This window comes from Photobacterium ganghwense, assembly GCF_017329545.1.
GTDB classification, from domain to species: domain Bacteria; phylum Pseudomonadota; class Gammaproteobacteria; order Enterobacterales; family Vibrionaceae; genus Photobacterium; species Photobacterium ganghwense.
The window spans coordinates 2763902-2821572 of the sequence record NZ_CP071325.1; the positions used below are offsets into that span (position 1 = coordinate 2763902).

Sequence of the window (57671 nt, forward strand, 5' to 3'; positions counted from 1 at the left end):
CTATTTTGAAAAACCGCGTACCACCGTTGGCTGGAAAGGCTTACTGTTTGATCCGGATCTGGATGGCAGCTATCACATCACCAAAGGGCTGTATCAGGCTCGCGAGCTGCTGATCCAAATTAACGCACTGGGGCTGCCGACCGCGACTGAGTTCCTCGACAACACCAGCTTTACCTATCTGGCCGATCTGATGAGCTGGGGCGCGATTGGCGCAAGAACCACCGAGTCCCAGCCACACCGGCAGCAAACGTCCGGACTACCTTGCCCGGTAGGGTTCAAAAACGGCACTGACGGCAATATCAGTGTTGCCATGGATGCAATGATCGCCAGCCGCCATCCGCACCTTTACACCACCGTCGGACAAGATGGTCAGCTTTACGCCGTTAACAGCACCGGGAATCCGGATTGTCATCTGATCCTGCGCGGCGGAAAGACGCCAAATTACAGTGAAGATGATATCCGTCATGCGCTACAGCAGCTGCATGCCAAAGGGCTGATGACCGGCGTCATGATCGATTGCAGCCACGGTAACAGCCTGAAGCAATACCAGCGCCAACTGCTGGTTGCCGAAGAGCTCTGTCGCCAGATTGGCAACGGGAATCATGCCATTGCGGCCATAATGGCAGAGAGTTTTCTGGTTGAAGGCCGTCAGGATATTGCGGCAGAGATGACCTACGGCCAGTCCATTACGGATGCCTGTATCGGCTGGGACGATACCAAAACCCTGCTGACCATGCTGGCCGATGCGGTTGAGCAACGCCGTCAGGGCTGCCCGCGTCAGCTGGCTGCCAACGAGGGTTAACGCCATTTGGGGCACTGATAAACCGGTTACTGATAAAAGCCAAAAGCCAGCCGATTCGGCTGGCTTTTCTCAGTGCGCGTCAGAGATTGATGAACTGTCGGAGAGCGCTGCCCGTCAGAGCATCAACCCGTGAGTCGTTGCCAGTCGGCCTGACGGCGCGGCACGATCACTGGGGCATCATCAAACGGTGCCTGCAAAATATCCACATGGGTGTTGTACAGCTTATCGATCATCGGTTTGGTGATCACCTCGCGCACCGGGCCTGCCGCCACGACGCCTTGCTCGCCAATAGCAACCAGCTCATCGCAGTACCGTGCTGCTGCCGCCAGATCATGGATCACCAACACCACGGTTTTTCCTACCGCCACCATCTGGCTGATGCTTTCCATCACTTCAATCTGATGACCGATATCCAGTGCGCTGGTTGGCTCATCCAGCAGAATCACGCCGGTATCCTGAGCCAGAATCATCGCCAGCCAGGCACGCTGACGCTGGCCGCCGGACAGGCTTGCCACCGGCTGTTGCAGCAGACCTTCCAGTTTCATCCATTTAATAGCGTTGGCAACCTGTGCCGCGTCCTCATCGCTCCACTGACTGAACCAGCCCTGATGGGGATGACGACCATACTGCACCAGTTGCTCGACTGTGATCCCCGCCGGGCTAATAGGTTGCTGCGGCAAAAAAGCAAGCTCTCTGGCGAGCGCCTTCATTGAGTAGTCGGCCAGTGACGTGCCGTTTAAGGTAATGTTTCCCTGCTGCGGGACCAGTTGCTTGGCCATCATTTTCAGCAGGGTCGATTTTCCCCCACCGTTCGGCCCGACAATGCCGACCAGTTTTCCTTTACCCAGGCGGAATGAAACATCCTTGAGGACGGTTTTGTTCTCGTAGGAAAATCCTACCCCTGTCATCGTTAACGCTGTCATTAGTCTGCCTGTCCTTTATCTCGCAGAAGAAAAATAAATAGCATGATGCCGCCCAGAATCCGGGTCATGATGCCGGTCGCCACCTCATGGGGGTCAGCCAGCACCCGCACCAGGGTATCGCTCAGCAACAGCAGCAGTGCGCCCAGCATGGCGGCGGTCCAGAGCGGGACGACCCGTCCTTTGAGCAGGAAGCTCGCAATAATCGGCGCCGCCATCGCAATAAACACCACCGGCCCGCCAATTGCGGTGCCCAGCGCGGCGACCAGAATCGCCAGCATCAGGATGGCTACCTGCACCCGATTGACATTCACCCCCAGGCTCTGCGCTGTCGGGATGCCCAGCCGCAACACAGCCAACTGGCGGGAGAAATACATCACGGCCGGACAGATAAGCACCAGCAATCCAGCCACCGGCAGGCTGACGTTGTAGCCCTGACCGACAAAGTTCCCTATAGTCCAGAAGTACACGCTGCTGACGTGCACAATCGATTCGGTGGACATCAGGAACTCTCCTACGGCCCGCATCAGCTCCGACACCCCGATACCGATCACCACGAACAAGTATCCCTGCTCACCGGGGTTACGGCACAAGGTGTACAGCATCAAGGCAGCCACCACCGCACCGAGCGGCGCCGCCCACCATGGCCAGGCCCCGAGCGTGAGATAAAGCGTAAAGAAGGTGATAGCCAGTGTGGCCCCTTCATTCACCCCGACCATATCCGGGGTAGCCAGCCGGTTGCGAACCAGTGTCTGAATCATGCAGCCGGACAGCCCCATCGCGGCCCCGGCCACCAGCACGGCCACCACCCGGGGCAGACGAATTTTGAACACCATGATCTCGACCATCCGGGTCGATTCCCCCAGCAGGGCTTTCAATGCCAGCCAGGGAGTCAGTTTGGCAGAACCGACGCTGATCGCCAGCAGGCTCAGGCCCATCAGCGCAACCAGCAACAGCGCTCCAATCCATACGGCGCGACGCTCCACCAACAGGGTTTTACGGCCCAACCGCCACAGCCATTTGCCGTGCGGTATGTGTTGCCCCGGCAGTGCGGCAGCTGGCGGCGTGTATTGTTGCGCGCGCGCTGGCATCACTTGCTGCATCCCTTTTTCCATCAGCAACTCCTCCTACTTCACGGCCAGTAATGAGCGGAAACCGCCCCGTCGCACCACCCCAATCAATACCGGGGCGCCAATCATCGCCAGCAGTACACCGTTTGGCATCTCATACGGCTGAATCATCCAGCGTGCCAGAATATCTGCGGCCATAATGAAGCAGACGCCGAACAGCGCCGAAAACACAACCTGCAATGACAGCCGCACCGGCTCCACCATGCGAGCACAGTAAGCCGCCAGGAAGCCGACAAAACTGATCGGCCCGGCAACCGAAATAGCGCAGGCAGTAAATAAGGTTGAGGCCAGCAAGACACCAATACGAACCCAGTGGGTATTGATCCCCAGCGAGCGAGCCTGCTGCTCGCCCAGCTGCATCATGGTGAGCTGACGGGCCAGCAGAAAAGTCAGTACGACTGCGGCCAGCATAAACGGTGAGACCATCGCCATGGATGCCATATCCGCAGCCGCCAGCGAGCCTAGGTTCCAGAATCGGAACTGATCCAGCACCACCTGATGCGACAAGAGAATAAAACTGGAGATACCGCCAAACGTGGCATTCATTGCCACCCCGACCAGAATGAGTTTGAGCGGGCTGGATTTGCCCATGACATGACCGACCAGCAGCACGACGATGTTGCCGGTCAGCGCGCCCAGCCCGGACCAGACCAGATACCCTTGCGCCGATTCGACGCCAAAATAGGTCAGTCCGGTCACCAGCCCCAATACTGCCCCGGCATTCACCCCGAGCAACCCCGGCTCAGCCAGTGGATTGCGGGTCGCGCTTTGCAGTAAAGACGCCGCCAGCGACAGGCTGACTCCGACCATCAGGGCGCACAGTGTGCGCGGCAGTCGCAGTGTATCCATCACCATGATCATGTGCTCTGACGGATTGATGGCTGAAAAATAGTACGCCAGCGCATCTGCTGCGCCGTATTCTCCGGCTCCGACCGACAAAGACAATAACGAAAAAAAGCAGACACAAACCACGCCCGCTCCCAACCAGACAAGGTGATGTTTCGACACGCTTGCAACTCCATGTATATCGACGAGGCTGGACATGATATCAACCCGCCTTTTCGCTGAACAGAAATAAATAAAAATAGTTCTCAATATCCTTATCAAGTACAATTGCGAACGATTCATCTCATTCACTGATTTGCATAATAAGGAGTATTATGTTGCTTCGAAGCCTGTTTACCGCATTGGCCCTGTTCTGCATGGCGAGCCAGGCCACTGCCGCCGATACCCGTACCGTTGACAATGCCCTGGGCGAAAAAGTTACGGTTCCCCTGCACCCGAAACGGGTGATCACCCTGAGCGAAATCGACCTCGATACCGCCCTGGCGCTCGGTATGACACCGGTCGGCACCGTTAACGGCCGTGGTCAGCAAACTCTGCCGCGCTACCTCGCCCCGGCTATCAAGGGCGACATTCAGATTGTCGGCGATCTGTCCCGCCCGAACCTGGAAACCATTCTGGAGCTGGAACCGGATCTGATCCTGACCGCGCCAAACCGCCCGGAAGTGATTGAGCTATTGAATGAAATTGCCCCGACCGTGGTGACGTTCAACTATGGCGAAAGCTGGAAAGAGGTCTTCAAGCGCACCGCCACTATCCTGAACCGCGAGGCGGATGCCGATTCCTTTATGCAGCGCTATCTGTCACATGCTGAGCAAACCAAACAGGCTATTGGTGACCGACTAGGCCAGACCATCAGCGTCGTACGCTGGAACCCGAAAGGACCGGCTTACATGTTCCGCGATTCGTTTGCCAGTCAGGTGATTGCCGATGTCGGCATGAAACGTCCGGATAACCAGCAAGATCCGGGGCATACCCATTCCATGTCACTGAGTCTGGAAGCGTTATCAGTGCTGGACGGCGACTGGATGGTGATCGGCACCCTCAGCACGTCCGGCGAAGCCGTGGATGCCATGAAACAAGCCGAAAATACCCCTGCCTTCCGCCAGCTGAGCGCGATTAACGCCGGTCGGTTTACCGCTGTGGACGGCTCACTGTGGACCTCCGTCGGGGGCCCGCTGGCCGCGATGAAAGTGATGGATGACATCGCCAAGCTGGTAAACAAGCCGGAAGCCCAATCGGTGACGCAATAACCCTTACCACTGGTTGCCACGCTAAACAAAAAACCGCCTTTCGGCGGTTTTTTTGTCAGTTAAGTTTATTTGTCGGTTAAAGACAAGAGAGGAATACCAATCCGTCGCTAACCGGCCACCAGCCGCTTACGATCGACCTTACCGCTGGCGGTTTTCGGCAGACTGTTCAGCCACACGAACCGTCCCGGAATCATGTAGCCCGGCAAGTGTGCCGCCAGTGCCTTACGCAGCTGTAGACGCGTCATACCTTGTGAGCGAAGCATTCCTTGTGAGCGAGTCACTTCTTGCGAAATTGGTGCCCCAGCCTGAGCATCCTGCTCCAGATACGCCACCAGCATCGCCTGCTCACCTTCGCCTTCCAACCTGACGGCTGCATCACTGACACCATCCAGCTCGCGCAGCCGGGCTTCGATCTCCCCCAGCTCAATCCGGTAGCCGCGCAGCTTAACCTGATCATCCAGCCGTCCCAGATACTGATAGCGATCGTCCGCCAGCCGCCGGACTTTATCACCGGTGCGGTAATAACGCCGCCCGTCTGCACGAACCACAAACTGCGCCGCGGTCAAATCCGCCCGCTGCCAGTAACCATCACTCAGGGCATCACCATAAATGCACAGTTCCCCTTCCAGCCCTTCGCCCACCGGTGACGCTGTTTCATCCAGTACCAGATGGCCATACCCGGCCAGACTCTGACCGATGGTGATCGGCTGCCCCGGCTGCACGGTCGACATCAGTGACCAGACCGTGGCTTCCGTGGGTCCGTAACAGTTCCAGAGCACCTCGCAGCGCGAATGCAGCTGCTGCGCTAATCCGCTGTCCAGCGCTTCCCCGCCGGTCAGCGCGGTCAGCCCGGATTGGCCTTGCCAGCCGGTGTTTACCAGCATCCGCCAGAAGGTCGGCGTGGCCTGCAATACATTCACAGACGGGTGCTGCGCCAGCGTAGCCGCGACAGCATGAGGATCTTTATGTGCTTCGCTATCGGTCAGCAACAAACGGCCGCCCACCAGCAAGGGGGCAAAAATCTCCAGCATCGAGATATCAAACGCGATAGTGGTGATCAGCAGCCAGTGACAACGGGCATCCAATTCCAGTCTGGCAACCGCGGCACACAGGAAGGTTGCCAGCGCCTGATGACTGATAACGACCCCTTTCGGTTTGCCGGTTGAGCCGGACGTGAACATCATATAAGCCGTGGTATCGGGCCTCAGCTTCGGGCTGAGTGTCAGAGCCCCCACACCACCCTGCTGCGTCCGATGTCGCGTCTGTTCTTTATTGTCATCCAAGCTAACAACCGGGCAGCGAAATCCGATAGCTGCTGGCACTTCACTGCCAGCCTTATTGCCAGTTTCATGACCAGCCTCCAGCACCGCATCCAGCTGCGCTTCCTCAGCAATATCCCGTAGCCGCCCCGCCGGAAACAACGGATCGAGTGGGACAAATGCCATGCCGGAAAACAGACAGGCCAGTAACGAGGCAATCAGAGTGGGCGTTCGCTCCAGGTGGATCCCGACGCGGCATCCCGCCGTCAGGCCCGCCTGCGTCAGGCGCTGCTTTACCCGTGCCGTATCAGCCAGCAGATCACGGTAGCTGAGCGATGCATCGCCAAAGTCGATGGCCATCCGTCCGGACTCGGCCGCCCCGTTCAGGGCGGCCTCCAGCATAGTTGCAAGATCACGTGAAGATATAGAATCACGTGAAGAAACACGCGCGCACCAAGACGCGGACAGAGCGTTTGTCTGATCCAGATTAGGCATCGGCCACCTCCCGTTCAGGCTGCTGAGCATATGCTTCGCTCAATGCCCGGCACATCACTGCCGGTGTGGCATGCTGATACAGTTCTGCCAGAGTCACGGCCTGCTTCTGCCCCTGCTGACTCAGCGCCTGGTTCAGACGCTGCACCAGCGCAATCGCCCCCAGAGAATCAATCCCCAGTGCACACAACGGCTGGTGCCAGTACGCGCTGTCCGGCGTGACCGTCAGTGAAGTACTCTGCTGCCACACCTGACTGACCAACTGGCTAATAGCCGGTGGCCAAGGCCCATCAAGAGATGCCGGATCTGCCTTCGCATGATGCTCACTGTTCAAACATTGCGGCTCAGCCACAGATGCCAGCGGGGTCAGTGGCAACACTTGCTGCGGATCAGCAGCAATCACCGCTAACAGCTCATCCTGCCAACGCATCAGCACCTCGCGGGCGCGAGCTGGCTCGACCTGCTGCCCGTCAAATTCAAAGCGCAGCGACAGCTGGCCGCCAACCTCATTGACCACCAGGCTGAGCGGAATTTCCACCTTTTCAAAAGCCGGTCCGAACTCCGGTTGCAGTACAGCACGGAGATTATTGACGGGTTGTTCGATGGGTGTCATCTCTTGCTCTGGGGCCTTCTGCTCTGAGGCTTCCGGTCGAGGGTAGTTCTCGTAAACAAACACGCTGTCAAACAGTCGTCCGCGTCCGGCTTGTAGTGCGATCAATGACTGCGTGGCGTGCTGGTTCAGCGCCATGGTCTCACTTTGCAGCCCGGCAAGTTGCACGGCCAATGGCTGCGACTCCTGCCAGGTCATCATCAGCGGCAACGTATTGATATAGAGCCCGACGCTGGCGGTGATCCCGTCAACCGGCGCATCACGCCCCGGCACCACATTCCCAACTATGGTGGTCGGCTGGTCACTTAACGGCTGACCGGTAGCACGGGCCACCAGACGGTGCCAGGCAAACTGCGCTACCGTGCTGTGAGTGACCCCAGCCTGACGGGCAAAATGCACCAGAGCAGCCTGCGCCTCCGGCGACAGTGCCGTTTTGACCACCTCGGGTTGCTGTTGGTAAGGGGACGCCGCAAAACCATGACCAAACAACAATGTCAGATCATTGGCTTTTGCTGTCGCCAGCGACTTCTCAGCCCAGAAGGCTGCCGTGTCGGCCTGCTGCCTGAAGGCATACTCAGCATGGGCCAGATACGCCTGATCGACCGGCAGCACAGCGGATTCCTCGATATGCTCGCTCTCAGACAAGGATTCATACGCCTGATGAAGCGCCGCAAACAGACGCGGGCCACTCCAGCCGTCAATCACCGCGTGGTGGCAGCTGAAGATCACCTGAATATCATCGTCCGCCAGACGGAAACAGCGCACGCGTAACAGCGCCTCGCCTTGCAGCGGGATTCCCTGCTGGCGATCCTGCGTGCAGTATGCGGCAATCACCGCCTGCGGATCAGCTTCATCGGTCAGATCCACCACGTCAAACGGCAGTACACACTGACGCTGCACCACCTGAATCAATGGGTTTGCCTCGCCAAACGGCCCGCTTAATACCGTCCGCAATGCCGGATAAGCGCTGACGACCGCATGCCATGCCTGCCGGTAACGGGTCAGATCCAGTGGCTGTTGGTATCGGATCGGGGTTTGCAGCAGATACGCTTCATCGTCAGGGCAACGCTGCTGATGGGCAAACATGCTTTGCTGCAGCGAAGACGCCGGTAGCAACGCGTCGATATCAAACCGTTCTGACAACGCATCCAGCTCTGGCTGGGTCAATGTGACCAACGGGTGATCTGACGGCGTCGACTGCCTGCCGTGAGTCACGGTGTGCTGCTCACAGTAACGGATCACGGCCAGCAGGTTGGCTTTAAATGCCGCCATAAACTGCTCACTCAGAGCCTGCTCCAGAACCCCGACCTGACGCATTGTCAGTTGTCCTTCATAGATCCCGCCATGCAGGCTGATCAGCTCAGCCCCCGGGTTCAGCGGTGAAGCCGTTTGCCCCGGTATCACCGGCAGAGGACGCCACGGTTCCGGTTGCAGCCCTTGCTTGCGGGTCTGACGCCCTAGGTAGTTAAAGACCACTGGCGAGAACGTCAGCTGCGCGCCCTGTGGATGGTAGCTACGCAGCGCATTGAAGCCGATGCCATTATCCGGAACCTGCCGCAGCGCCTCTTTGGTGTGCTTGATCGTCTCCGCCAGCGAAGGCTGCACGGCAACGGTACACGGATAGGTACTGGTAAACCAGCCGACGGTACGGCTGACATCGAGCTGCTCGGCAATGTCCTCGCGGCCATGCCCTTCCAGCATCACGGTCGATTGCTCGCCCCAGCCCAGTTCATTGAACGTCATACCCAGAGCCGCAAGCAGCAGATCGCGCACCTCTGTGGTAAAGGCACTGTTTGCCTTACCGACCAGACGTTCAGTCTCGCTCTCATCCAGTTCCAGCATCGCCTGGCTCGGAATCACCTTGCCATCACTGTCACGGTTCAGTTGATTTGGTAACGCGCAGTAGCGGGCATCGCTAGCGGACTCACAACGTGACTGAGCCGCCTCAAGCTGGCTGTGCCAATAGTCAAACTGTTCCGGATGACGATCAGCATAGGCTTTCAGGGCATCGCCCCACTGGCGATAGCTGGAGGTTTTCGCCGGCAGCGGCAGCCCCTGATACAAACGCTGCAGATCTTCGGCCAGAATACGCCAGGAAACCGCATCCACCACCCAGTGATGCAGCGCAAGGAACAGTCCAGTCTGGGGCTCTGCGCCTTGCTCGGACTGAGCCTTTGGCAACGGCAAATGACGCACCCGCGCCCAGGCCATTACCGGCCCGTTGACGAGATCGAACTGCGATTGCAGCGTCGTCAGCGCATCATACAGTTCGCTTTCGGTCATGTTCGCCGCATCCAGTTCCACCAGTTCCGGTACTGTCACCGACGCCTGATAACGCTGGCGGCGCGTGCCATTGTCGTCCGTTACCCGCAGACGCAAGGCATCGTGGTGAGCCAGCAGTTGGGCCATCATGCTGGTCAGCCGGGCAGAATCTACCTCAGGAATAGCCAGTACCACCGCCTGATTCCAGTGCGCCGGACGGGCAAAAGGCTGAGCATCGAACCAGCGCTGGATCGGATGCAAATCAAACGTACCGGCCAGTTGTCCCTTCTCGGCATCAACCGCCCGTTCATGCTGCGAATGGGCTGCCAGCGTCCGGCACAACTTACGCACGGTTTTCGCTTCAAACACATCTTTGACGGTGCAGGCAAAGCCCGCATCACGCAGCCGAGTGTTGAGCTGAATGCTGAGGATCGAATCCCCGCCGAGACGGAAAAAGTCATCTTCAACACCCAGTTCGGTGTTAAGCACCTCGCGCCAAATCGCCAGTACCTCAGCTTCAAGGTCATTATCAGGCTGAGCACCGTCTCCGGTTACAAGCTGGCGAGCCGGTAACCGGCTGATATCCAGTTTGCCGTTTACGGTCAGTGGCAGCTCATCCAGCACAATGAGTTCTACCGGCACCATATATTCCGGCAGAATACGGGCTGCGGCCGCCAAAATTTGCCCCGGTTCGACACGTCCAGCCGGTGAGGTATGTGGCATCATCTCAGACACTGATTCCACCGTGGCATAGGCCACCAGCTGGCGCTGCACGCCTTCACCGGCCACGATCACTCGAACCTGATGGAGCTGCGGCGCAACTTTCGCAATCTGATTTTCAATTTCAGCCAGCTCAATCCGGTAACCGCGCAGTTTTACCTGCTGGTCAATCCGGCCCAGGTACTCCACTTCGCCGTTATTGAGCCAGCGTGCTTTATCACCGGTGCGATAACAGCGAACGGTCTGCCCGGCAATCTCCCGCGTGACAAACACATTCGCGGTCAGCGCTGGCTGGTTAAGGTAACCCCGTGCCAGCCCCCTGCCAGCCAGGCACAACTCACCGGCCACGCCCACCGGACAAAGCTGTCCTTGTTCATCCAAAATCACGGCCTGGGTATTCTCAACCGGATGGCCAATGGTCACCGGCTCTCCCGGTTGCAACTCTTTGACCAGCGCGGTCACAGTGAACTCGGTCGGGCCATACATGTTCAGCAGGCGCAGTTTGCCCTGCCAGCTGGCGGGCAGATTGGCCGGGCACGCTTCGCCGCCAAATGCCACCGTTTTGAGTGAGGTCAGCGGACGAGGAGCCATGGCCGCAAACAGCGCGGTCGAGCTGATCATATGCGTCGCACCGTGCGCTTCGGCCTGCTCCAGCAGGGTGTCATCCGGCTCGCCAAGCACCAGTTTCGATCCGGCAAACAATGGCAGTATCGCCGTCATGTTACCGGCATCAAATGCCAGCGACATCGGGTTAAACATCACGCTGGCGGATGTCATGTGCAAACGGGCAGTATGGTCGGTCAGTACGTTCGTAAATGCGCCATGTTCCACTTCCACCCCTTTTGGCAGACCGGTCGAGCCCGAGGTGTAGATCACGTAAGCAAGATCTTGCGCCGTCACCGTGATTGCCGGTGCCGTCGCAGCGGTCTGGGCCAGCCTCGCCGCCGTTGCCGCTTCCGTCACATTGACTACCTGGCATCCGGTCAGCCCCGGATGCGCCTCAGCAAACTGCGCATCCGGCGCAATGACCACCGCCAGTTGGGCGTCGTCAACCAAGTGCTGTAACCGTGCCGTCGGGTAAGCGGGATCCAGCGGGACATAACTCATTCCCGCTTTCCAGGCGGCCAGCGCAGCAACCGCATACTGGGTCGTGCGACTCGCGACCACCCCGATTTTCTGCTCGGCAGACGATTCATCGGTCATGTGCGCCAGTAGATACTGCGCCAGGCGGTTGGCGGCCTGATCCAGCGCCTGATAAGTAATCGTCCTGTCGCTGCCGGTCACCGCCGGTTGTGCCGGATACGCTGCGGCATGGCGGCTGATTTGCTCATGGATCCGCAGAGCATCCGTCACGGCCGCAGAATCACCAGGTAATTCACCAGTAACCAACGCACTAGTAGCCAACTCACTAGTAACCATTTCACCAGCAGCCATGGGCTCACCATTAGCCATAGCCAGACTGGCCAGCGCCTTGCCGATTCGGGCCTGATGCTGGCGGTCTACCATCGGCAGCTCCATCACCGGCGATTGCGGTTCAGCCAGAATGCCATCCAGCAGCATCAGGAACATCTCGGCGAAACGGGCTACCGTCTGGTGCTTAAACACCCCTTTGCTGTAGAGCCATTCCAGCCGGACACCGTCTACCAACTCAGTAACCTTAAGCGACAAATCGGTTTTCGCCGGCAACACCGGAGACGGCTCTTCCACTGCACCACAACCGGGGATCAGATCGTTGAAATCCACCTTGGCCTGATAAACCAGCATGATCTGGAAAATCGGGTTAAGCGCCGTGGTACGGTCGGCTCCGATGGCTTCGCTCAGGGCTTCAAAGCGGAACAGCTGATGGTCAAACGCGGCCAGATCCTGCTCACGGCAGTAACGCAGGTACTCGGCGAAGGTCAGGCTGTCATCCAGCTGAGTACGTAACACAATGGTGTTGACGAAAAAACCCACCACATCTTCGATGTCAGCGCGCTCGCGATAAGCCAGCGGCGTCCCGATCACCACATCCCTGTCGCCGCCCAGACGGGCCATCAGCAGTGAGAACACCGCGTGCAGGCCGATAAAATACGAGGTGCTATGTTGCTGGCACAAACGCTGGAACTGCTGCCATTGCGGCAACGGAATGGATGAAAACACCAGTGCGCCATCATTGTTGTGGCTGGCCGGGCGCGGTTTGTCGAGCGGCAGGGCATGCACTTCCGGGATACCTTTCAGGCGCTCCACCCAAAACGGGCGGAACTCTTCGTGGTAGTCACGGAAGGCCGGAGAGTTGAGCCAGTGGGCATAGTCGATATAGTTGACCGCCGTCGGTGTTATCGGTTGCGGCTGGCTATTCTGATAGGCAAGAAAGGCCTGCTTGAAATCGGCAAACATATTTTTCACCGACCAGCCATCAGAAATAATATGGTGCTGGGTGAGCATCAGCAGGTGCTCTTCTTCACCCAACCGGACCAGCTCCACCCGGGTTAGCTCGCCTTTTTCCAGATCAAATGGGCGATAAATATCTTCCTCGACCATTTTCACCAGTGCCTGCTCGCGCTCGGCATGCGCCAGATGAGACAGGTCATGATGAGTGACCGCCAGCTCAGCCTGCGCGGCAATATGTTGTTCACCTTTGCCCTGGCTATTGCGCACAAACCGGGTACGCAGGCTGGCGTGTTTGGACACCAGCGCCGAGAAGGCGTATTCCAGCGCGGCGACATCCAGCTTGCCGGTCAGGCGAAAATGCACCGGCATGTTGTACAGATGCGAGTTATCTTCGTACTGCTCAATAAACCAGAGGCCACTCTGGGAGAAAGAAAGCGGCCCGGAGGCCGCCTGTTGTACGGGGATCGGTTGTTCGTACGCCTGGCGGGCGTGCAGACAGCGAATGATGGCGTCTTTGTTGTCTCGGATCTGTTGCCCGATTTCCGGTGTCAGCGCCTGCTTGCTGCACTGGGAAGTCAGCTGACCTTTCTCATTCAGGGCCAGCCGGATCCCTTTGCGCTCAAGGTCTGCCAGTAATGAAATCATGTCTGTCATGATGTTTTCCTGTGTCGTGTTTTGCTGTATCGCTGATGTGCGCCTGCTCAGGCGTTAAGAATCGCGCCGCCATCCACCACAATGTCCTGCATGGTGACATGGCTGGCCAGATCCGACGCCAGGAAAACCACCACCTGAGCGATCTCTTCCGGCCGGGCAATTTTGCCCAGCGGAATCCCCAATTTGAACTGCTCCTGGAAACCGGCAATGGTGAGCTGCTCGGCATCGTCGCTGTGCCACAAAGATCGCTGCATCCGGGTATCGGTTGACCCCGGTGACACCACATTGCAACGCACACCGTAAGGAGCCAGCTCAAGGGCTGCACAATTGGCCAGACTGGTCAGCGCCGCTTTCGAAGCACAGTACGCGGTCATGTGAAGACGCGGAATATGCGCAGCATTGGAGCTGACGGTGACCACCGCTCCGTGACGCTGCGGCTTGAACACCGGGATCAGTTGCTGCAATAGGTAAAACACCCCGGAGGCATTGACGTTGATACAGGTGTGCCAGTCATCAACGGTCAGCTCTTCGGTTTGCCCCATTCGCAGGATCCCGGCCACGTTCGCCAGCACATCGATCACTGGCTCCGCGGCCAGAATGGTCTGTGCGACCTGACTGACTGCAGCCGGATCACTGATATCTACCTCATAAGTGGCAAACGGATGGCTGATACCCTCGTCGCGTGCGGCACTGAAATCAATGTCCAGCCCCATCACCCGGGCACCCAGACGATGGAAGCTCATCGCCACCTCATGACCGATCCCGCGCGCAGCACCGGTCACCCATACGACTTTGTTCTCGAACTGACCGGTAAAGGTCATTGCGGTTTGTTGTTCTGCCATCACCACACCATCTCCACTTCATCTTCACTTTGTTGCTGCATCTCGTCGAGATAGCGGCAGAAATCACTCAATACCGGGCGGTCAAACACGTCTGACACCTTGATGCTGACTTCAAACTCCGAGCCAAGACGGTTCACGATCTGGATGGTCTGCAACGACTGGCCACCCAGTTCAAAGAAGTTATCCTGCGAGTCAATTGAGCCCACCCCGAGGATCTGCTGCCAGATCGCACCGACCCGGTTCTCCGTTTCGCTGGCCAGCACCTGTCCGGTGCTGTCTTGCTGATAGCCCGCTAGCAAGGCTTTACGATCCACCTTGTTACTGCCGGTTTTCGGCAACGACGGGAAAAAGCGGAAATCGGTCGGGATCATCGCTGGCGGCAGGCTTTCCTGCAGGGCTTTCTTGATAGCTAGGGCATTAAAGCGGTCATACTGCTCACCGGCGACAAACGCCACCAGACGACGAAGACCGTTATCAAACACCATTCCCTGCACGCAGGCTTCTTCAATGCCGGTCAGCGCCAGCAGATGGGATTCCACTTCGCCCGGCTGAATCCGGTAGCCACTGATTTTGAATTCGTTATCGATCCGTCCCAGATACACCAGCTGGCCGTGTTCCAGCGTGACCCGATCGCCGGTGCGATAAACCCGGCGCAACTCATCGCCGACCTGCAAGGTCGAAAATGCCGGGTGGTTCTGGCCCAGATAACCGTCTGCCAGGGTGGCCCCCATGATGACCAGCTCGCCGGTCGCCGCCGGACAAGACTGGCTGTCGAGCACCAGCACATCAACACCGGGCAGTGGCAGGCCAATCGGTAACTGGCTGTGCTCGCCGCGGAAGTGTTGCAGGTCAGTGCAGGTCGCCACGACCGTGGTTTCTGTCGGACCGTAGGTGTTAAACAGGTGAATACCGTTTGCCAGGCCAGTACCGGCAGAACCAGCCGCCTGTCTCGCGTTCTGTACCGCTTTCTGCCACTGCGCCAGCGGCTCGGGATACACGGCTTCCCCCCCGATGATCACACCACGGAGTGTGCCTGGCAGGGAGGCAGTGCCTGCTTGCAAACTGACTACCCACTCGTTCCAGAAGGCCGTCGGCAGATCCAGCACTGAAATCGTTGCCGCCTGCACCGAATCGGAGAAGGTTGCCATCGACTCCAGCATAGCGTCGGTACGCAGCACCAGCGTCGCTCCCTGACTCAGGGCGACAAAGATTTCTTCAATGCTGGCATCGAAGTTGAACGGGGCAAACTGCAGCACGCGATCAGCTGCGGTGACACCGTAGGTTGCCGCCGCTGCGGCCACGAAATGGTTCATCGCATGATGACTGATGGCCACGCCTTTCGGCTGGCCGGTCGACCCGGAAGTGAACATGATGTACGCCAGCTCAGATGCTGCAGGTTCGGTGAACGCACTTCCTTCATTGAAAAAACAGGTTGTATCAGAAGGGCCAGATTCAACTAACCCCGCAGACTGTAGGTGCCCCGCCAGCTGAATCGTGACCGGCAGTACTGACAGACGGTGCTGATACTGGGCCTCGGTGATCACAGTGCGGATCCCGGCCTGACTGACGATGCTGCTCTGGCGCTCAATTGGCTGGTCCGGATCCAGCGGTACATACACCGCCCCGCTCAGCATGACGGCCAGCACAGTGGTGATACACGGCAGCGAACGGCTCAGCGCAACGCCAACTTTCTCTCCCTCGCTGATTCCCTGTGCCCGCAACGTACCGGCCGCAGCCTCGGCTTTTTCTACCAGCACCTGATAGGTCAGTGACTCCCCCTCTTGCTCAACGGCAATTGCGGTCGGGTGTTCAGTCGCATGACGCCGAATCTCGGCCAGGACTGAGATGGCTGCCGGGCGCCGCGGCTCTCCAGGAATCAACGCAGCAAGCCGTGCCTGCGCGTGCAGGCCACCCAGCAGCGAGGCCGTCGTTTGGGTCGGTTCAGTCAGCCAGGTAGCCATCAGGGTCAACAGTTCCTGTTGTAGCCCCGCCAGCTGACCTTTTTCGTACACCGCCGGGTTAGCGTCAAAGTCAACCACCGGCAGTCCTTCTGATTTACAGTGCAGCTCAATGGTCAAATCTTCCACCGGCCCCGCACTGAGGTTCAGGGTATCGGCCGCCAGATTGCCGTACTGCAACGGGTGATCAAACGGCATGATGTTAACCAGTGCGCCGTATAACCGCTGGCTGCCGCCGACCCGGTTCAGGTCACGGCGTAGATCTTCATAGCGATAATGCTGGAAACGGCGCATTTTCTTTTTGTGTGCCGCGACCTTGCGCGCCACACTCAGCAGGTCATCCTCATCGGAGACCTCAACCACCAGCGGCACAATGTTCATTTGCATGCTTGGCACCGTCAGGGACTTCGATCCCAGCCGGTTCATCACCATCATACCCAGCACCACCTGCTCGCTGTTGCCGTTACTATTGCCGTTACTGGTGATATTGCTGTTGGCACCATTGTGGCTGACAGCCGTGTTGTACTGACGCAGATGGGTACAGAGCGCGGCAAGGAAAATATCCGCCCAGGTCAGCTGATGCTGGTCCGCCAGCGTCTGGCACTGCTGCCACAGGCTGTCACTGAAGGTGGTGCTCTGCCGATGGAACCGGGCGGCTATCGGGGCTATCTCGGTACTGTACGACGACGGTGCAGTATTCCCTGCCAGCGTTTCCAGCCAGAACTGACGGGCTTTGTCATACGCCCCGGAATCGCGGCGCTGCTGATCTTCGTCCAGTACCGCGCTGAAACTGCCGAATGGCGACGGGGTGACCATCTGTCCTTGCACCAACAGCGAATAAACCTCGGCAATCCGCTGGAACATCAGGGTTGTACCAAAGCCGTCCAGCGCAATGTGATGGACACAGTTGTAGAGATAGTCATGCTGCTGCCCACGAAGCAGGGCAAAACGACACGGCAGTTGCTGTTCCAGATCGAACGCCAGTGTCATATCTTCTTCAGCCCAGCGACGCACTGCCGCAATCTCCTCGGCTTTGCTTCCCGCTTCCGAAGACAGCTCCACCACATCAAATGCCACCGGCTCAGAGGCGGCAATGCGATACGGCTGTTCGTTTTCACTACGGTAATAGCAGGACAGGCATTCGCTTTCTGCCACTGCCTGACGCACCGCCGCTGCCAACTTTTCGGCATCCACCTTCCCTTCAAACACGATGCACTCAGCGGTGTTGAACAGGGCTTTGTCTTCATTCAGGGTATGGCCCAGCCACAAGCCGTGCTGGGCAGTATTCAGGGCGATCATGCCACCGCCTCCTTTTGCCCGCGTTGTGGTGCCAATGCGGGCGTGTTCTGCAATGCCTCTGCCAGCAGAGCCCACCAGTGGTTAAACGTAGGCTCCTCCGCCAGCTGCACAAAGTTGAGCACAATCCCGTGCTTACGCCATTCGGTGATCAATGACATGATCTGCACCGAATCCAGACCGTAATCGACCAAGTTTTCATCCGGATCAAACTCGTTGACGTCTTCTTCCACCAGGCCGGCAATGCGCGCCAGCAGGCCGCTGCGGGTCAGAACAGCAGGCAGGTCATCCTGCTGGTCATCGATAAGTTGAGGCTGTTGAGGCTCTCCAATCAAGGCGGCGGTAGACACCACCATCCCGGCCCGTCCGGCCACATAGCGCAGCGCCATTTCATGCTCTTCCAGTGAAAAATCAGCAATGGCGTCCCCCACCATGAACGGTTTGATATCACGCATAAAGGCATCCACCGCCGTCATCAGGCAGCCGATGTGGCCATAGATCCCGCCAATCAGCAGCTGATCCCGACCCAGCTCTTTGAGCATGTGCTCCAGCGGCGAACGCTGAAACGCCGAGTAACGCCACTTGTCGAGGACGGTATCGCCGGCTTCCGGCGCCAGCGCCTCAACCACTTGTTGTAGCTCAGGAGACTTGTTCAGGCCCGGGCCCCACATGTCGTTGAGCAGGGCACGATCTGCCATGTTCTGCTCTTTCGGCTGGGCGGTGTAAATCACCGGAATACCGTTGGCTTTGCAAAAACGCTTCAGGGCAACCAGATTACTCAGCAAGGTCTGCATCAGCGCGCTGTCACGCTCATAGAAACTGACAAAGTACTCTTGCATGTCGTGGATCAGAAAAGCCGCTTTCTCCGGCGCAAATGCCCACTCGACTTTATTGGCAGGAAACGCCTCGGCAGCTGGCATGGTGTAAGTCGGCAATGATGGGATAGTCATGATAAAACGTCCTTTTCTGGCTGAGGCTGTAACTGGGCGTGAACTTGGTCGGCGATCTGCTGACGCAGGGCTTTTTTGTCAATTTTGCCGACATGGGTCATCGGCATGGCATCGACGGTTTCGATGCGATCGGGCAGCTTGTAGTCGGCGATACCGCATGCCCGCAGATGCTTTCGAATCGCAATGGTTTTGAGTTTGGGGTTAGTGGTAACGATAAAGGCACAGCTTTTCTCACCCATCACCGGATCCGGCATCGCCACCAGCGCGGCCTGAGTGATTTCCGGCAGGGCCAGCAGCTGGTTTTCGATCTCTTCCGCCGCAACTTTCTCGCCGCCACGATTAATCTGATCTTTGTCACGACCAACCACCATCAGGTAGCCGTCGTCAGTCATCACCACCACGTCGCCGGAGCGGTAGAAGCCATCCTGATCAAACGCGGTTTGGTTATGTTCGGGGCTGTTGTAGTACCCGCGGAAGGTATAAGGGCCACGGGTCAGCAGCGCACCGGGGGTGCCTCGCGGCACATCCTGACCGTTTTCGTCAACGATGCGGATTTCGTCATCTTCGCTGATAGGCCGCCCTTGGGTATTGAGCACATGCCATTCGCTGTCGTCGAAGCGGGTGTAGTTCACCAGCCCTTCGGCCATGCCGAAGACCTGCTGCAACTGACAGCCCAGTTCCGGCTGAATACGGCGAGCCAGACTCTCCCCGAGCCGGGCACCACCAACCTGCAGAAACTGCAGACTTGCCAATTCTGAGCCATCATCGGCCGCGGCCTGTAGCCACAATGTAACCGCCGGCGGCACCAGAGAGGTCATGGTGACCTGATGGCGTTTGATCAGCGGGAAGCAGGTCATCGGACTAGGCTCCGGTGCCAGTACCACGGTGCCTCCGGCATAGAACACCCCCAGCGCTCCCGGAGAGCTCAGGGTAAAGTTATGCGGCACCGGTAATGCACAGAGGAAAACCGAGTCGCGGTCCAGCAGGCAAATCTCGGCACTGGCTCGCACGCTGTAGTAGTAGTCATTGTGAGTACGTGGAATGAGTTTCGGCGTACCGGTACTGCCGCCGGATAACTGGAAGAAGGCAACTTCAGAGGCATCCAGCTCAGGCCATGAGCGGAGGGCGTCATTGTGGCCATGTGTTGTACTACCAGACACGGTATTGTCAGACACAATATGAGTCGCGGTCAGTTCACCTTTGATAGCCGCAGCCAGCGAGTGGCCCAAAGGCGCCTCATCAGAAGTCTCACCGTCCACCAGCCAGTGCTGCAGCGAAGGATACTGCTGGCTGAGCGCCTGTGGATACTCATTGTCGGCGAACAAGCTGTGGCGGGAAGACACCACCGCCAGCGTCGGCTGAATTTGCCCGGCATACGCCGACAGCTCGTGGCGGTTATGGCTGAACAACGCATTCACCGGCACCACGCCCAGTTTCATCAGGGCAAAAAAGACAATGTAGAACTCTGCCACATTTGGCAGGTGCACCAGGGCGGTATCCCCCGGTTTTACGCCCAGCTGCAGCAGCGAATCCGCCAATCGGGCAGCGTCCAGCTCCAACTGGCGATACGTCCAGCTGCGCTCGCCGCAAATCAGCGCCCGGTGTTCCGCGCGCTCACTCTGATGACGGATAAGGATGTCGGTCATCGGCACATCGGTCCAATAGCCTTTCTCCCGATATGAAGCGGCAATCTCGGCCGGCCAGGGGGTATACGCAATGCTCATGCGACCACCTGTTCGCCCAGTCCGAAGGCATTGAGCATGGTGCCCAATTTAGCCTCGGTTTCGGCCCACTCCGCCTGCGGACAGGACGCATTGACAATACCGGCCCCGGCAAACAACCGTACGGAGTTGTTAAACACCTTGCCACAGCGGATGGTCACCGCCCACTCACCGTTCCCCTGGGAGTCACACCAGCCCACCATGCCGGTGAACATGCCGCGCTCGTACGGCTCCAGCTCTTTAATCGCATCACGGGACAAGTTAAACGGGAAACCGCACACCGCGGGGGTCGGATGCAGCAGGCAGGCCAGTTGCAGCACATTGTAGCTGGCCTTGTTACTAGAGTTGTTGTTGGCATTAAGGCTGGCTTGGCCGCTGGCTGACTGAGTTGCTGGTTCCTGATTCTCACAGACGTTGAGCTGCCCCTCGATACGAGTCGACAGATGCCACATCGCGGGGGTATGAATCAGTGACGGGCCGGCCGGGACGTCGAGCTCACGGCAATATGGCGCTAGCTGCTGGGCGATCTCGTCTATCACCAGCCGGTGCTCGTAGAGATCTTTTTGCGAATGAAGCAGCGCTTGGCTGATTTGCTCATCCGCGTCTTTACTAGCCTGACGCTTCGCTGAACCCGCCAGTGGATTAGACAGAATGTGGTTTCCTTCCTGGCGAATCAGCAGCTCAGGGCTGGCGCCCAGCAATACGGACTGATCCGGCTGCGGAACAGAAAAGTGGAACCCCTGCGGGTTTTGGCTGATCAGCCGGGCAAGAATATCGTGGGCCGAAACCGTGTCGCTCAGCTCGATATTAAGGACCCGAGACAACACGGCTTTCTCCAGACGGGTGTGATGGAACTTCTCTACCGCCTGAGCGACTGCGTGTTTGAACACCGATTCTTCCGGCTCACTGCGGGTCGACAAGACGTGGAATGGCTTGGCCCGAGCCGCGTCAGATTGCCCGCTGACCATCACCGGATTGTGTTCGGTCACTTCAACCTGTTCGGGAATATAAAGGCAAGAAGGCTCGGAGACATCAAACGGAATCGAACCGATAAGAATAGGATTTTCGATGCCGCGGGCTTTTGCCTCGGCAAATTGCTGCGAAATGACCTGCTGGAATTCGCTGTGCGGGTGTTCGCCGTTAATGGCGGGGGTGGTAATCCGCTGGCTAATTCCCCGTCCTCTGACGGTCCGGTAGGCGGAGGAGAAAAAAAGGTCACTGTCGGGTGAGAATACCGGATTCAGTGACTGATTCTCACTTTGCGCGTGTTGCATGTCACAACTCCCTTTTTACGCAAGACAAAGTGCAGCTTACTGGGGACAGTAAACCGGCTGTTTGTGCTTTGACGTTGGCTTTTGACGTTAGGTTTTAATTGTTAGAAAGTGACGTCACATTGCTGGTCGTAAGGAAAGAAAGAGCCAACTCCGTTGGCTCTTTCGGTGTCAGTCGTGCTGACCATTGTTATTAGAAGTCGTAGGAAATCCCTGCGTACACACTGCGGGCTTTCAGGATGTAATCAAGCTGTGTCGCGGTATCGTCCCGCTCTTCATCAGTCAGGTTGGTGACGCCCAACTTCAGGTTCAGGTTCTTGATGGCTTCGTAGCGGGCACCCAGATCCAGTGTGCCGTACCCATCCAGTTTTTCACCCGAACGTACATACTGAGAACCGGTGTACTGATAAGACGTGTAGGCATGCAGGTTATCCAGCGCCTGCCAGTCAATCTGAACATTCGCCGTATGTTTCGGAGTCAGGATCAGATCTTTCTTCGTGTTTTTGTCTTCAGCACTGGTGTACATGTAGTTTGCCGACACAGTGATCGTGTCGGTAAGATCAAACCATGCCATGGTTTCCACGCCTTTAACTTCAGCTTCATCTACGTTGAAGTAGCTCAGCTCAGTTTTCACGCGATCCCAGTTCTCTGCCTGAATCATGTCCTCAATGTCGTTTTCGAACAGGGTCAGACCGGCACCCCAGCGACTAGCTTCGTAGCTGGTGCCCAGCTCATAGCTCAGAGAGGTTTCCGCTTTCAGGTTCGGGTTACCGACCACGCTACAGGCACCACGACAGGCCAGCACGGAGTAAGCATCACTGTACTGGTTCAGGCTTGGTGCTTTGAAGGCTTTACCCACACCACCTTTCACAACCCAGTTGTCGTTGATTTTGTACACCGCATACGCACGTGGGCTGAATTCGCCACCGTAGACTTCGTGGTCGTCAAATCGGCCACCCAGCGTGATCGCCAGATCTCCCAGAGAGAATTCATCCTGCAGGTAGACCGCTGCCTGGTTATAGCTCACCGAGCCACTGCCCAGCGTCAGGTTATTCTTGAGCTTGATGTCACGGTACTCCGCCCCGCCGGTCAGCAGGTGATCACCAACATAGCCCGACAACTGCACGTCAACCGTGTTGTTGGTCTGTTTGATGTCACCCACGGCACCATTCAGCTCAGAGTCATCCATCAGCTTGGACTCATCAAAGCTGTAGCGCAGACGGGAATCAAAGTTTTCCCAGTAGCCATTGTGAGTCAGGGCAACGTTATAACGCTCCAGCTCCTGCACATTGTTCACGGCACGGCCCCAGTTATTCCAGTCCGCATCACGATCATCTTTGCTGTACAGCAGATCCAGGTCGATATCCTGCTGCTGGTTCACCAGCCATTTCAGGTTTGAGAAAATGTTCAGCTCATCGCGTTCTTCCAGAACATCCGTATCCGGGTTAACGGATTTGTTGGTACGCCAGGCATCACGATCGCTTTTTTCAACAATCAGGTTCGCCAGCAGGGTGTCAGGAACCAGCGCACCGCTCACATAAGCGTTCAGCTTGTGGGTATCTCCACCGGAACCTTTGGTAATACCGTCATATTGGTAACCCACTGAACCCTGCACATCTTCTGTCGGCTTACGCAGGATCACGTTAACCACCCCGCCCAGCGCATCCGCACCATAAAGGGATGACATCGGGCCACGAATCACCTCGATACGCTCAACCGCAGACATCGGGATGCTGGACAGGTCAAAATCATTACCGTAGGCACTGGTCAGTGCATCACGGGAGTTAATACGACGACCATTTACCAGCAGTAGCGTGTAATCTGCCGCCAGGCCACGGATTTTGATTTCATTTCGGCCGTAAGACGTACCCGGGTTAATGTTGATACCTGGCAGCTTGCGGATCGCTTCTGCGACATCGTTGACCACCAACTGATCCAGATCTTCACGGGTGACATAAGACACAGAGGCTGGTGCTGTCAGCTCCGGGTGCGCCGTTTGACTCGCCGTCACCACCATCACTTCATCGGTGGCGCTCTCTGCCATCGCTGTAAATGATGAAACCAGGCCCAATACGCACAAGGCGCGGTTTAAACGAGTTAGCTTGATAACACTATCCCCTTGATGCTGATACATTTTCACACTCCATTACGAACAATGGCGCAAATGATAATTATTGTTATTTTCATCGTCAACAAGGAATCTACACTTTCATGCACTTTTTTGACATGCGTGTAAATTATTGACGCATATTAGTAACAGCTTGACTGGGGTTTTTCAGACTGAGGAGTGAAGATGAGGGTTGCCCCGGGGAATTACCCCGGAGCGTGTTGTGAAGCCTGCGACTGTTTCAACGCAGGAATGAACCAGCAGGCAAGCAGAGGAACGGTTAACGCAGAAACCATGGTCAAGGCGGCCAGTGTATCCAGCCCCAGCAACTGATGATCTTTGCCGGACACCAAATACAGCGAACTCATTACACTTGCCGCGCCGGCTGCCAGATTGGACATGGTTGACTGATACGTCATGAACGCGGCCCGAAACTGTGGCGGCGGAACCCGCGAAGTAAAGGCGGCCAGCACCGCACTGCGCGCCGAACTCGATGCCATAAACAGAATGAAAATCAGATATACCAGCTTGTCGGCGCCTTCACTGACAAAGCCGTAATACACCACTACAGCCACCACCGCGCTGAGGCCGAACAGCGCAGTTTGGCCAAGGCCTTTATCCATCATCCGGCCGGAGTAACGCATGGCAACAATGCTCATCAGACCACCCAGCAAATACAGATAGCTGATTTCATCGCGCGGGAACCCCAGATTGAACTGGAAGTACGTTGACAGGTTTGGCACCAACAGGAAATGGCCGAACAAGCTGACCGCCATCATGCCCATCGCGAGCAAGAACGGCGTAGACCAAATCATTGCCGACAGCCCAGATGCTCTCGCGCCATTCGTTGCTGTTGTCGTTGTTGTTGGTAACGGGGAGTGAGGTTGCAGCGAAGGCATGTACAGCTGTACTGCCATTGCCATCATCAGGCCCATTGCGCCAAACAGGAAGAACGTTGACTGCCAGCTCAGCCATTGGGACATCTGCAAAGAGACCGGAACGATAATGATCGCTGCCAGTGAAAAGCCACTGGCGACAAAAGCCATCGCCCTTCCCCGCTCGGCGACCTGAGTCACATCAATGACCGCCGCCATAATCAGTCCGCTCAGTGGACCAGAGAAACATCCTGCCGCGACAAACAACAGCAGTAACTGCTCCGGGGTGGCCGCAAAACCGCAGATCAAAATCAGTACTGAACGGAGGAAAAGAAACAGGGTCAGCGCCGAGCGCCGGTCATAGCGATCAAGAAGCGGAGCCAACAGAAAACCGACAATCGCCGAGCCCAATGTGGCTCCACCACTGATGTAGCCGATGTGCTCACCCTGAAAACCGATGTCCCGCACCAGATCCGGGCCAAGCGGCATAACCATCATCAGGGTACCGACAGAGAGCATGTTAATCAGCAAAGCAAGCCGTAAAACAGACTTGGAATTCAGCGTGTTATTGTCCATAACGACACTACCAGTAAGAAAAAAGGCGATTGTAGCGACCTTCACTCCAAATCACAATAATGATAATTATTATCAATCGAAATATTCTGAGCGAGTAAAGGTGAGCACTGACTCCCCCATCATCTGGTAATACACTTTGCCTTTTCGCCCGGAGGGCAACGTTGCCGCCAGTTCGCACTTCAGCTCAAAATGGAGCCATTGCTCATCCAGGTGGGTAAACGCCACTTCCAGAAAGTCAAAATAACGCTGTACCTGAGGATACAACGCTTTAAAAATGCTCTCTTTGGCAGAGAAAATCAGTGTCATCAGGACACAATCATCCATCCCCTGCGTACTGAGCCTTCGCCCTTCTTCAGGGTCAGTCACCACTCCTGCCATTCCGGCAACGAGCTCTGGTGCAATCAATCGTTCAATATCCAGCCCAACACCGCAGCGATCATGAGTTTGATGGCTGATCACACAGGCCGCCAACTGGTCATGATGACTGATACTGCCGACAATGCCATGCGGCCAGATTGGCGCTCGATTCGGCCCAATTGCCACATCCTGAGACTGGATGCCTCTCTGCTCCAGCAATGTGCGCGCCAGAAAACGCCCGGCCAGAAACTCAGCCTGGCGTTTAGCCACCGCTGTTTTAACAGGCTCAGGCGCCGATATCGAGAGTTGCCGGAACAACTCGTCAGAAAAATGACCTAACTCGAAACGACCAACCAGCATAGCAAGATCGTCATCAGGCAGGAAAACGGACTCAACCTCGTGAATAAATGCCGAATCATCCATGTGAATACAACACTCTATTAAACGATAATAACTCGCATTATCGTAATAATAGAATTGCAATACAACGGCCATTTCGTTCTACGAAAATGCGATAACAACAACCGTATTTACCATCATTTCTACAGCTAGGGCCGATTGCCAAGGGCTCTACATCAGCAATGGGCTGTAGGCAGAATATCCGCCAACAAGTGACATACTGCCATTTTGGCCTTCACGATCCACCCAGTTAACCGTTACCTTCAGTTTCTTGAACAGGATATTGCCAGAGGCATCCGTTTTTGCCGCCCCAACCACTGCGACGCTACCGGTCATGGGTGAAAAGTCAATTTTACAAGACTCCAGATTCGACAACGTCAGCGAGGTCACAGTACCGTTGCAACTGACATTGGCTCCAACATTCTGCCACAGCATGAGTTGCTGCTCTGCTTTACGCACGGCCTGATACTGTAAATCGGTTTGTTCACTTTTCAGCTCGACATAGGACTGCAGTTTCAAAATGGCAACCAGCGAAAAAGAGATCACCAGCACTGACACCAGCACCTCTACCAAACTGAAGCCTCGCGATGGCTTAATCTGCAAATTAGAAGTCATGCCAACTCCCTTTCAAAATAACAGGCTTCTTACCAAAGGGGCTCTCAGAGTAATCGACTTTACCTTTAGAATAACCCGGCTGGAAAGCCCCAAACACATGAGAAATACGATCTGGTGAGTCTAAATTGAATGCTCCACGCGTTATGAAACTGCCGCGAAAATAAAAAGGCACATTAGCTAAATCAGTGCCCGGCAAATACACCCCAAGACCAGAATCACTCCAGGCAGCCAGCAGTTGTTCATTTGTCATGCTGATATCAAATAAATAGAGATTCCCATGAAAATAGATATTGGCTGAGGAGTACAACAAACCATCTTTAATAACAACCGTCACGGCATCTTCCGCACTGGCAACTTGCGGATACGTTACTCCTTCCAAGTCACAGGTGCCTTCAATCCATATGTAACGCTGTTTCTCTTTCAATGGCTTAGATTTATTTGTATCAATGATATTTTGAATTTTAGTTCCACAATTTTGTACTTTTTTAAACTCGACTGTTTTTTTAACGTCACCGACGGTTATCTCTTTGCTCAGGGTATCTCCGGTAATTTTCACTTGAAATTTATCCACCACCTCAGCCCAACGCTCCCTCGGCACCGCAAAGTTTTCGTCAAAGAGATCAAGCTCTAATATATCTTGCTGAATATCATTCTTATATTCTTCAGGTTTTTTAGGAGAAACCGTTTTATGTGATTCATTACAACTAATTTCCATCCCATCTATTTTTTTTCTGTGCCCATTCTGATCATGGGGATCACGCACAACTAAATCGGCACCATTAAGCAGGTGAAGTTTCCCGCCGGTTCTAATCGAACTGCAGTCATATCCCGCACCATTTTTCGCACCTTCATAAGGATCTATTGTTTGAGAAACGTTGAAAGCGATACTGCCAGATGAAGAAAAAGCGGCCGTTGGTCCATTCGAACCTGATGCCATAATATAGAGAGACGATACGGCTTCACCATTTGTTACCGCATCTTTCGATACTGACGTTAATTTATATTTTCCTGATGCAGGAATATGATTAAAACTTATCGTGCCATCATGACAACTAGTGAAATCATGAGAGGCCGTCACATCTTTGGAGGTAACAATAATTTCTGCCGCACATTGTAATGCCGTATTTGACTTCGCTTTTAATTCTTTAGAGACAATCACATTTTGGGCTTTTTTCAAGTTGAATCCCTGTACGGCTAATACACTAAATGCATACAAAGCCATAACTATGGCTATTACCATAGTGATCATCAATGTTGAAAAGCCATGCGCTTTCTGCCGGATTCTATTCATGACTCAATGTCCTATGGCGCTATATTCGGTAGAGTGACATTCACACTTCGCTGCTCAGTCATGGTGCCAAGCGTTCCCTGAATGGTAATGGTTAAATTTTCGATACTTGCCGATGAACCCGGTTTTACAGAGGGTAACTTTGTTCGTAAAAAGTCTAATTGCGTTACCGTTACCATCGGATTGTTGTAATCCTGCCAATGAGAACTGCTACAAGACCAATTAGTTAGCCCACTATAGTTTTTATAAATTTCGAATTCTTTCTTGCCGTCTTTATTACTGTCATTCCAGCGATAACCTCGGGCATCGTTATCCCTGACACTGACCACACCCGGGCTAGAATCCTCATTGTAGGCAAACACAATACAAGTACCACTCGAAGCAGTTGCAGACCCATCAAGTAGAAGGCTCGATTTTGCGCCCGAAACATCATTCAGAATAAAGTTATTCGAAGACGTACAGTCTCCGCAGTATCCTGCACGGCGGATATCATCCGCCATCATGAGTAAAATCCCGTCTAATTCTGATTTCAAAGACGCATGCTTTAATTGATTATTACTGGTCGATAAGCCAAACGAATAAGATGAAGTAATGACACTTAACGCAATCAATCCAAGAAAGGTAGAGATCAGTAATTCAATTAATGTAAATCCCTTCATTATACGCATAAAGATTTACCACCATGTGTTAAGCTAGAACAAGGAAATATAAAGCCTACATCCGTTATCCTTACGCCTGATACAAAATTGGGGTCACTGGTACTGTTTACCAGTACTCTTCGGCTATTTGTTGATTTTCCTGTTGTGGGATTAAAGGCGACTAATATTCCTTCAGAGAGATTAACAACACCCCCACCAGCATTAACCGTTTTTATATTGTAATGATGACTATTATCGAATATAAAACGAGGATAATCCGATGAGGCTAATTCACAGCTATCACTGTCTCCTTGCTTTCTCATGCCTATACAGTGATTATTATTCGAGTCAATTTCATAAAATAACTCAACAGAAACGTTTCTCTTTACTGCTTCTGTTTTAGCCAATCTAACAAATTCAAATAATTGTTCGGCTTCGCTATTTACCTTGCTGTGATTAACCATGGTATTAAAATTTGGAACCGAAAAGGTAGCTATTATTCCAATTATACTGATGCTGAGTATGAGTTCTAAAAGCGTTATACCTTGATTCATCTTCCAATATTTCATAAAAACCACTAAAACTGAAATAGATTACTTGAAAGCAATCTATCACAGGGTTTAATTTTGAGCATATCCACAAAATTTGTTTTCGTCGCGGTTAAAAAAATGAGTGAAATGAAAAGGTGTTTTTTTCAGAAAGGTTTGACCTTGATTGAATTACTGATCGTCGTCAGCATCATCAGTATTATTAGTGCCATTGCCGTCCCAGCTTACAACAACCACGTCGAGTCAGCGCGACGAGTCGAAGCGCGTTCAAGTCTGATGGAACTGCATTTATGGGCGGAACAATATTTCACTCTCAACAGAAGCTATCCCAGTTCTGGTAACTTAAGTGCGGGATCGCCATCCTGCAGCGCCTGTACACTCTCCACGCACTATACATTTTCGATTACTAATTCCGGGGCGGGGCAAGACCGGTTTGTGATTACAGCTGCACCCAAATCAACCGGGGCACAAAAAAATGACAGTTGTAAAAAGCTGACCATCAATGCTGCTGGTATTAAGAAAGGCTATGGTTCTGGGGGGGCTAACAACTCGGATTGCTGGTCATGACAAGTGAAAAGTAAAAAGTGAGTAACCAGATCTATTTACTGTCATAGGCGTATAGCTCTTGCAGTATGCGCTACCATAAATAAGCGTTAACCATATACGGTTCACAAGCAACAAAAAAGCCAGCATTTGCTGGCTTTTGTATTTTATCAGGGCTTATGAATTACCCGGTCAAATCATCAAAAAACTTCTTCACGCCGTCGAAGAAACCTTCTGATTTTGGCTTATGCTTTTTCGCGGCTGAGCCACCCAGGGTCTCTTCCAGCTCCTGCAGCAGTTCTTTCTGGCGTGTACTCAGATTCACCGGTGTTTCAACAACCAGCTTACAGATCAGATCACCCACTGCGCCACCGCGTACCGATTTCACACCTTTACCACGCATGCGGAACATGCGCCCGGTTTGGGTCTCTGCCGGTACTTTCAGTTTCACACGGCCATCCAGCGTCGGGACTTCCACCTCGCCGCCCAGTGCCGCCATCGTAAAGCTGACTGGTACTTCGCAGTACAGGTTGTTGCCGTCACGCTCGAAAATGTGGTGCTGCGCCACGTGAACCTGAACGTACAGATCCCCGGCTGGTGCACCAAATTCTCCGGCCTCACCTTCACCGGTCAGACGAATACGGTCACCCGTATCCACACCGGCAGGGATTTTAACTGACAGTGTCTTGGTTTCTTCTTTGCGACCCTGACCATGACAAGTACCACACGGCTCTTTAATGATCTTACCGCGGCCATGACAATGCGGACAGGTTTGCTGTACTGCAAAGAAGCCCTGACGCATCTGTACCTGGCCTGAGCCATGACAGGTACCACAAGTGGTTGCAGAGGTACCTTTTTTCGCACCGCTACCGTCACAGGTATCACAGTGAACCAGTGTCGGAACACGAATTTCTTTGGTACAACCGCGAACAGCTTCTTCGAGTGTCAGCTCCATGTTGTAGCGCAGATCGGCGCCGCGCTGCGCACGTTGCTGACCACCCCGACGGCCACCGCCACCGAAGATATCGCCAAACACATCACCGAAAATATCACCGAAATCAGCACCGCCGCCGAAACCGCCACCACCAAAGCCACCGCCCTGTTCAAAGGCTGCGTGACCGTACTGATCGTACGCGGCGCGCTTCTGAGGATCCGTCAGGATTTCATACGCGTGCTTTACTTCTTTGAATTTTTCCGCTGCCTGTTCATCCCCCTGATTACGGTCAGGGTGGAATTTCATGGCAAGACGCTTGTACGCCTTTTTAATGTCACGTTCTGAAGCATCACGAGCAACGCCCAGAACCTCGTAAAAATCTCTTTTTGACATAAGGATTTGTCACCTGCCTTAATACAGCTACGGGCGTAAGAGTAGCCTCCAACGCCCGTGCTCAAAATAAGATTAAGCGTTAGCTCTCTTATTTCTTGTCATCTTTGACTTCTTCAAACTCAGCATCAACAACGTTGTCGTCTTGCTTCGCTTGCTGCTCGCCAGCACCGCCTTGGGCTTGCTGAGCTTGAGCTTGCTGCTGGGCAATTTCCATCAGCTTCTGAGAGGCTGCGATCAGTGCTTGTACTTTCGCATCGATTTCCGCTTTGTCTTCGCCTTTACGTGCTGTTTCCAGCTCGTTTACAGCCGCTTCAATCTTCTCTTTCTCATCAGCTGGCAGTGCATCACCCGCTTCTTCGATTTGCTTACGAGTACCGTGAACCAGCTGGTCAGCTTGGTTACGTGCAGCCGCTAACTCTTCGAACTTTTTGTCCGCTTCTTTGTTAGCTTCTGCTTCCTGAACCATTTTCTCGATCTCTTCCTCGCTCAGACCGCCTGAAGCCTGGATAGTGATCTTCTGCTCTTTACCCGTTTGCTTGTCTTTCGCAGACACGTGCAGGATACCGTCCGCATCCAGGTCGAATGTTACTTCGATCTGAGGCATACCGCGTGGAGCAGGCTGGATGCCTTCCAGGTTGAACTGACCAAGCGACTTGTTGAAGTGCGCTTGCTTACGCTCACCCTGCAGAACGTGGATAGTTACTGCGTTCTGGTTATCTTCTGCTGTCGAGAACACCTGGTTCGCCTTAGTAGGGATTGTGGTGTTTTTCTCAATCAGCTTAGTCATCACACCGCCCATGGTTTCGATACCCAGAGACAGTGGAGTTACATCCAGCAGCAGTACGTCTTTTACTTCACCAGCTAGTACGCCACCCTGAACCGCAGCACCGATAGCAACAGCTTCATCAGGGTTCACGTCTTTACGTGCTTCTTTGCCGAAGAACTCAGCCACTTTCGCCTGAACCATAGGCATACGAGTCTGACCACCCACCAGGATAACGTCAGTGATGTCGCCTACAGACAGATCAGCATCAGCCAGTGCTACTTTCAGCGGCTCAAGAGAACGCTGTACCAGATCTTCAACCAGAGACTCAAGCTTCGCACGAGTCACTTTGATGTTCATGTGCTTAGGACCTGTTGCATCTGCAGTGATGTAAGGTAGGTTCACATCAGTTTGCTGTGCAGATGACAGTTCGATTTTCGCTTTCTCTGCGGCTTCTTTCAGACGCTGCATCGCCAACGGATCGTTCTTCAGGTTGATACCTTGCTCTTTGTTGAACTCGTCAACCAGATAGTTGATCATGCGGTTGTCGAAGTCTTCACCACCCAGGTGTGTGTCACCGTTGGTTGCCAGAACTTCGAAGGTTTTCTCGCCTTCAACTTCATCGATTTCGATGATAGAGATATCAAATGTACCACCACCCAGGTCGTAAACCGCGATAGTGCGGTCGCCGCCTTTCTTGTCCAGACCGTAAGCCAGAGCAGCTGCAGTTGGTTCGTTGATGATACGTTTAACTTCCAGACCTGCGATACGGCCAGCATCTTTTGTTGCCTGACGCTGTGCATCGTTAAAGTAAGCAGGAACGGTGATTACTGCGCCAGTTACTTCCTCACCCAGGAAGTCTTCAGCAGTTTTCTTCATTTTTTTCAGAACTTCAGCAGATACCTGAGGCGCTGCCATTTTCTGGCCTTTCGCTTCTACCCATGCATCGCCGTTGTCAGCCTTAACAATTTTGAAAGGCATGATTTCGATGTCGCGCTGAACTTCTTCGTCTTCAAAACGACGGCCGATCAGACGCTTGATCGCAAACAGTGTGTTTTCAGGGTTAGTCACCGCCTGACGTTTAGCAGGCTGACCAACCAGAGTTTCACCGTCTTGGGTGTAAGCGATAACAGATGCCGTTGTGCGCTCACCCTCAGCATTTTCAATTACACGTGGCTTGTCACCATCAAGTACTGCTACACAAGAGTTGGTTGTACCCAAGTCAATACCAATGATTTTACCCATCAGGCTTTCTCCGAAATTCATTTAGCTTATTTGCCAATAAACCGTTCTTGGTTATTGGCAACGCGGAAGCGTCCGCAGAAATTGGTTTACGATGTCGTATGACTACTAGATAAGGGCAGCCATTCGCTTTTCAAGGGTGACATCGAAAAAAAATTCAAAAAAATAAAAGCCCGCCTGAAAAGCGGGCTTGGTTGGCAACTCTGCCCGCTTACGCCTGAGTATCGACGTTACCGGATGCCGCTTTAGATACCATGACCATCGCCGGACGTACCACACGGCCGTTCAGCTCATAGCCCTTCTGCATCACCAGCATCACAGTGTTTGGCTCGTGCTCAGCGCTTTCCTGAATCGACATCGCCTGATGGAATTCAGGGTTGAACGCTTCACCAACCGGGTTGATAGCAACCAGACCAAATTTCGCGACAGTGTCGGTCATGGTCTTCAGCGTCAGCTCAACGCCTTCCAGCATTGGCTTGATCGCTTCATCAGTCTTGTCGGCCATCTCAATGGCACGTTCCATATTGTCGATAACCGGCAGTAGTTCGCCCGCAAAACGCTCCAGCGCAAATTTACGTGCTTTATCGATTTCCTGCTCAGTACGGCGACGCATATTTTCTACGTCAGCGCGAGCACGCAGAACGCTGTCCTGCTGCTCTCTCACTCGAGCTTCGCTTGTCAGCAACGCCGCTTCCAGCTCAGCAATACGTGCTGCTTGCTGTTCTTCCAGCGTCATTTCCACAACGTCGGCTTCAGCATTGTCTGTTGATTCAGTCTCAACCGTTTCAACTGTCTCGTCTTGCTTCAGCTGCTCGTCCTGTACTTTTTTCTCTTCGTTGCTCATGCTTTCGCTTCTCCGCCAAGATCATGGTGTTCATTCAGAGGATGATATCGTCCACATCATCCTAAAATCTACGTATGCGCATATTATGGGGATGAAGTTCAATGATTCAAGCCGATATCGCTCACAAAGCGCGACAAGTCGACAATCCAAACGCTATACTGGCTGTCTATTAATTTGTTGGATCATGAACATGACACGCGTATTCAGCACTATTGCGATTATTGGCAAACCCCGCAACCCGGACGCCCTGCAGACTCATATGAGCCTGTATAGCTGGCTGACCGAACGGGGATACGACGTCATGGTTGAACACCGACTTGCGAACGATCTGGACTTACCCGCTAATGTGTTCAGTGACTTGCTGACGATCGGCGATAAAGCTGACCTTGCCATTGTGGTTGGCGGTGACGGTAACATGCTGGGTGCGGCACGGGTGCTTTCCCGCTTTGATATTACGGTGATTGGTGTAAACCGCGGCAGCCTCGGCTTTCTGACAGATCTGGATCCCGATGCCTTCGAGGAAGAGTTACAGCTGGTATTGCACGGTGAATACGTGGTCGAAAAACGGTTTCTGCTGGAAGCGGAAGTCCACCGGCACGGCATGATAAAAAGCCGGAATGCGGCACTCAACGAAGCCGTGCTTCACCCGGATAAAATCGCGCACATGATTGAGTTTGAAGTGTATATCGATGACCGCTTCGCTTTCTCTCAGCGCTCGGACGGGCTGATTATCTCCACCCCAACCGGCTCCACCGCGTACTCACTGTCTGGTGGCGGACCAATCCTATCTTCTGAGCTGAATGCCATTTCGCTGGTTCCAATGTTCCCGCACACGCTGTCGTGTCGCCCGTTGGTGGTTGACGGTAACAGCCGAATCAAACTGCTTGTCTCACCGGAAAACGGCAGCACGCTGGAAGTCAGCTGCGACGGTCAGGTTTCCCTGCCAGTCAGCCCAGGCGATGAAATCCACATTTATCAGAGCCCGGAAACCCTAAAGCTGATCCACCCGAAAAATTACAGTTATTACGAGGTGCTGCGCGGCAAACTGGGGTGGTCAAGCCGGCTGTTTTAACGCCATCTTCCCCCATCAAGCCAGCCTATAAAGCTGGCTTTTTTATTCTCCTTTATCAGCATGTTATCTCCCTCCCAAATCACCTGCTAAAAATTTCTCAACAGTACTTTACTGTATGTAGATACAGTATATACTGTATGAAAAAACAGGTGTTGATTTAAACAGGTGAACACATGCTGGCTCATATGACGATCTCAAACTTTGCAATTGTCAAAAACCTTGAATTTGAACTGAAACCGGGAATGACCACCATTACCGGTGAAACCGGTGCCGGTAAGTCGATTGCTATCGATGCCCTTGGCCTTTGCCTGGGCGATCGAGCCGAAGCCAGCATGGTCCGCCCCCATGAGGATAAAGCCGAAATCTCGGCTGCCTTTTCACTGCTGAATAACCAAGCTGCACGTCGCTGGCTGGAAGACAATGATCTGATTGATGGCGACGAGTGCATTCTGCGTCGTGTAATCACCAAAGAAGGTCGCTCCCGGGGTTTTATTAACGGTAGCCCGGTGCCAGCCTCGCAGCAAAAAGCACTGGGACAGTTGCTGATCAATATTCATGGCCAGCACGCTCATCAGCAGCTTATGCGGGCCGACTACCAGCAGCAGATGCTAGATCAGTACGCCGGCCACCATCAGTTGATGGAAAAAACCCGCGATAGCTACCAGCGCTGGCGCCTCGCCAGTAACGAGCTGAAACGTTTGACCCAGAGCCGCGAAGAAAACGAAGCTCAGAAACAACTGATTCAGTACCAGGTAAAAGAGCTGGATGAGCTGGCACTGGGTGAAGAGGAATACGCGGAAATCGAAGATGATCACAAACGTTTGTCGAACTGTGGCGAGCTGGCTGTGTCCAGTCAGATGGCTCTTTCCATGCTGTACGACAACGATGATGGCAACGCATTGCAGTTGCTGCAAATGGCCAGCCAGCAAGTGATTAATCTGGGGGATATCGACAGCAGCCTGAGTGCCATTCCGCAGATGCTGGAAGACGCCATTATTCAGGTACAGGAAGCCAGCCAAGAGCTACGCGGTTATCTGGATAACTTGGATATGGATCCGCAGCGCCTGATTTATCTGGAAGAGCGCTTGGCAAAGATTATGTCACTGTCACGCAAACATTATGTGATGCCAAACGAGCTGTATAACAAGCACCAGGATCTACTGAAAGAGCTTGAAATGTTGGATTGCAGTGACGAACGCTTGGAAGATATGGCCGAGCAAGTCGAACTACTGCGCCAGAAGTTTTTAGCCTGGGCGGAAAAACTGAGCAAGAGCCGCCGCCGCTACGCCAAAGAGCTCGATAAAAAGATCTCTGACAGCATGCATCAGCTGAGCATGGAGAACGGCATCTTTAAAATCGACATCCAGAGCGATGCCACCAGTCTGCTCAGCCCGCTGGGATTCGACACCATTACGTTTTTGGTTTCCACCAACCCGGGACAACCATTACAGCCGCTGGGCAAAGTAGCCTCTGGGGGTGAACTGTCGCGTATTTCCCTGGCTATCCAGGTGATCACCGCGCAGAAAGTCGAGACTCCGAGCCTGATCTTCGATGAGGTAGACGTAGGTATCAGTGGCCCGACGGCCGCCATCGTCGGTAAAATGCTGCGCACTCTGGGCGAATCAACCCAAGTCATGTGTGTCACGCATTTACCTCAGGTCGCCGGTTGTGGCCACCAGCAAATGTTCGTTGCCAAAAAATCAAGCAACGGGCAGACCGAAACCAACATGTATCCGCTTTCGGCGGAAGAACGTGTCGGCGAGCTGGCACGCCTGTTAGGTGGCAGTGAAATTACCGAACGTACCCTGGCAAATGCAAAAGAGCTGCTGTTTGCTGCGTAATTAGAATAAACTTAACCGTTGATGCAACTAATTGGTTGTACAGGGGTCTCAATTAGCGTTTTTTTCTTAACCGCTTTTTTACTTCTGCCAACGGGTTGTTTATTATCGCTGCAGAATAAAGCTAATTTGCCGGGATGCTATGAGTTGGAAAAACCTTGCTGCCGTGACACTGGCAGTCAGCCTGCTGGGCGGCTGCTCCGTCGTCGAACGGCTGGTGTACCGCATCGATATTAACCAGGGCAACTACCTGGAACAAAAAGATATCGATACGCTTCGGTACGGAATGAATAAAGAGCAGGTACAGTACGTACTGGGATCACCGATGCTGGTTGAACCGGAATACCCGAATACCTGGTATTACGTGTACTATCACAAGCCAGGTCATGATCCGGTACAGCAGAAAAACCTGATTCTGAAGTTTAACGATCAAAATCAGCTGGTGAGTTTAGATGGGGACTACCAACGAGGCCCTAACTTCACCAGTCAGATTAACTAAGTAGTGATCCTCCGATCGCAAAAAGCTCGCCACTGGCGAGCTTTTTTATATCCATAGTTCCGTTCGGACAGTCAAAAAACAAAGCCTTAATTCGCTTTTTTCTCTTCTGCCTTCTCCGCTTCTTTGGCCGCAAGAGCTTCCTGTTTCGCTTGCTCTGCCCGCTTACGGCGGATGTCTTTCGGATCGGCTAACAGTGGGCGGTAGATTTCAATGCGATCACCGTCATGAACGGTTGCATCCAACTTCACGTTGCGGCTGAAAATTCCCACTTTATTTTTTTTCAGGTCGATTTCCGGATACAACTCCAGGACACCAGACTGTTCGATAATCTGCTGCACTTGCATATCCGGTGTTACCGCTACGCGAATCACCTTCTGCACATGAGGCAGTGCATAGACCACCTCCACATGGATCAGCTTTTCATCAGAAGCCATACACTTCTCTCGCTCGCTGAGTAAACGCACTTATCATGTTACCGGTCAGCTCTTTAAAAACCTTACCAAACGCCGCTTCAACCAGCGCATTGGTAAATTCAAAGTCGAGCTTCAGCTCTACCTTACAGGCATCGGCATCCAGTTCAATAAAATGCCAGCCGCCCACTAAGCGCCGGAACGGGCCATCCACCAGCTGCATGTCAATCTTGCTACCTGCTGTCAGCGCATTTCGGGTAACAAACGTCTTCTTAATCCCGGCTTTCGACACATCGACGGCTGCCATCATATGCAGCTCAGAGCTTTCAATGATCTTCGTGCCGGAACATCCCGGAAGAAACGCCGGATACGATTCAACATCATTCACAAGTTCAAACATCTGCTTCGCACTGAATGGTACCAGTGCAGAGCGGCTAATCTGAGGCATAGCTTCTCCTTTACCCAACGAACGCGCCGCTTCACATTTCAGTTATCAGGCACACTCGCCAAACCTATGAGAAGGGCTGGCACAATGATACCATCACTGGGCTAACAGCCAAAATCAGCGTAATGCTCACTCTTCAAACTTTTGATTTTGTGGCGTTACACTTTCGACCAGCGGGCAAATTCACGCTGGGACTACAGAGATTTAAGAGAAACTATGGCAAAGAAAAAACCAAGCAAGCCGGGCAGCAATACCATTGCGAAAAACAAAACTGCCCGTTTTGAATTTGCGATTCAGGATGAATACGAAGCCGGTGTCGAGCTTCAGGGCTGGGAAGTGAAAGCTATTCGCTCCGGTAAAGTCAACATTTCAGAAAGTTACGTATTCCTGCGTAATGGCGAAGCCTTTATTTCAGGCACTCAAATCACACCGCTGAATGCTGCATCTACTCACGTGGTTGCTGACCCGAACCGTACCCGTAAGCTGCTGCTAAGCCGCCGCGAGCTTGATAAACTGGCGGGTGCTGTGAACCGTGACGGTGAAACCATCGTAGCCCTGAGCATGTACTGGAAAGGTTCCTGGGTTAAACTAAAGATAGGTACCGCGAAAGGTAAGAAACTGCACGATAAGCGTGCTGATAAGAAAGATCGTGACTGGCAGCGCGACAAAGCGCGCATTATGAAGCACAGTAACCGTTAATCTTTCAGGGCTTTACTGATACCTGCCAGCTAAGTGATGGATTTTTCTCCACAAACACAGAGCGGGCAGTGAATTGTGTTGACGGTGATAGTAAATCTGTTACCATCAATCATAACTCTGGGGCTGATTTAGGATTCGACAGGATCACGACGGCTTGTGGAGCATGCCGAGGTGCGGTTTGCCTCGTTAAAAAGCCGCAAAAAAATAGTCGCAAACGACGAAAACTACGCACTAGCAGCTTAATACCCTGCTTAGAGCCTACCCTCCCTAGCCTTAGCTCGTAGGACGGGGATCAAGGGTAGTCAAACCCAAACGAGATCGCGTGGATGATTTGACCTGGGATCTGAAGCGTTAAACCTGATTCAGGTGTGTCTTTGTGTGGCGTGTCTTTCCGCAGCACACTGACGAGATTAAAGACAGACTAAGCATGTAGCGCCATTAGTTAGACTGGTTTTGGACGCGGGTTCAACTCCCGCCAGCTCCACCAAACGTTTGGGAAAGGCCACCTTCGGGTGGCCTTTTTTATACCTAAAACATCTTCAAATACAGCTATTTATTGCATACCACCTTCTCATTCCCTCTCATCACATCTCACCGCCTCTCACATTTTTGTTACCCAATTTATTACCCTATACTCGAACTCAACATTTCTTTGGGTATCAAAAACGGAGAGAGCATCATGGCAAGACTGGCAGTTCCACTCAATGACAAGCAAGTCAAAAACGCAAAGCCCAAACCAAGTGAGTATGTACTCTCTGATGGCAATGGATTACAACTACGAGTAATGCCCAATGGCACAAAATCTTGGCGTTGGGTATATAAAAGTCCATCAACGAAGAAGCAATCTCGAATTTCTCTCGGAACCTATCCTTCACTGTCCATAGCAAATGCCCGTAAATTATGCAGAGAGAATAAAGAGCTAACATCACAAGGCATTGATCCCAAAGAATTCAAACAAAAAGAACATGATGAGCACTTGGCACTCAATGAAAACACGCTTTTCAACGTAAGTCTGAAATGGTTTGAAAAGAAGAAAACAGAGGTCACTGAAGACTACGCACAAGATGTATGGCGTTCTCTTCAGCTTCACGTGTTTCCCGATCTGGCGAATCAGCCAATATCAACGCTTACCGCACAACAAGTTATCCAAGTTCTGAAAGTTGTTGAGGCTAAAGGCTCCTCAGAAACAGTTCGTCGATTGTGCCAGCGATTGAACGAGATACAAACTTACGCCGTTAACAGTGGCATTGCAGATACAAACCCGCTATCTGGCATAAAAGCAGCGTTCTACAAACCTCAAAAACAGCATATGAAAGCACTGACACCAGAAGAACTTCCGGAACTAATGAGTGCTATCGCCAATGCAAGCATCAAACGCACAACTCGTTGTTTAATTGAATTTCAACTCCACACTATGACAAGACCGAATGAGGCAGCAGGTGCTAGGTGGGAAGAATTCGACTTTGATAACAATGTTTGGACAATCCCCGCCTCTCGAATGAAGAAAAGAAGAGAGCATCGCATCCCACTCTCTGAAGAGGTGATTAGACTGCTGAAAACAATGCAACCTTACTCGGGGAAACGAGACTACGTGTTTCCTGCCGACAGAGATCCAATTAAGCCAACAAACAGTCAAACAGCTAACGCTGCGCTCAAGCGGATGGGGTTTGCAGGTCGTTTGGTCTCGCACGGCCTTCGTTCAATTGCTAGTACCACTCTGAACCAAGAGGGGCACGATCCTGACATTATTGAAGCTGCACTAGCACATGTTGGGGATAATGAAGTCAGAAGGGCTTACAACCGCACCGATTACCTCGAAAGAAGACGGGAAATGATGGATTGGTGGAGTCAACATATAGTCAGATGTTCTCAGTCCTACAGTTGTTGGGCTCAAGTGGGATGACATCATTTTTCGGTAAACCTGAACAACCAAAAAAAGATATTTGCAGTTAACCTTTTTTTGGTTTATCTTAATTATGCATGGTGAGGTGAAAGGTCACTATTGTTTAATCTAGGTACAAATAGTACAGACAAAACATGGTGGGTGGGTTATGAAAGCAACTGCTTTTGGAAAGTGCTTAAGGAAGATAAGAATTGAACAAGAAATCCTGTTGAAGGATATGGCATCAGTGCTAGATGTTAGTTCAGCTTATCTATCTTCCCTTGAGCTTGGAAAGAAATCTATTTCAGACGCAATTGTTACAAAGATTTGCTCGTCTTTTAACTTAAACTCTAAACAAATTAATCAGTTAAAAGACTCTGTTGCTCTATCTCAACCTTCAGTAAAGATTGATTTAGTTGGGAAATCGAACGATGAGCGTGAAATGGTAATGTCATTTGCAAGACGTTATGAGTCTCTCTCTGAGTCTGAGCGAAAAAAAGTTATGAAAATGCTGGGAGACTAAATATGACGTTCAAGCGTAAGCTAGGACACAAAGTTAAGCCAATGAGCTCAAAGGCTATTGAGGGGATAGCGCAGTTAACTCGTGACGCCCTTCAATTGTCTAGCCCAAAAGTTAAAATTTGCCATTTGCTTGAAGCTCTTCAGGAAATGGAAGCACTAACGCTTGAAGTTGTAGATGATCATGAACTTGGAGATGAGGAAGCGAGGGCGTTTCCAGACAAAGATCATATCCAAGTAAAGAACTCAGTATACGAAGCTGCATGTGATGGATGTGGGCACAGTGCATTTACATTAGCACACGAGCTCGGCCATCTAATGCTTCACAAAAACTGCAAACCAAGCTTCGCTAGAGGTACACACAAAATCTACGAAGACAGCGAATGGCAAGCAGACACTTTCGCCTCAGAGTTCTTGATGGATTCTCGGATGATTAAAAACGATGCGACTATTGAACAGCTAGTAGACATGTTTGGAGTTACTCCACATGCTGCACAAGTGAAGTTGTCAAAGCTTAAGAAATAATTGCTCTCTATTCGCCAAAATAGAGAGCAATTCAAACCAGATGGGGATACCAAGAGGCTCCATCACCTAGCGTACTTTTGTTTCAGCAAATGTAGATTAGCACCTACATACATGAGACGCAAGGTTCAAATCCGCTCTTGTGTAAGGAGGTGACTATGAATGACTCTAAAGAAAATCACTAATAAAGAAGCACCTAAAGGTTTCCGCTGGATTTTTTGCCGCTATCGAAAAGTTAGAGGGAATTCTCAAAAAGTGCTTGATGCTCATGAATATGGGTATGAATCTTGGGCGTTTCTCGTGAGATGCTAACTAAAAAGGGGTCTATAACGACCCCTTTATTTTACTACTGTCTAGCGATATTCAGTGAAGTGGAGATAATGATTAGTGTTATTTTAGTAACTACAGTACCACAGAGCCTTCAATGCTTAAGGTGCTGGTAACTATACTATATACACAACCACACATATTAAGCTCGGACTCCACTTCATTTCCAATCTCTCTCTCCATAACTAAACAGCACTCTCCTTCTCCCAACCTTGTGCATTAAGCAAAGTGATTGGCAGAATAACCTATTATCAAGTCGCTTCTTCTTTGTTCCCATCACCTTAAAATACCACCTGTAATAGTCATGCACGCTATTAGATACCAATTTATAGATATAGCCGACTTGGGTGAACGGTTTCCTCAATTTCTGAACCTTAAGAGGTCTAGCTGTTCTGCCTTCTTTGATGTGATTCGGTTGCAACTTTGCCAGCTTTTTCCTCAGCAGTTTCGTAGCTTTTCTATTTCGTTTAGTGTTCCGGATCAGTAGATGAAAATGAGGTAGCCAAAGACCACACTGGACGTGGAAATCCGACTCAAAACATCCAAGGATCGGCTTATCAAACCCTGATCTGTCCAACAACCTCCGCAATCTATCCTTTGCTTGCTTCACATCGAAGTTTTCAAGTTCAGAATTTGGAAATGCACGAGAGTAATCGATTATTGTCATAACAGACCATCGCCTCCCTTCTCGGCGGATGTTCGCAACTATCTCGTCAACCTTTTGGACTCGAAATCGCCAATTACAGAGCTTACAAGCAAGGCTATTGCACTGCTTTAGTCCTTCCGCGCAATCATAGAGAATGTCTGCCAATGCATGATTCTCCGAGCCACCAACCTTTCGCAATATAGCAACCCGAGCAAAGTTCTCTTCAATCGCTGTCTGAACAGTCTCTGTCCTCTTCATTTCAGCAAGTGACTGATATTTAGCCATCAGCTGAACACCTTATTCAGTAGCTTATCGTGTTTTCTATTGATTCCAGTCGACGGTTTTCTTGTGTTCATCCACTCAAATATATCAATGTCTCTCCAAGCTACTCTGTTATCTGTCAGATCATGGGAGTTGGGAAACACTCCTTTGTCCATCTGCCTGTAAATAGTTGCTTCAGAAAGACTTGTAAGATGTTTAACTTCGGCAATATCTAGGTATCGATAATTAATCATGAGTTTCGCTCCTTTTTGTGAACTCATGGCCGAATTACTTTTCTCACTACGCAAAATCGGAGTTATCTCTACAGTTCTCAATGGAATTTGTGAGGCTCACAATCTTTTTAATAAATACAAATAGATAAATTCAACAAAGTTGTGAGGCTCACTAAACTCTGTGAGCCTCACTCAATACGTTTTGCATAAAAATAGATAGAATCGCTCACGACGAGATTTTAAAGGAGCGGTTCCGTTATGGGGTTAGATGAGAATCTAAGGCAACAAAGGGTTGCTGAGAGAAGGAAAGAATCAGGATTCAAAACCAAGAAATATCATCTGTTTGAGCGTGATCTGAGGCGTCTAGATAGGCTAGCGAAGAAAATGGGATATGACATATCGAAACCACTTTCAAACGAGGAGTACTCATCAATCATCAGAACATGTATTGCGGAGAGATATGAAAAGGTCTTCCCAGGCAAAACAGTGAACGTTCCGGACACTCAAATAGGACAGAGAGAATATGAGCTCAAGCAGATCATCTCCTATCGCGCAAAACTCGGAGAGAATGATGACAAGATTGCGGCTTTCTTAGACAAAAATGGGTACAAAATCCCTGTAGATACCAAAATAAAGGCTGACGAATCAGTGCAACAAGGTTGGACAAGTGAGCTGGTAGCTCGAATGAAACCGAAGAAAATGAGAGGTGCGCCAAAGAATTGAGCATTCCTTAATATTACCCAATTATTTACCCAACGCCTGAATCCAAAATCAATAAAAGCTTTTTATAACAAGTGGTTATGAACTTAGTTCAGCTGACGCCAGCCACCAAACGTTTGGAAAGGCGATAACCTTCGGGTTATCGCCTTTTTGTTTTTTATACATTCAACGTTATGCGCCATGCCAAACTTTGCATTTATCAATGGCCTCATCATCCAAAGTTCCAACTCCAGCTTAACGCTGATAGGCCTTCAAGTGCCTCTCACTTCATTAATTAAATGCTTAAATAGAACGTTTTAGTCTGAAACAAGAGTGGCTCTAATTCCTCAAAAACCCCGAAAAATTTCCATCCGGTGGTGTGATAGGAAAGGCTTGTGCTCACGATGCAGGTTCACCGCCATGTCATCTCGAATCCCTAATACTTCTGGATCTTCCAACTGGCGGGCAATCATCACTTTGCCGCTATCTTGAAATGAGATGAAACCCAAATCGAAGGCTTTGTCGATATTCGCGAGCAACAACAAGCCATTATAGGGATTCAGACGCTCGCGGTTGTTAGCATCGCGCCAAGGCTTAATGTGAGAAGCCACTAACATCTGAGTTTCCGAATATCCGGTGACCGCACAATGGCCATGCCAATAGCGGATCAATTGCTCTCGAAAATGCCCCTGACCTAAGCGGGTACTCACCAAAATCGATTTCTCGGTTGCAGAAAGAGCGTTGTCTTCAAGGATATCTTCGACGTCTTGCTTTAAATCGACTTGAGCGATATCAGCTAAAAACCGCGAGTAAGCATTGAGCGCCGCGCTGTACATGCCATTTCCGTTGGTGTTGCGAATTTTAAACTCATCCAACTGTCTGGTTCGCTCAACGAGCGCATGAAATTGTTGATAAGAGCGAATTTTTGTCAAAGGCTGCAGCTCTATGAGCTGTTTCTCAGCCATCCACCGAGGAATTGAACTTTGCAATGCTTGCAAATAGTTTTTTGCCGTTTTTTCTGACTTCCCCAACCCGATTAGCCAATTTGAGAACAAATCAGATAGATTGCTCAGGTTGTTGGTCAACGCATCTTTTAAATCGGTAGCCGCGATTGGGCTACGCATGTAATCAAATAGCTCATCATCAAGCCGCACATGTGAAACCGTCTTGGCCGAGAAACGTTTGACCGAATATGAGTCAACACCTGGGTGGTAAACCAAATGCCAAAAACCCTCAGTTTTTAAGTGATAAAATGGGTTTTCTGGTGTATTTCGGTCATTGGCTTGGCGCATCTGGGCAAAACATTCGCTAAAACTCGCTTTCAACAAGTCATCAAATACAATCCGATTTTGCGTGATAATACCTTCATCAATCAGCTTCATCACTGCCAGCAGCATACAAACCTTATGCGGGCTATTACGGCCATTAATGCTATTGGTATTAAGATTTTGAAACTTATCGATATAGTATTGAAGATACATAGGCTTAGCTGAAGGTTAAACGCGGTGACTCGCACGGCTGATAATAAACAAAATGAATAATAAACCCATCGCACAACAAGTTCGATAACCATTTATTTTAAAAGTATTTTATCACTCAAAAACTGTGACCATCCTACACTTATTCGCCTTACTACACGCCCTTTAAAGGGCTTATACCCAAATATGCGCACTCCATAACAAGCTATCGAAAATTAGTAACCCAACAGCAGTTTGTTTATCTAGATAATCGCATACGTTAAACCAGCCACTCATGCTGGCCCAGAAAATCCAAAAAGGTCCGTACTCTTCGGGGAACATGTTTTCGGCTGCTGTAGGCGGCGAACAGTTCAAGGTCGGCAGGGCTGGCGTCTAATGCAATGCACTTCAGGCTTCCGTTTTCCAATTCTGCCCGGCAGGCCACTTCAGCCAGAATTGCCAACCCCATTCCTTTAAGTGCGGCCGCTTTAGCCATTGCGCCACTGTTCACCTTAAAACGGGATGGCACGTGGCAGGTCACTTCTTTCCCTACTTGCTTGAAAATCCAAGGTTTACCGCAAATAGCGCTCAGGCTGGTGATACAAGGGTAGTCTTTCAACTCACTGATAGTCGCCGGAGGGGTGTGCTTAGCCATCCATCCGGGTGAAGCCACCACAACGCTGGGCCAACTTGCTACTTTTCTCGCAACCCAACCGCTGTCTTTAAGCTGGCCGCGGTTAAAGCTGAGCACTAAATCAAAGCTGTCCAACGAAGAAAGATCTGGCTGTAAGCGGGTATCGCAGGAAATCGCAATGTTCGGATGCAAACAGGCGAAGTGAGTGACCACCTCGGCCAAATCCGGAAGATCCGGCATGAGTAAGCGCAAGTTGCCACGCAAGGCGCGGGCATGGTTCCCCGACTCTTCCAGCGCGCTATCGAGGGCTGCAAAAAGCGGATAGGTTGACTCATATAACTGCTGCCCTTGTTCGGTAATGCTGACCCTACGGGTCGTGCGTTCAAACAAGCGAATCGACAAGCTCTCTTCCAGTTGCGCGATATGGCGGCTGATATTGGATGAGGGTAAGCCCAGGTAATCCGCCGCTTTGTTAAAGCTGCCAAACTTGCACACCTGGTAAAAACTGCGAAGCCACAGGTGATCAATCCGCTCAAGCACATCATTCTCCTTGAAAGTCAGTGGTGGAAAGTCAGTCGGCTTTTATCCCATCATGCGGGATAAACTAGCCCATTATTTCGTATTTATTGCCAAATATGGAATAGATAGCATAACGCCAACATTCACCAAACTGAATCACACTTAATGGACACACACCTGACACCCACTTCATACACGCGTTATGGATTACCTCTTGTGGCTTTCTTCATTCACTTTTTAGTCGCACTGGATGGATTGATGTCCGTCCCGCTCAGCGCGATGATGACGGCGGCCAGCCACACTCCGGTATCACAGGCTGGATACCTGACCTCGAGCTACACCCTTGCTGCTGCGATCACTTGCTTGCTCATTCGTTCACGTACATCCAATCGGTTCATCGTCATGCTTTACCTTATCGGCCTGGCCGCAAGTACGGTGGCTGTCACGGCAACCTCTGACTTTGCCTTCATGCTGGCAGCGCGAGTGGCTGCCGGTGTATTTGGTGGGGCATTAACGGTGCTGAATGTGGAACATTTGCTCGCCTGTACCCATCCCAGCCAAAAGAAAAAGTTCACCGCATACATCATGAGTACCTACCCGCTCGCGCTGACCGTTGGCATACCGGTTTTATTGCTGTTCGCCGGGAAGACTGACTGGCAAAGCGCCTTTTGGATGGTTGGCGGACTACTGGTCATCGCTTTGCTTGGTTTTGGCTTACTCCCCCTTTCTTCTTTTACAAGCATTGCAAACACAGCAAACGCATGCCCCCCACCGGCAGCTGGCAGCCAATCTCATACGGTGGACGAAGGTATGAACCGACCACTGATAGCGGGAATCGCTACGATTATTCTGGCGGTATTTAGCACCTTCCTGCTTTCCTTACAGTTTCCGGTGATGCTGCTTGAGCGACTGGCCATCAGCGAAGCGCAATTGAGTCTGAGCTACCTGCTTGGCGGGAGCGGCTGTTTTGTAGCGATGCAATGGTATGGCCGTCACCACCCGAAACAATCCCTTCGATTGATCACCGCACTCTCCGGCGGGATGGTTATCACTGCACTGGCGGGCTTCAGCCTCCAATGGAGCTTGCTGGCCGTGTTCTGCTTTGCCGGTTTTATGGTTGTCAGTGCCACCCGAACTTTGGTTCTGGTGACGGAAATCATCAGTTCGGTCAGCGACAGCATACGGGTCAGGGTGCTTGGGATGCAAAATGCCCTGCAGCATTTTGCGGTGGGGAGTGCGGGTGCCATCAGTAGCATGCTGATTATTCCCGCCGAGGCCGGTTCGCCCGGTTACACGCCTTTGCTGGTGTTTGCCATCTTGTGCATCGGGATCACACCCGTTATGTGGCGCATGACACTGCGGCTTTCTCGGGCGTGATAACGCACCGACATATCCGTGGCGCGACCTTGAATTCAGCTGCTGGCTTGTCCAATATGGGGAAAGAGCAGCCAAATAAGGAGCAAATTGATGAGGACATCCACGCCACGATTGAACCTACGAGTCATTGAAAAAAGCGACTATCCGGAGCTGGCGGCGCTGATGGACTTAGTCTTCCATGATGTGGGGGGATCCTGGCCCAGAATGACGATAATGGATCTGATCCATCAGTTTCCCGACGGTCAGATCTGTATTGAGGATGATGGCAAAATCATTGGTGCCGCCCTTACTATCAAAGTCGATTACAACCGCTTTTCCCTCCCCCATGTTTACACCGATATCATCAACGAAAACAATGTTATCCAGCATCAACCCAGTGGTGATGCCCTGTACGGGCTGGATGTGTTCGTGCATCCGGATTACCGCGGGCTGCGACTGGGTCGCCGACTGTATGAAGCCCGCAAAGAGCTGTGTCGCAATGACAACCTGAAAGCGATTCTGGCCGGTGGCCGGATTCCGGGCTATCACAAACATGCCAGTTCGATGAAAGTGACCGAATACATTGAAAAGGTCAAACGCCGCGAGCTGCATGATCCAATCCTGTCTTTCCAGCTTTCGAACGACTTTGATGTCAAACGGATCATGCGCCATTACCTGCCGGAAGATGACAGCTCATGCGGCTATGCCACCCTGCTGGAGTGGGATAACTTTTTCTACGAGGAAGACATTGATTCAGTTCACGATATCGATAAGACCCTGATTCGAATCGGCATTGTCCAGTGGCAGATGCGTGCCGTACGCAGCGTTGATGACCTGATTGATCAGGCTGAGTTTTTTGTCTCGTCGCTGTCGAACTACAAGGCAGACTTTGCCCTGTTCCCGGAATTTTTTAATGCCCCGCTGATGGGACTGCGCCGCGAGCAGAACTCGGTCGAGGCCATCCGCTTCCTTGCCTCGTTTACCGAAGTCATCAAGCAACGTTTTGCCGAGCTGGCCATTACTTACAACATCAATATTATTGCCGGGAGTATGCCGGAGCTGCGTGATGGCATGCTTTATAACGTTTCTTACCTGCTGCATCGGGACGGAACAATCGACGAGCAGGATAAAATCCACATCACCCCACACGAAAAGCGCGATTGGGTAATCGACGGCGGCAATCAGGTGAAAGTGTTCGATACCGATGCCGGACGGGTTGGGATCCTGATCTGTTACGACAGCGAGTTTCCGGAGCTGGGACGAATGCTGGCCGAGCAAAACGTGCAGATTATCTTTGTCCCCTTCTGGACCGATACCAAAAACGGCTATCAGCGGGTAAGGCTCTGCGCCCAGGCCCGGGCCATTGAAAACGAATGCTATGTTGCGATCGGCGGCAGCGTCGGCAACCTGCCGCGCGTGGATAACGTCGATATTCAGTACGCTCAGTCCGCGGTGTTCTCACCCTCGGATATTTATTTCCCCCATGACGCCACCATTGCCGAAGCCAGTCCGAATACGGAGATGATCATTTTTGCTGATGTGGATCTGGATAAACTCAAGCAGCTCAATACCGAAGGCTCGGTGACCAATTTACGCCACCGCCGCCTGGATTTGTATGGGGGATTTACCCAGCCTAAGTAACAGCAAGCACGCGAATCTGACCACGCACTGCCATGACGCTGAGCCTCAATATTGGCTCAGCGTTTATATTGGTGCTGTTCTCGGTCAAGTTTAAACAGGCTCAGCGGTTTGGCCGGTAACAGCCTGTGAGGCCAGCAGAGCATCGAATGCATGCAGAGCCGGAGTCCAGGCATCTTGCGCGGTGGCAACAAAGCAGGTTTCCACCACAGCCAGTGGATTGGGGAGCGGGTAACTGTGCAAGGCAAACCGCCCACGATGCGCGTCAACCACCGCCAGTGGCAACACAGCATACCCCATTCCGGCCGCGACACAGCCCAAAATCGCATCCAGCGTGCCGAATTCCACGATTCTGGCTGCCGGAATCCCGTGCTGAGCCAGCAGCAATTCGGTTTTCTGCCGGTAACTGCAGCCCTGACGAAAGGCAATAAAGGTCGAGGTCATAAGTTTTTCCGGCGAGGGGAACGCCGTCAGCGCAGATGATGAGACCAGCACCAGTTGCTCCCGAAACACCGGTACCGCCACCAGCTGGGAATGTCCAACCGGACCGGCGACAAACGCACAATCCAGCTCACCGGCCAGCAACTTTTGCAACAGGGTGGCGGTCGGGCCGCTTTCCAGGTGCAGGTGCACGTCCGGCACCGCAGCATGGTAAGCCGCCAGCACCGACGGCAAACGAATGGCCAGGGTGGTTTCCATCGCCCCCAGACGTAAGCTGCCGCTGGGTTTCCCCTGTCCCCGCAAGGCGGCCACGGCTTCATCATGCGTAGTCAGCATCTTCCGGGCATAATCAAGTAACGCATACCCGGCGGGGGTCGGCGCTGAACGCCCCTGACGCTGGATCAACTGAACCCCCAGCTCCTGCTCCAGCTTTTTAATGTGGGAAGTAATATTTGATTGCACAGTGTGCAGGCGTTCCGCCGCCGCAACAAAGCTGCCAGTTTCCACCACCATCGCGAACATTTTGAGAGATTTCAGCTGCATGTCGTCCTCCCTGTTTCCTGCCATCCTTGTTTTTTTATCTGAGTCATAGCGATAGCGCTTGTTGATAAAGACTATTTTTTTGATAAAGACTGGCTTTTTGATAAAAACTAAGTTGTCAGAAGCGAACCCAACTGCACCACAGCCCAAGTCACTATCTCTTTTACAGATACATAGCATCACAATGAATCATTTTTAGTCAATGGAAAATCCTGCCATGCTGATTCTGCAACAGCCTAAAACCGTTAAGGAATATCAGGCGCTGGATATAGAGGCTCAGGATAAACACATAGCACTCAAGCAGGAAGCGAGTGCTCTCGATGCCCCAAAAGTGGCATCCCCGGACAAACAGGACAGGATCATGCATCGCAGGCACACAGACCATCAGGACAATCACAGGCAACAGAAAACGGCGGCTATATTGGTTGGTATGACCGCGACCCTTATTGGCGTCGGCCTTGCCCGCTTTGCCTATACCCCGTTGATCCCCGCAATGATTGAAGCCAGTTGGTTCACCGCCAGTCAGGCAACCCAACTGGCTGCTGCGAATTTGCTGGGCTACCTGCTCGGTGCCGTCGGGGCGCACCGCCTGACCCGCATCATCAAGGTGCCATGGGTCATTGGCGGTTCGCTGCTGGTGATCATTCTGAGCTTTTTGCTGTGCGCACAACCCGCGTCTTTCGGCTGGTTTTATCTCTGGCGGTTGCTCTCCGGGCTGGCGGGCGCGCTGTTGATGGTATGCGGCCCCTCTCTGGCGCTGGCGCTGTTGCCGGTTTCACAGCGTCATCTCGGCTCCACATGCATCTTTATGGGCATCGGGCTGGGAATCGTGCTGTCCGCCGTCTTGCTCCCGCCCATGCTGGCACACGCCCTGACGCTGACCTGGCAAGGACTGACCGGACTGGCGGTGCTGTGTGGCCTGCTTAACTTGTGGGGACTGTGCCACCTTCGCCCTTCTGCGACAACTCAGCAACCATCCTCCGCCACACACAATGCAACGCCTGCCGCGGCGGCGATCCGCCTGGTTATTCTGGCTTATGCCCTTGATGCGGCGGGTTTCATCCCTCACACCCTGTTCTGGGTCGATTATCTCAGCCGGGAAATAATGCTGGGTACCACCAAAGCTGCGTTTTACTGGGGAGCATTGGGCATCGGCGCAGTCGCGGGGCCAATAGTGGCCGGTATCCTGTCTCGCACACTGGGCTGGAACCGCGCCCTGTTAATGGCATTTGGCCTTAAAACGGCCGCGGTTTTGCTTCCGGCATTCAGCCAGACTGGTTGGGTATTGTGGCTCTCTGCGGCCGGTGTCGGCGCGATGATCCCTGGCATCGTCGCCCTGACGGCAGGGCGGCTGGCCGAACTGGCTCACGTTGATCAGCATCAGCGAAACTGGGGAATGGCTACCGCGGCCTTTGCCGGCATGCAAGCGCTGGCCGGATTCAGCTTCGCAGCCTGTTACGCCTGGCTGGGGACCTATCAGCCCTTTTTTACCGTCGCCGGACTGTTACTGGGAGGAGGAACCCTTTGTGTGCTGCTGGCTGGCCGCCGGATGCAGCCTGGTCAGAAAGAGGTAGATCAATTGCAGCCAACTGCACCATACCACCGCGCCCAAAAAGAAACGGTAAAACAGCAAGAAACTGCAGCCCCGGCTTTACATAAAGAGACCCGATAATGCATCGCGCCGTCGACACAACAAGGAGTGTGAAATGAAACTGTACCTGAACGCCACATCGCCTTACGCCAGAGTGGTCCGTATTGCCTTGCTGGAAAAGCAACTGGAAGACATCTGCACCTTGGTCTGGGTGGATCCGTGGGCCTCACCGGACGTACTTCTGGCGGTCAACCCTGGGGCAAAAGTGCCGGTATTAGAAATCTCGCCCCACCTCGCGGTTTCTGAAACCTTACTGATCCTCGATTATCTGGAAGCCCACTATCCAGCAATTGCGCTTTATCCGGATCGAGCCCAAACCCTGCACTGGCTGGGACTGGGTCAGGGACTGATTGACGCTGCCTTTGCGACCGTCATCAGCCGAAAACATGAGACCGAGTCCGCCTCATCACTGCTGTCTCAGCGGCGGTTACAGGCCATCGAGCGTCTGTTAGCCGCATTAGATCAGGACTTACCGGCGCCGGCAGACCATTCCATCACAATCAGCCATATCATGGTCACCGTCGCCCTGGATTACCTAGCCTTTCGGCTACCGGATATACAGTGGCAACCGCAATATCCGGCACTGGCTCAGTGGTATCACGAGATATTGGCACGGGAGAGTTTTTGCCAGACTACCTTTAGCTAAAAACAGCGGAAAAGAAATAAGCCGGAGACGATAAATCGCCGATCCGGCATTTCGCCGATGGTATTTCGTTTAGGTCGTGTTGCTCTTCTTGCATCATTATGGCTGTGATGTGGTTTTATCTGGGTGCATACGTATTTCCCGTAATGTTTTCGACGCGCTTTACCATAAAAGCGTTTCCGAAATACTTTCTACGTTACTTGCATCGCCACTAACTCAGGTTGATTTTTACAACCAGCTCACTATTCCCAATTTCACCCCAGATAAAAACGGAATTAAAAATATTGTTTCCTAACCAAAGTCATCACGGCTAATTCTCTCAACCGTGTCAGTATTGCTACAGCGCATAATTTATCAACACAACACTCAATAAAGGTATCGATTACATGATAACAATAGCTTAACTTTATTGATGCCATAAAAAACACTAACCAATTAGTCAGTTATCGCACCATATTCACCAATGCGCTTACCCATACAACAAAACACACCAAAAACCTTACCATTCATATAGTTATAGCATTGGCAAGCAAAACGGTCACTAATGACTCATTACACTGTTTCGCTCATCTCACTGACAAAAGTGAGGAAAATCACACTCAGTGGTCGGATAAGCGCTTAATTCAATTCTAAAATTTTGTGCCATTTTTTTCCCATCCAGGAAATTTGTGATATTCCCATGACGAAACCTATCGCATTTTCTATACCCAATAGCTCCTTTTTTTTCTGTTATTAGTAAAATCAATATGACTTTTAAGAATGAATTTCTATTTTGTATTTTTAAGCAGGAAGCTAGTGAGCATGGAATATTTAGAGAGAATTAAGCGCCTTGCCAAAATTCAGGGGATAAGTCAGAAACAACTGGGTGAAGCCCTGGAACTTCAGCAAGGCACCATGAGCCGTAAGTTATCCGGTAAATACGGGATTGAAGTCCGTGAACTGGAAAAAATTGCCGAAGCACTGAATACCTCAATCAGTTATCTGCTAACCGGTCAGGTTGATACCGGCACACAAGCCACCACCACCATTAGTAATGGCAGCGATTACGGGACAACCAGCACTTATATTCCCATTATCCATCGCAAAGATTTTATGTCATTCCGCAACGGGGCCACGGTCGATGTCGTCAGCAAACGCGCGATTCCGCAGCATCTGGTGCGTGAAGACTGCCTCGGCCTGGTAGTGGATAATGAAAACATTGCGCAATGTGCGCCGGTCGGCAGCTACGCGCTGGCCACCAAGAAAGCACCTTACCGCCCGAAACAGCCGGTATTTGCCTCGGTTCGCGGCAGTGAGCCGGATTTTTACCACATGACTCAGCTGGCCGACGGGGTGGTATTTTCAACCTCTCAACCGGATTTCCCGAATCTGTTCGTCAATAACGGAGAATTCCAGATCCACGGCTACATCATTCAGTCCGATTGGTCTTACGACCGCTAAGGCTGCCACAGCACGCATTTGACCGGTGCTGTGTCTTCTCCTCCTACGCTCCTCCTGGCGCAGCCCATCCGGGCTGCCCGGTGGACGTGGTTCCCCTTGAGGTGACAAACCGCCTCGGCCGCGTACAATAAAGCCATACATTCACCTTCCCTTAAGAATAAAGGTTAGCAAGAGCCGGTATGTCCAAGATTATTGTCGCATCGACCAACCCAGCCAAAATCGCCGCGGTGGAGCAAGCCTTTGAACAGGCCTTTCCAGCCAGACTGTTTGAGTTTGAAGGCATCAGTGTCGCCAGTGGCGTGCGCGACCAACCAATGACCGCCGATGAAACCCTGCAGGGCGCCCGCAACCGGGTCACCAATGCCCGTCAGGCTGTCCCGGATGCCGATTACTACGTAGGCCTGGAAGCCGGACTGGACGGAAACCTGACCTTTGCCTGGATGGTGATTGAAAGCGGCCAGCGTCGCGGTGAAGCCCGCTCGGCGTCTCTGCCATTGCCTCCGGCGGCACTGGAAAAACTGCATCAGGGTCAAGAGTTGGGTGATGTGATGGATGACATGTTCAACCAGACCAACATCAAACAGAAAGGTGGAGCAATTGCGATGCTGACCAATCACATGCTGAGCCGCAGCTCGGTCTATCATCAGGCGCTGCTGCTGGCGCTGATCCCGTTTCTGAACCCGGCATTGTTTCCGGCAGAAGATTAACGGCGCATAAACGGAATTCCCCCGAAATAACGGCTTCATGTTCAGCGAATAAAAAAATCCCCCTCAGCCCGACGGCTGAAGGGGATTGGGTCAGATTTGGCTTGTCAGAATAGCAAAATTACTGATTCGGACGCTGCTGATCCAGCAAGGCTGCCAGCCAGGCTTTGGTGGCTTCATCGTGATGCTTGAGCTCATTGGAGCCTCGGGTGATAGTTGCCACCCCTACCCCCAGCAGTTCACTGATCTTACGCTGACTGCGCTCACCATTGAGCAGTTCATGCAGAATATTCACCCGGGATAACAGCACCGAACGCTCATCAGGGGTTAACAGGAGTTTGAGCATGACATCGTCTTTCTGCTCAGTTGCAGCCTGACGTAAAATCTCGACCACCTGTTGCCACTCAGTGAATTCCGGCGTTTCTTGGATATTCGACATGTCATCCTCGTTTGATGTACTCGTTACCGAGTACTGATTCTATCCCGTTCCGCGTTATCCACCTAGCCCAAAAATCACAATCCGGCAGCTTAGTACTTGGCCGCCAGCTCATTTTTGGTCAACAACGGTGTTTTCACCCCGGTCAGGTTACCGTAGTAAATTTCAAACATCAGGATGTTCTGCACGTACGTCCGGGTTTCATTGAACGGAATTGCTTCAATAAACGCGTAAGCATCCAACTGGCCGTTGGTGCCTGCCCGCCAGCGATCAACCCGCCCCGGACCGGCGTTATAACCAGCAAAGGCAAAAATACGGTTATTATCGAATCGCTCCAGCATCATTTTCAGATACCCGCTGCCCAGACGGATATTCACCCCGGGATCAAACAGGCTATTCTGGCCTTCATAGTTGCGCCCCAGCTTTTTCGCAGTTTCCCGCGCCGTTGCCGGCATCAACTGCATCAGTCCCCGCGCCCCGACCGGTGATACCGCTTCGCTGTTAAGCGCACTTTCCTGACGGGCCAGCGCCATCATGGTCGTGGTCGACAGTTCACGTTTCTTGCTGAAGAAATCAAACCACCACTTATGGGCCACCGGGAAGCGCAGCTCAATGTACTCCCATAATTGGCCGGAAATCGTGGCCTGCACCGCGAGGTGATGCCATTTATTCACCGCCGCATACTGGGCCAGCGCAACAATGTCGTCGTTGTTCAGTCCCTGCAGCAGGTAATACCATTCACGGTTGGCAGCCAGCAGTTTGTCGAGCGCAATCAGCTCTCGGATTCGGGTCAGGGTCTCCGCATATTTTTTGGTAACAGCCGGATTACTGCTGGCCGACTTCACCGGGTACTCAATCGGTTTGCCCAGCACAGTAGCCGCTGCGGCACTGTAGAAATCGCGCTGTCCCAGAATCTCGGTGTATTTTTCCTGCGCCAGTTTGCGGTTACCAGCCTGCTCAGCCAACCGCGCCTGCCAGAAAGTCCAGCGGGTGGTTTTCTTGGCGTCCTCAGGCAGACGTTTGACCCAAACCGACACTTCCTGCCAACGGTTTTCCCGCATAGCCTGACGAATACGGCGCTCCAGCAGGGGAATATTGGTGCTCTTGGCCAACATCTGATCGCGCCATACCTGCAGCTCGGCATCTTCCGTACCGATCAGCCGACTGGCGGTATAATCAGCCAGCGCCTGTTTGGTCTCAGCCTTAAAATGCTGCCCTTCCACCGTACGAGGATACTGTTTGATCGCCTCACGAATATCATCCCGCACCAGTTTTTTGTACGTCAGCTCGGTCAGTGTCTGGTTGAACGGCGTCACTTTGCTGCGTTTGGCAAAATCCGCTACGCCCTGCGGTTTATCGTACAGATCCAGCATCTGCTGGCCCTGGGCCTGCCCGTTTTTGCTCAGCAGCTTATTCAGGTATTTCAGACGACTACGGCTGCCTTCGGCATACACCAGCAGCATCCGTTCAAGCACCTTCTCATCCGTACGCAACCCGGCCTGCTGCCAGTTGTCCAGCAGCGAATCACAGGCTTTGTGGGTCGAGCTGCCGGTTAGCCAGAGAGACTCCGCGCCCTGCCAGGCCTCTTTTTTGTTCCCTTTCTGGCTCTGGGCATAGTAATAGTGACAGCGCAGTGACAGGCTGCGCGGCGGTAACGGCTGCACCGACAGAAACTCCTGCCAGCGCTCAGCATCCGCCAAGTGACCCAGATAGCGAACCTGTACCGTATCGCTGAACGGCAGGCTCTTGTATTTCTGGATAAAGGCATCAACGTCAGCCGGAGACTTTCCGGCCAGCGACTGAGTAAAATCACGGTATTCCAGATACGGCGTCAACGGATAATCATCCAGTTTTTTACGCAGTGCCTGATAGGCCGCCTGGTCTTTTTCATCCAACGCAACCTGAGCCTGCTCATACCATTCCCGCTGCTGTTCCAGCGTGGCAGCCTGAACCGGTGACAGCAGCATTAGCCCAAGGCCGGCAACCCAGCCAGACCAGAATTTGTTATTTAACTTGCAATGCACAGCATCATCCCATTGTTAACTTTCATGCCGGTGGAAATTGATTGTCAGCACTCTACTTGAACATTGTGGCGCTAAAACCACAATGGCTGACGAGGAAGTCGGGACCCACTTCACACCCGAGCTTCCCAGAACTAGCACAGCTTGGTGATCGGCTCATGACAGAGGCCTGTATTGAGCTTACTCGTTCCTGCGCATTTTTTCCGGCGACTTCTTGCCGCCCCCGAAACGGTCAATGCGCCACTCTAACTGCAAACGAAGTGATAACCAGCATTTTGATGTGATCTGCGGCAGTGAGTTCCGTTTAATAACGGGTATTAACCACTAATTATGAACATTGCTGTTAAACTTATGTCCAGAACAGGTAAAATACCCCTTTTCATTGAGTTTAGAGATCGCAAACGGATATGGCTGAATACGTCTATACCATGTCGCGCGTAGGCAAAATCGTCCCGCCTAAGCGCCAAATACTGAAAGATATTTCCCTAAGCTTCTTCCCTGGCGCCAAGATCGGTGTCCTGGGCCTGAACGGTTCCGGTAAATCAACTCTGCTGCGCATCATGGCGGGTATCGATACCGATATCGAAGGTGAAGCGCGTCCGCAACCGGGCCTGAATGTCGGCTACCTGCCGCAGGAGCCAGTACTGGACGAAGAAAAAACCGT

General features: G+C 52.4%; 47 protein-coding genes and 1 other RNA gene (2 of these 48 running past the window's edge). 19 read left to right on the forward strand and 29 right to left on the reverse strand.

From position 1 onward, the window contains the following. Positions 1–802, forward strand: partial view of a 3-deoxy-7-phosphoheptulonate synthase gene (locus FH974_RS12575; protein WP_047886560.1) — the 3' portion only. 278 nt of this gene lie to the left of the window's left edge; 802 of the gene's 1080 nt are visible here — the last part of the coding sequence; its start codon lies beyond the left edge, outside the window; it ends in the stop codon at positions 800–802. 122 nt (positions 803–924) lie between these two features. Here FH974_RS12575 and FH974_RS12580 read toward each other — a convergent pair whose 3' ends face one another. The 3 genes from FH974_RS12580 to FH974_RS12590 are packed head-to-tail and all read right to left on the reverse strand — an operon-like array spanning position 925 to position 3860. Then, positions 925–1725, reverse strand: a complete 801-nt coding sequence (locus FH974_RS12580) for an ABC transporter ATP-binding protein (protein WP_047886559.1) — start codon at positions 1723–1725, stop codon at positions 925–927. Then, entirely contained in the window at positions 1725–2837 is a 1113-nt protein-coding gene (locus FH974_RS12585; RefSeq protein WP_107193812.1) for a FecCD family ABC transporter permease, read from the reverse strand. The genes FH974_RS12580 and FH974_RS12585 overlap by 1 nt, the downstream gene beginning before the upstream one ends. Positions 2838–2849: 12 nt before the next feature. Further along, positions 2850–3860 (reverse strand): FecCD family ABC transporter permease, encoded by a 1011-nt coding sequence (locus FH974_RS12590; protein WP_277991772.1) that lies wholly within the window; start codon positions 3858–3860, stop codon positions 2850–2852. Between the two features lie 152 nt (positions 3861–4012). Between FH974_RS12590 and FH974_RS12595 the strand changes: the two genes are divergently transcribed. Further along, positions 4013–4948, forward strand: a complete 936-nt coding sequence (locus tag FH974_RS12595; RefSeq protein WP_047886557.1) for an ABC transporter substrate-binding protein — start codon at positions 4013–4015, stop codon at positions 4946–4948. A gap of 107 nt (positions 4949–5055) precedes the next feature. Here FH974_RS12595 and FH974_RS12600 read toward each other — a convergent pair whose 3' ends face one another. The 14 genes from FH974_RS12600 to FH974_RS12665 all read right to left on the reverse strand — a co-directional run bounded on the left by FH974_RS12600 (position 5056) and on the right by FH974_RS12665 (position 28777). Further along, complete coding sequence (locus tag FH974_RS12600) at positions 5056–6702, reverse strand: amino acid adenylation domain-containing protein (protein WP_169776052.1); 1647 nt, start codon at positions 6700–6702, stop codon at positions 5056–5058. Further along, positions 6695–13315, reverse strand: coding sequence for a non-ribosomal peptide synthetase (locus FH974_RS12605; protein ID WP_047886555.1), 6621 nt, complete (start codon positions 13313–13315; stop codon positions 6695–6697). Before FH974_RS12605 ends, FH974_RS12600 begins: the two co-directional genes overlap by 8 nt. Positions 13316–13362: 47 nt before the next feature. Then, positions 13363–14157: a 2,3-dihydro-2,3-dihydroxybenzoate dehydrogenase gene (gene dhbA / locus FH974_RS12610; RefSeq protein WP_242551831.1), complete on the reverse strand. Its 795-nt coding sequence runs from the start codon at positions 14155–14157 to the stop codon at positions 13363–13365. Beyond that, positions 14157–17414: a non-ribosomal peptide synthetase gene (locus FH974_RS12615; RefSeq protein WP_047886554.1), complete on the reverse strand. Its 3258-nt coding sequence runs from the start codon at positions 17412–17414 to the stop codon at positions 14157–14159. The genes dhbA and FH974_RS12615 overlap by 1 nt, the downstream gene beginning before the upstream one ends. Next, positions 17411–18361, reverse strand: coding sequence for an isochorismatase (locus FH974_RS12620; protein ID WP_047886553.1), 951 nt, complete (start codon positions 18359–18361; stop codon positions 17411–17413). The genes FH974_RS12615 and FH974_RS12620 overlap by 4 nt, the downstream gene beginning before the upstream one ends. Further along, entirely contained in the window at positions 18358–20085 is a 1728-nt protein-coding gene (locus FH974_RS12625) for a (2,3-dihydroxybenzoyl)adenylate synthase (RefSeq protein WP_047886552.1), read from the reverse strand. Before FH974_RS12625 ends, FH974_RS12620 begins: the two co-directional genes overlap by 4 nt. Continuing rightward, positions 20082–21356, reverse strand: a complete 1275-nt coding sequence (locus FH974_RS12630) for an isochorismate synthase (RefSeq protein WP_207103319.1) — start codon at positions 21354–21356, stop codon at positions 20082–20084. Before FH974_RS12630 ends, FH974_RS12625 begins: the two co-directional genes overlap by 4 nt. A 190-nt stretch (positions 21357–21546) precedes the next feature. Continuing rightward, on the reverse strand, positions 21547–23487 hold the full coding sequence (locus FH974_RS12635; RefSeq protein ID WP_047886550.1) for a TonB-dependent receptor domain-containing protein: 1941 nt from the start codon (positions 23485–23487) through the stop codon (positions 21547–21549). A gap of 179 nt (positions 23488–23666) precedes the next feature. Continuing rightward, complete coding sequence (locus FH974_RS12640) at positions 23667–24911, reverse strand: MFS transporter (RefSeq protein ID WP_047886549.1); 1245 nt, start codon at positions 24909–24911, stop codon at positions 23667–23669. 72 nt (positions 24912–24983) lie between these two features. After that, positions 24984–25691 (reverse strand): 4'-phosphopantetheinyl transferase family protein, encoded by a 708-nt coding sequence (locus FH974_RS12645; protein ID WP_053061906.1) that lies wholly within the window; start codon positions 25689–25691, stop codon positions 24984–24986. A gap of 147 nt (positions 25692–25838) precedes the next feature. Further along, positions 25839–26282: a prepilin-type N-terminal cleavage/methylation domain-containing protein gene (locus FH974_RS12650; RefSeq protein ID WP_207103320.1), complete on the reverse strand. Its 444-nt coding sequence runs from the start codon at positions 26280–26282 to the stop codon at positions 25839–25841. Next, entirely contained in the window at positions 26272–27573 is a 1302-nt protein-coding gene (locus FH974_RS12655) for a pilus assembly FimT family protein (RefSeq protein WP_047886547.1), read from the reverse strand. Before FH974_RS12655 ends, FH974_RS12650 begins: the two co-directional genes overlap by 11 nt. Positions 27574–27584: 11 nt before the next feature. Further along, complete coding sequence (locus FH974_RS12660) at positions 27585–28238, reverse strand: PilW family protein (RefSeq protein ID WP_047886546.1); 654 nt, start codon at positions 28236–28238, stop codon at positions 27585–27587. Then, complete coding sequence (locus FH974_RS12665; protein ID WP_107193813.1) at positions 28229–28777, reverse strand: pilus assembly FimT family protein; 549 nt, start codon at positions 28775–28777, stop codon at positions 28229–28231. The genes FH974_RS12660 and FH974_RS12665 overlap by 10 nt, the downstream gene beginning before the upstream one ends. Positions 28778–28876: 99 nt before the next feature. Between FH974_RS12665 and FH974_RS12670 the strand changes: the two genes are divergently transcribed. Then, a complete protein-coding gene (locus FH974_RS12670; protein ID WP_084712651.1) occupies positions 28877–29323 on the forward strand; it encodes a type IV pilin protein in 447 nt (148 codons plus the stop codon). A gap of 160 nt (positions 29324–29483) precedes the next feature. Here FH974_RS12670 and dnaJ read toward each other — a convergent pair whose 3' ends face one another. From dnaJ to grpE, 3 genes are all read right to left on the reverse strand, one after another. Continuing rightward, positions 29484–30626, reverse strand: coding sequence for a molecular chaperone DnaJ (gene dnaJ / locus FH974_RS12675; protein ID WP_047886544.1), 1143 nt, complete (start codon positions 30624–30626; stop codon positions 29484–29486). Between the two features lie 88 nt (positions 30627–30714). Beyond that, a complete protein-coding gene (gene dnaK / locus FH974_RS12680) occupies positions 30715–32634 on the reverse strand; it encodes a molecular chaperone DnaK (RefSeq protein WP_047886626.1) in 1920 nt (639 codons plus the stop codon). A 208-nt stretch (positions 32635–32842) separates the two neighbouring features. Beyond that, entirely contained in the window at positions 32843–33475 is a 633-nt protein-coding gene (grpE, locus tag FH974_RS12685) for a nucleotide exchange factor GrpE (RefSeq protein WP_047886543.1), read from the reverse strand. Between the two features lie 181 nt (positions 33476–33656). On the opposite strand from grpE, the gene nadK reads away from it, so the two are divergent. The 3 genes from nadK to bamE all read left to right on the forward strand — a co-directional run bounded on the left by nadK (position 33657) and on the right by bamE (position 36884). Further along, positions 33657–34547, forward strand: a complete 891-nt coding sequence (gene nadK, locus FH974_RS12690) for an NAD(+) kinase (RefSeq protein WP_242551893.1) — start codon at positions 33657–33659, stop codon at positions 34545–34547. Positions 34548–34720: 173 nt separating this feature from the next. Beyond that, entirely contained in the window at positions 34721–36388 is a 1668-nt protein-coding gene (recN, locus tag FH974_RS12695; RefSeq protein WP_047886541.1) for a DNA repair protein RecN, read from the forward strand. Positions 36389–36527: 139 nt separating this feature from the next. Next, a complete protein-coding gene (bamE, locus tag FH974_RS12700; protein WP_047886540.1) occupies positions 36528–36884 on the forward strand; it encodes an outer membrane protein assembly factor BamE in 357 nt (118 codons plus the stop codon). Between the two features lie 86 nt (positions 36885–36970). Here the strand turns inward: bamE and FH974_RS12705 are convergent, their stop codons facing one another. Beyond that, complete coding sequence (locus tag FH974_RS12705; RefSeq protein ID WP_047886539.1) at positions 36971–37318, reverse strand: RnfH family protein; 348 nt, start codon at positions 37316–37318, stop codon at positions 36971–36973. After that, on the reverse strand, positions 37308–37742 hold the full coding sequence (locus FH974_RS12710) for an SRPBCC family protein (RefSeq protein ID WP_047886538.1): 435 nt from the start codon (positions 37740–37742) through the stop codon (positions 37308–37310). Before FH974_RS12710 ends, FH974_RS12705 begins: the two co-directional genes overlap by 11 nt. 213 nt (positions 37743–37955) lie before the next feature. Between FH974_RS12710 and smpB the strand changes: the two genes are divergently transcribed. The 5 genes from smpB to FH974_RS12735 all read left to right on the forward strand — a co-directional run bounded on the left by smpB (position 37956) and on the right by FH974_RS12735 (position 41364). After that, positions 37956–38438: an SsrA-binding protein SmpB gene (gene smpB / locus FH974_RS12715; protein WP_047886537.1), complete on the forward strand. Its 483-nt coding sequence runs from the start codon at positions 37956–37958 to the stop codon at positions 38436–38438. A 119-nt stretch (positions 38439–38557) separates the two neighbouring features. Next, positions 38558–38925, forward strand: a transfer-messenger RNA (tmRNA) gene (gene ssrA / locus FH974_RS12720). A 192-nt stretch (positions 38926–39117) separates the two neighbouring features. After that, the gene (locus FH974_RS12725; RefSeq protein WP_207103321.1) at positions 39118–40341 is read left to right on the forward strand and encodes an integrase domain-containing protein; all 1224 of its coding nucleotides are present in this window, start codon (positions 39118–39120) and stop codon (positions 40339–40341) included. Between the two features lie 148 nt (positions 40342–40489). After that, on the forward strand, positions 40490–40843 hold the full coding sequence (locus FH974_RS12730; protein WP_207103322.1) for a helix-turn-helix domain-containing protein: 354 nt from the start codon (positions 40490–40492) through the stop codon (positions 40841–40843). A gap of 2 nt (positions 40844–40845) precedes the next feature. Beyond that, a complete protein-coding gene (locus FH974_RS12735) occupies positions 40846–41364 on the forward strand; it encodes an ImmA/IrrE family metallo-endopeptidase (RefSeq protein ID WP_207103323.1) in 519 nt (172 codons plus the stop codon). 484 nt (positions 41365–41848) lie between these two features. Here FH974_RS12735 and FH974_RS12740 read toward each other — a convergent pair whose 3' ends face one another. Continuing rightward, a complete protein-coding gene (locus FH974_RS12740) occupies positions 41849–42619 on the reverse strand; it encodes a hypothetical protein (RefSeq protein WP_207103324.1) in 771 nt (256 codons plus the stop codon). Continuing rightward, complete coding sequence (locus FH974_RS26440) at positions 42619–42876, reverse strand: helix-turn-helix transcriptional regulator (protein ID WP_422894358.1); 258 nt, start codon at positions 42874–42876, stop codon at positions 42619–42621. The genes FH974_RS12740 and FH974_RS26440 overlap by 1 nt, the downstream gene beginning before the upstream one ends. Before the next feature lie 210 nt (positions 42877–43086). Here FH974_RS26440 and FH974_RS12750 point away from each other — a divergent pair, with 210 nt between their 5' ends. After that, positions 43087–43551 carry a hypothetical protein gene (locus tag FH974_RS12750; protein ID WP_207103326.1) on the forward strand — a complete coding sequence of 155 codons (465 nt, stop codon included), beginning with the start codon at positions 43087–43089 and terminating at the stop codon, positions 43549–43551. A 323-nt stretch (positions 43552–43874) separates the two neighbouring features. Here the strand turns inward: FH974_RS12750 and FH974_RS12755 are convergent, their stop codons facing one another. Together FH974_RS12755 and FH974_RS12760 are read right to left on the reverse strand one after the other, a co-directional pair. Continuing rightward, positions 43875–45008, reverse strand: a complete 1134-nt coding sequence (locus FH974_RS12755; RefSeq protein WP_047886536.1) for an HNH endonuclease — start codon at positions 45006–45008, stop codon at positions 43875–43877. Between the two features lie 256 nt (positions 45009–45264). Further along, complete coding sequence (locus tag FH974_RS12760) at positions 45265–46158, reverse strand: LysR family transcriptional regulator (protein ID WP_047886535.1); 894 nt, start codon at positions 46156–46158, stop codon at positions 45265–45267. A gap of 195 nt (positions 46159–46353) precedes the next feature. Between FH974_RS12760 and FH974_RS12765 the strand changes: the two genes are divergently transcribed. Further along, on the forward strand, positions 46354–47514 hold the full coding sequence (locus FH974_RS12765) for an MFS transporter (RefSeq protein WP_169776051.1): 1161 nt from the start codon (positions 46354–46356) through the stop codon (positions 47512–47514). 90 nt (positions 47515–47604) lie between these two features. After that, positions 47605–49134: a bifunctional GNAT family N-acetyltransferase/carbon-nitrogen hydrolase family protein gene (locus tag FH974_RS12770; protein ID WP_047886533.1), complete on the forward strand. Its 1530-nt coding sequence runs from the start codon at positions 47605–47607 to the stop codon at positions 49132–49134. Positions 49135–49224: 90 nt separating this feature from the next. Here the strand turns inward: FH974_RS12770 and FH974_RS12775 are convergent, their stop codons facing one another. Then, entirely contained in the window at positions 49225–50115 is an 891-nt protein-coding gene (locus FH974_RS12775; RefSeq protein ID WP_047886532.1) for a LysR substrate-binding domain-containing protein, read from the reverse strand. Between the two features lie 214 nt (positions 50116–50329). Here FH974_RS12775 and FH974_RS12780 point away from each other — a divergent pair, with 214 nt between their 5' ends. The 4 genes from FH974_RS12780 to yjjX all read left to right on the forward strand — a co-directional run bounded on the left by FH974_RS12780 (position 50330) and on the right by yjjX (position 54553). Continuing rightward, complete coding sequence (locus tag FH974_RS12780) at positions 50330–51784, forward strand: YbfB/YjiJ family MFS transporter (protein ID WP_207103327.1); 1455 nt, start codon at positions 50330–50332, stop codon at positions 51782–51784. A 34-nt stretch (positions 51785–51818) separates the two neighbouring features. Next, positions 51819–52409 (forward strand): glutathione S-transferase family protein, encoded by a 591-nt coding sequence (locus FH974_RS12785; RefSeq protein ID WP_047886531.1) that lies wholly within the window; start codon positions 51819–51821, stop codon positions 52407–52409. 798 nt (positions 52410–53207) lie between these two features. Beyond that, entirely contained in the window at positions 53208–53846 is a 639-nt protein-coding gene (locus FH974_RS12790) for a helix-turn-helix domain-containing protein (RefSeq protein WP_047886530.1), read from the forward strand. A gap of 179 nt (positions 53847–54025) precedes the next feature. Then, a complete protein-coding gene (yjjX, locus tag FH974_RS12795; protein WP_047886529.1) occupies positions 54026–54553 on the forward strand; it encodes an inosine/xanthosine triphosphatase in 528 nt (175 codons plus the stop codon). A 118-nt stretch (positions 54554–54671) separates the two neighbouring features. Here yjjX and trpR read toward each other — a convergent pair whose 3' ends face one another. Further along, positions 54672–54989 (reverse strand): trp operon repressor, encoded by a 318-nt coding sequence (gene trpR / locus FH974_RS12800; protein WP_047886528.1) that lies wholly within the window; start codon positions 54987–54989, stop codon positions 54672–54674. Positions 54990–55078: 89 nt separating this feature from the next. Beyond that, positions 55079–57010, reverse strand: a complete 1932-nt coding sequence (gene sltY, locus FH974_RS12805) for a murein transglycosylase (RefSeq protein ID WP_047886527.1) — start codon at positions 57008–57010, stop codon at positions 55079–55081. Positions 57011–57414: 404 nt separating this feature from the next. On the opposite strand from sltY, the gene ettA reads away from it, so the two are divergent. Beyond that, positions 57415–57671: the 5' portion of an energy-dependent translational throttle protein EttA gene (ettA, locus tag FH974_RS12810; RefSeq protein ID WP_047886526.1), read on the forward strand. Its footprint extends 1411 nt past the window's final position; 257 of the gene's 1668 nt are visible here — the first part of the coding sequence; it begins with the start codon at positions 57415–57417; the stop codon falls past the right edge of the window.

Coding starts and splice junctions, on each gene's coding strand:
- FH974_RS12585 (WP_107193812.1), bottom strand. CDS start 2,837: ATGGAAAAAGGGATGCAGCAAGTGATGCCAGCGCGCGCGCAACAATAC.
- smpB (WP_047886537.1), top strand. CDS start 37,956: ATGGCAAAGAAAAAACCAAGCAAGCCGGGCAGCAATACCATTGCGAAA.
- bamE (WP_047886540.1), top strand. CDS start 36,528: ATGAGTTGGAAAAACCTTGCTGCCGTGACACTGGCAGTCAGCCTGCTG.
- FH974_RS12635 (WP_047886550.1), bottom strand. CDS start 23,487: ATGTATCAGCATCAAGGGGATAGTGTTATCAAGCTAACTCGTTTAAAC.
- FH974_RS12640 (WP_047886549.1), bottom strand. CDS start 24,911: ATGGACAATAACACGCTGAATTCCAAGTCTGTTTTACGGCTTGCTTTG.
- yjjX (WP_047886529.1), top strand. CDS start 54,026: ATGTCCAAGATTATTGTCGCATCGACCAACCCAGCCAAAATCGCCGCG.
- FH974_RS12780 (WP_207103327.1), top strand. CDS start 50,330: ATGCTGATTCTGCAACAGCCTAAAACCGTTAAGGAATATCAGGCGCTG.
- dhbA (WP_242551831.1), bottom strand. CDS start 14,157: ATGGCAGAACAACAAACCGCAATGACCTTTACCGGTCAGTTCGAGAAC.
- FH974_RS12605 (WP_047886555.1), bottom strand. CDS start 13,315: ATGACAGACATGATTTCATTACTGGCAGACCTTGAGCGCAAAGGGATC.
- FH974_RS12600 (WP_169776052.1), bottom strand. CDS start 6,702: ATGCCTAATCTGGATCAGACAAACGCTCTGTCCGCGTCTTGGTGCGCG.
- FH974_RS12770 (WP_047886533.1), top strand. CDS start 47,605: ATGAGGACATCCACGCCACGATTGAACCTACGAGTCATTGAAAAAAGC.
- FH974_RS12785 (WP_047886531.1), top strand. CDS start 51,819: ATGAAACTGTACCTGAACGCCACATCGCCTTACGCCAGAGTGGTCCGT.
- FH974_RS12630 (WP_207103319.1), bottom strand. CDS start 21,356: ATGCAACACGCGCAAAGTGAGAATCAGTCACTGAATCCGGTATTCTCA.
- FH974_RS12750 (WP_207103326.1), top strand. CDS start 43,087: ATGGGGTTAGATGAGAATCTAAGGCAACAAAGGGTTGCTGAGAGAAGG.
- grpE (WP_047886543.1), bottom strand. CDS start 33,475: ATGAGCAACGAAGAGAAAAAAGTACAGGACGAGCAGCTGAAGCAAGAC.
- FH974_RS12730 (WP_207103322.1), top strand. CDS start 40,490: ATGAAAGCAACTGCTTTTGGAAAGTGCTTAAGGAAGATAAGAATTGAA.
- FH974_RS12755 (WP_047886536.1), bottom strand. CDS start 45,008: ATGTATCTTCAATACTATATCGATAAGTTTCAAAATCTTAATACCAAT.
- FH974_RS12595 (WP_047886557.1), top strand. CDS start 4,013: ATGTTGCTTCGAAGCCTGTTTACCGCATTGGCCCTGTTCTGCATGGCG.
- FH974_RS12705 (WP_047886539.1), bottom strand. CDS start 37,318: ATGGCTTCTGATGAAAAGCTGATCCATGTGGAGGTGGTCTATGCACTG.
- FH974_RS12615 (WP_047886554.1), bottom strand. CDS start 17,414: ATGATCGCCCTGAATACTGCCCAGCACGGCTTGTGGCTGGGCCATACC.
- FH974_RS12775 (WP_047886532.1), bottom strand. CDS start 50,115: ATGCAGCTGAAATCTCTCAAAATGTTCGCGATGGTGGTGGAAACTGGC.
- FH974_RS12580 (WP_047886559.1), bottom strand. CDS start 1,725: ATGACAGCGTTAACGATGACAGGGGTAGGATTTTCCTACGAGAACAAA.
- dnaJ (WP_047886544.1), bottom strand. CDS start 30,626: ATGTCAAAAAGAGATTTTTACGAGGTTCTGGGCGTTGCTCGTGATGCT.
- FH974_RS12725 (WP_207103321.1), top strand. CDS start 39,118: ATGGCAAGACTGGCAGTTCCACTCAATGACAAGCAAGTCAAAAACGCA.
- recN (WP_047886541.1), top strand. CDS start 34,721: ATGCTGGCTCATATGACGATCTCAAACTTTGCAATTGTCAAAAACCTT.
- FH974_RS12740 (WP_207103324.1), bottom strand. CDS start 42,619: ATGGCTAAATATCAGTCACTTGCTGAAATGAAGAGGACAGAGACTGTT.
- FH974_RS12660 (WP_047886546.1), bottom strand. CDS start 28,238: ATGCGTATAATGAAGGGATTTACATTAATTGAATTACTGATCTCTACC.
- FH974_RS12710 (WP_047886538.1), bottom strand. CDS start 37,742: ATGCCTCAGATTAGCCGCTCTGCACTGGTACCATTCAGTGCGAAGCAG.
- FH974_RS12620 (WP_047886553.1), bottom strand. CDS start 18,361: ATGACTATCCCATCATTGCCGACTTACACCATGCCAGCTGCCGAGGCG.
- FH974_RS26440 (WP_422894358.1), bottom strand. CDS start 42,876: ATGAGTTCACAAAAAGGAGCGAAACTCATGATTAATTATCGATACCTA.
- FH974_RS12650 (WP_207103320.1), bottom strand. CDS start 26,282: ATGACTTCTAATTTGCAGATTAAGCCATCGCGAGGCTTCAGTTTGGTA.
- FH974_RS12655 (WP_047886547.1), bottom strand. CDS start 27,573: ATGAATAGAATCCGGCAGAAAGCGCATGGCTTTTCAACATTGATGATC.
- FH974_RS12735 (WP_207103323.1), top strand. CDS start 40,846: ATGACGTTCAAGCGTAAGCTAGGACACAAAGTTAAGCCAATGAGCTCA.
- FH974_RS12645 (WP_053061906.1), bottom strand. CDS start 25,691: ATGGATGATTCGGCATTTATTCACGAGGTTGAGTCCGTTTTCCTGCCT.
- FH974_RS12625 (WP_047886552.1), bottom strand. CDS start 20,085: ATGAGCATTGCGTATACCCCCTGGCCGGCCGAGATTGCCGCTTCATAT.
- trpR (WP_047886528.1), bottom strand. CDS start 54,989: ATGTCGAATATCCAAGAAACGCCGGAATTCACTGAGTGGCAACAGGTG.
- FH974_RS12665 (WP_107193813.1), bottom strand. CDS start 28,777: ATGAAATATTGGAAGATGAATCAAGGTATAACGCTTTTAGAACTCATA.
- FH974_RS12790 (WP_047886530.1), top strand. CDS start 53,208: ATGGAATATTTAGAGAGAATTAAGCGCCTTGCCAAAATTCAGGGGATA.
- FH974_RS12670 (WP_084712651.1), top strand. CDS start 28,877: ATGAGTGAAATGAAAAGGTGTTTTTTTCAGAAAGGTTTGACCTTGATT.
- dnaK (WP_047886626.1), bottom strand. CDS start 32,634: ATGGGTAAAATCATTGGTATTGACTTGGGTACAACCAACTCTTGTGTA.